Consider the following 57,671-nt stretch of genomic DNA (forward strand, 5'->3'; position numbering starts at 1 on the left):
AACGCGCTCACGTCGCAGCGGCCGGCCGACCTGGGCGGTGGCGCCACCTTCCACGGGACGCTGGTGGAGGCGGCGCCGGCGGATGCGGCCGCGCCCGCCGGCGGCTCCTGACAGCGGGTCGGTTGGCTACGGCACCAGCACCGCCCGCCCCACGATCTTCCCGGCGTCCAGCTCCTCGAGCACCGCCTGCGCCTCGGCCAGAGGGAAGGTCTGGCTGCGGATGGTCACCTTCCCCTGGCGGTGCAGCTCCATCAGCTCCACCAGGTCGTTGTAGGTGCCCACCAGGTTGCCGACGATGTTCAGCTCGCGGTTGATCATCTCCAGCGTCGTCGGCGCCACCACGCCGCCGTAGCCGACGATGGAGTAGGTCCCGCCCTTGCGCAGCATCCGGAGCGCCTTCTCCGGCGTGCCGTGCTCGCCGACGAAGTCGAGGACTACGTCGGCCCCGGTGCCGTCCGTATACTCCAGCACGGCGGCCACGCCGCCGTCCTCGCCGGCCGGGACGCCGTGGTCGGCGCCGAGCTGGCGGGCCAGTTCCAGCCGCTCGGGCCGGGTGTCCACCGCCACCACGCGGGCGGTGGTCATGGCGCGCACCAGCTGGACGGCGAAGTGGCCGAGGCCGCCGACGCCGATCACCACCACCACGCTCCCGGGGTAGGCCAGCGGGGCGATCTTCTTCACCGCGTGGTAGGCGGTGATGCCGGCGTCGGCGAAGGGGGCGAGCGGCGCCGGGTCGGTGCCCGGGGCCAGCTTGACCACCGAGCGGGCGCTCGTCTTCAGGTACTCGGCGTAGCCGCCGTCGGTGCCGTCCAGACCGGGGAAGCGGGCGTCGAGGCAGTGCATGTCGTTGCCGGCCCGGCAGGCGAGGCAGAAGCCGCAGCTGTTGAGCGGGTGGAGAATGACGGGATCGCCCCTGCGGAGGCCCGTGACGGCCGGGCCCACTTCCTCGATCCAGCCGGCGTTCTCGTGGCCGATGGTGTAGGGAAGCTTCGGGTCGCCCAGCGCCTCGCGCCAGATCCCCTCGAGGATGTGCAGGTCGGTCCGGCAGACGCCGGCGCCGGCGATCTTGACGATCACGTCGAACGGCCCCTCGATCCTCGGTTCGGGGACGTCCACCAGGCGGACCGGCTCGTTGTAGCCGAAGATCCGTACGGCCTTCACCTCGACCGCCTCCCTCGCGAGCGTCGGACGGGTCGTGCACGCGCGCCCCGTGCCGCGAGATGGCTACTTCGCGGGGCGGGAAGGGGGGCCCTGCCCGGCAGGCCGTGGGGTCGGGGGCGCGGCCGACGCCTGTAACCCGGTCGTAACCGAAGGCGACAGGAGACGACGGACGGCGGGTGGAAAGCCCGCCTGCCATGAAGACAAGCCCGCCTCGCAGAAGGGCGCTCGCCGCCCTCCTGGACGGGCTGGTGCTGAGCGGGCTTCCCTTCCCGACCCGGGCCGCGGCAGCACCCGCGGCCAATCCCGCCGTCATCCAGCGCCAGATGGAGGCGGCCCAGAGCCGGCTCCGCGCCAGCCAGGCCAGAAGCAGCGAGACCCGCAGCCGGCTGGACGCGGCCCGCTCGCAGGCGGCCGCCGCCCGGGCCGAGTGGAAGCGTCTCGCCGCCGAGCTTCGCTCGTCCCGCCAGGAGGTGGCCGGACTCCGGCAGGAGCTGGCGCAAGCCCGGGCGCGCCTGCACCGGCTGGAGCAGGTGCTGGCCGCCAGCCGGGCGGATCTGGCCAGACGCCGACGGCTCCTGGGAGAGGAGCTCCGCCTCACCTACGAGAGCGGGCCGGTCTCGTGGCTGGACGTCCTCCTCGGCGCGCGCGACTTCTTCGACTTCGCCACGCGTCCGGACGCGCTGGCCCGCGTCGCCCGCGCCGACGTCGACCTCCCGCGCCAAGTGCAGGCGGAGAGTCGCCGCGCGGACGCCGAGGCGGCGGCAGGTGGCCCGGGTGGCGGCGCTGGCCTGGCAGGTGGCGTCGGCCGAGGCGAGGCTGGCCACCCGCGCCGCGCGTCAGCCGGTGGTCTACGCCAGTTACCGGCAGGCGGCGGACCGGCTGCAGGCCGCCTGCGACGAGCAGGTGAGGGAGAGCCAGGCCGTCCAGGCCGAACTGGCGCGCCTGGAGCGACGGTACGAGACGGCGTGCGCAGCCCAGCTGGCCGCCCTGCGCGTGGCCTCCTCGCGCGGCGCGGGCGCCTCCGCTGCGGGCGGTACGGGCGGCGGGGCCGTCAACCCGGCCACCGGCCTTTCCTGGCCGCTCGCCTCCTATGTGGTGACGCGCCCTTTCGGCGAGAACTACGACCCCATCCTCAAGCAGGTGCGGATGCACACCGGCATGGACCTGGCCGCCCCGGAGGGGACGCCGGTCCCCGCGGCGGGAGCGGGCGTCGTCTTCTTCACCGGCTGGATGAACGGCTAGGCAACACCGTCCTCCTCGTCCACGGCAACGCTCTCTCCACGCTCTCTGCCCACCTCTCGGCCGTCCTGGTCCGCCAGGGGGAGGCGGTCCAGGTGGGCCCGGTGATCGGCCGCGTGGGCGAGACCGGCCGGGCGACCGGCCCCCACCTCCACTTCGAGGTGCGGGTGGACGGCGTCCCGCAGGACCCGAGGAAGTACGTCGGCTGGCGCGGGGCGGCCGGCGCCGCGCGCCTCATCCGTTCCGGTGCAGGCGCCCCGTGCGGAGCGCGTACCGCTCGGCGGCGCGGAAGGCGGCGTAGCCGGCGGGGATGGTGATCAGGGCGAAGAGCAGGAGCGTGCCCAGCGCCGGCAGGAGCTCGCCCAGCCCCGCCCCGTGCAGGAGCGCCGCCCGCTCCGCGCGGAGCGTGTAGGTGGCCGGCGAGAGCCAGGAGAGCGGCTGCAGCCAGGCGGGCAGCGCCGACACCTCGTAGTAGACGCCCGAGACCAGGAGCAGCGCGCCCTGCACGATGTGCGTCGCCTGGGCGCCCCGCTCCGGCGACATCAGCGGCAGGATGGCCGCCACCAAGCCGATGCCGACGAAGCTGGCGCTGGCCACCAGCAGGACCACCAGCGCCGCCCCCAGGTCGGCGGCGCGGAGCGGCATGCGGAAGAAGAGCGCCACCACGGCCAGCACCAGCCCCGTGCGCAGCGTGGCGTAGAGCACCGCCCAGGCGGAGACGCCCAGCAGGTAGGTGAGGCGCCGGATCGGCGCCATGAAGGTGTACTCGATGGTCCCCTCCCAGCGCTCCCACTGGACCGAGTTGGCCACCTCGTTGAAGATGATGGACAGGAAGTTCCACAGGAGCGCCCCCACCAGGAGGTAGAGGACCATGGAGGGGCCGCCCCGCACGCCGATCAGGGCGATGGTCACCGCGTTGACCACGTTGTAGAAAAAGTCCACGGCCTCCCAGCTGAGGTAGCGGCGGATCAGATGCAGGTTCCGCTCCACCAGCCCCCAGCCGGCGATCAGCTCGTGCACCGCAGAAAGACCTCCTCCATGTCGGCGCTCTCGCTTCCCGCGAAGCGCAGCTTCAGCTCGGCCACCGTCCCCTCCGCCACCACGCGGCCGCCGTCCAGGATGGCGACGCGCCCGCAGAGCCGCTCCACCTCGTCCATGTCGTGGGTGGTCAGGAGGATGGTGGTGCCCGCTTCCTCGTGCACCTCCCGCAGGAAGTCCTGCACCTCGCGCTTGGAGCGCGGGTCGAGGCCCGTGGTCGGCTCGTCCAGCAGGAGCAGGTCGGGCGCCGTCAGGAGCGCCCGCGCCACCGCCACCTTCTGCTGCTGGCCGCGCGAGAGCGTCTCGACGCGCGCGTGCAGCTTCTGCGCGGGCAGTCCAAGCCGCTCCAGGACGGCGGCGCTCCGCTCGCGCGCCTCCCCCGGCGCCAGGCCGTAGAGGCGCGCCGCGTAGAGCAGGTTCTCCCAGGCGCTCAGCGTCTTGAAAAAGGAAGCCTCCACCGAGACCCTGTTGATCCGCCTGCGCACCGCGGCGGGCTCGCGCACCACGTCGTGCCCGAAGACCTCCAGCCGTCCCTCGTCCGGGAGGAGGAGCGTGGCCAGGAGGCGGATCAGCGTCGACTTCCCGGAGCCGTTGGCACCCAGCACCCCGTAGATGCTGCCGGTGGGGACCGCCAAGTCGACCCCGGAGAGCGCCTCCACGGCGCGCCTCCGGCGGCCCAGCCGGCCCAGCAGTCCGAGCCGGCCCGCCGGCCCGTCGGGCTCCTCCGGTTCGCGGAAACGCTTGACCACGCCTTGACAGCGGACGGCGAGCGCCCCCGCGGAGGCGGCCGGCCGGGCTGGAGCGCCGCCGCCGGGCGCGCGTAGAGAGGACGGCAGCATGACGTTCGCCTCCCCTGACGGTCGGACAACGATGGACTGACGAAAAACGGTCCCGCCCACCGGGCCGGGACCGCTCGACGCAGGCTCCTTGCGTACGCCCGGCGGCGCCTACCGGATCCGCCGCCAGGGCCGGCGCGGGCGGCCGACCGCCTCTCCCCGGCTGCGGCGGGAACGGAGCCGGAGGATGAAGATGGAGCCCGATCCGGGCCGTCGGCAGGGCACGGTGGCCACCCCCTTCCGGAAGGCTTCGCGGGCGGCGCGGCGAGCTCCGCTCGCGGGACGGACAGGCATTCCACAGGACGAAGCCGTGCGAAAGCAGGCGGATTATACCATGCGCTTCCCGGCGGCGGTCAAAGGGTGGCGGACCGGGAGCCGTGGCGTTCCGCGGCGTGCGACTCCTCGCCACGGCGGGACGGGTTGGACGCTTTCCTGTCAGGAGGCCACCTGTGCCCGTGAGAATAACGGTACAAACGGCTTGCAAACAACGAGAACCGTCGATCCGGCGTTGACCCGTCCGCGGCCAGCCCATATAATGCGCACCAACATCCCTGTCGTCGCCGGGAGAGACCATCTGGAGCCGGCGGATCCGGATCGGGGGGCGTCGGGTCCGGGCCCCAGGTGGGAGGGCGCGATCGCCTTCGCGCCCGAGAACCGGTTGGGGGCGGCCCTGCCGCCCGCGGTCCTGTCCGGCCGCCGGCCGATGTCGCGGCCTGCCGAGCGATCGGAGGCCTTCCCGGACGCGGGAAGGGGGCTGGCGAGGTGCCGGAGAGGGCCGAACATGACGCCTGCGCGCTGGTGCTCGTGGCGGGGCGGGGGGCGGAGCCCTCGCGCGGCCCGCTGGAGATGGCGCTGGCTGCCCTGGAGCGGATGGAGCACCGCGCCGGCTGGGTCGGCGACGGGGAGTGGCGCGAGGGCGACGGGGCGGGCGTGCTGGTCGACCTGCCGCGCGCGCTCTGGCAGCGGAGGCTGGCGGAGGCCGGCTGCGAGCCGGCCCTGGCGGAACGGCGGGAGTTCGCGGTGGCGCACTTCTTCCTGACCGGCGGGCGCGAGGCGGGCCGCGAGGGGGAGGCGCTTCGCGCGCGCGTCCGGGAGCGCTTGGCGGTGGAGGGCTTTCGGCTCCTGGCCGAGGTGCTGGACGAGGTGGAGACCTCGCTCCTGGGCCCGCGCGGGCGGGCCGAGGAGCCGCTCTTCTGGCAGGTGGGCGGGCTGCTTCCCGGGGGGGGCGGCGGCGAGTCCGAGGCCGAGGGATGGAGGCTGGCGCTCCGGCTCGAGCAGCTCTTTGCCGACGAGGGGCTGGAGGTGGTCTCTCTCAGCACCCGTTCCGCCGTCTACAAGGTGCGCGGCGGGCCGGAGACGCTCCGCGGGTACTACCGCGACCTGGGCGATCCCGCCTTCGCCACGCGCTCGGCGCTGGGGCACAGCCGGTACTCCACCAACACCAGCAGCACCTTCTCGCGCGTCCAGCCCTTCTGGTTCCTGGGGCACAACGGCGAGATCAACACCATCGCCCGCCTGCGCGAGGAAGCCCGCCTGGCCGACATCCCGCTCTCGCGCGACGGCTCCGACTCCCAGGACCTGGACCGGGTGCTGGCCGCCCTCGTCCGGCGGTACGGCTTCAGCCTCTGGGAGGCGGCCGAGCTTCTCCAGCCGCCGCTGCACAACGAGATCTTCACGCTGCCGGCCGAGCTCCAGGACCTCTACGCCTGGCACCGCCAGGCCTGGGGCCCCTACGCCCAGGGGCCGGCGGCGCTCCTGGCGCGGGACGGCGACCGGTTCCTGGCGGCGGTGGACGCCCTCGGACTGCGGCCCCTCTGGCGTCTGGAGACCGGCGACGCCCTCCTCTTCGCCTCCGAGCCGCGCGTCGTCCCCTTCGAGCAGCTGGTGGAGGAGCCCGTCGCCCTCGCCCCGGGCGAGAAGAACGGACTCCTGCTGACGCGGACGGGTGCCCGCTGGCTCGACTATCCGGCGCTCCGCCGCGTCGTCCTGGCCGAGCGCCGCCGCCGGGGCTTCCCCGCCGGCTTCCGCCGGGCCGCCCTGGAAGCGGGGCTGCGCCGGCGGGAGGCGGCCGCCCCGCTGCCCGGGGAGGGCGGCGAGCCGTCCTTGCCCGGCGCCGGCGGCAGTCGGGCGGCCGGCGACCTTCCCAACGACCGGCCGCTGGAGGGTGCGGGCGGCCTCCGCCTGCGCGACGCCTGGAGCCGCAGGCAGCCCGTCCTGGCGGCGCTGGGCTGGGAGCCGGAGGACGTGCGCCTGGCGCTGGCCGAGGCGGGCACCGGCGCCGAACCCATCGGCTCGCTGGGTTACGACGGACCCCTGGCCGCGCTCAGCCGCCAGCGCGTCAACCTGGCCGACTTCTTCCACGAGACGGTGGCGGTGGTGACCAATCCCGCCATCGATCGCGAGCGCGAGGTGGAGCACTTCTCGACGCGCACGCTCCTCGGGCGGCGGCCGCGGCTCGACCATCCGGCCGACCGCGAGGCGGTGGAGCTCCGCCTGCCCCTCCTTTTGGGGGGCGCCGCCGGAGGCCGGGGGCTCCTTCCTTGCGAGCGGGAGCGGGCGGTGGCCGAGGAGTTCGGCACCTGCCGCCTGGAGGAGCTGCTGGAGGAGTTCGGTCGCCGTGGCGAGCAGGTGACCGTCCTCGAGCCGCTCTTCGGCGTCGGCGAGGGCCCGCGGCGGGGGATGGAGCGCCTGGCCTCGGCGGCCGTGGAGGCCGTCCGCGGCGGGGCGGCCGTGCTGCTGCTGGACGACCGCCGCCTCTTCGCCCCGGGGGCGCTGCCGCTCGACGTCCACCTGGCGATGGCGGCCGTCGACCGGGCGCTCCGCCTGGCCGGGCTCCGCCGCGGTACCACCCTGCTGGTCCGCTCCGGCGCCCTGCGCAACCTGCATGACCTGATGCTGGCCCTCGCCCTCGGCGCGGACGCGCTCAACCCCTACCGCCTCTGGGAGGTGGGCGTGCGCGCGGCGGCGGAACAGGAAGCTCCGGCGGGCGCGCCCCGCGGGGAGGCGGAGGAGGCGGCGCTGCGGCGCCTGGTGCGGGCGCTGGCGGCGGGCGTGGAGAAGGTGCTCTCCACGCTGGGCATCCACGAGCTGCGCGGGTACGGGCGCCTGATGAGCTCGGTGGGCCTGCCGGGCGAGCTGGTGGACTACTTCGACATGCCGGCTTTTGTCCCCGCGCCGCCGGGGGAGGGATGGGCCCGTCTGGCGCATGACGCGCTGGAACGCTACCGGGTCGCCCGCGGCGAGGGCGACGACCGGCTGGCTCAGCCGCCGCGCTGGTTCTCGCGCGTCTGGCGGCTGGGCGGCGAGCTGGCGCTGGGGCGCCTCGAGGCGGCGGAGTACGAGCGGCGGCTGGAGGAGCTGGCCGAGCGCGAGCCGATCAGCCTGCGCCACGCGCTGGAGGTGGCCACACCGCTGAAGGGGGTGGAGCCGCGCGAGGTCGACCTCTCCGTGGGGCCGCACGCGCTTCCTTTCGAGATCAGCTCCATGTCCTTCGGGAGCCAGGGGGAGACGGCCTACCGCGCCTACGCGGAGGCGGCGGCACGCCTCGACATGGTGGCGCTCAACGGCGAGGGCGGCGAGATCCCCGACCTGGTGGGGCGCTATCCGCGGAACCGCGGCATCCAGGTGGCCTCGGGGCGCTTCGGGGTCCACCGGGCGCTGCTGGAAGGCGCCTGGATGGCCGAGATCAAGATCGGGCAGGGCGCCAAGCCCGGCGAGGGCGGGCATCTCCCCGGCAGGAAGGTCTCACCCCAGGTGGCGCGGGCGCGGAACGCGCGCCCCGGCGTCGACTTGATCTCGCCCTCCAACAACCACGACCTCTACTCCATCGAGGACCTGGCCGAGCTGATCGCCACGCTGAAACGGGTCCGGCCCGGCCTGCGCGTGGCGGTCAAGGTGCCGGTGGTGCCCAACATCGGCACCATCGGCGTCGGCATCGCCAAGGCGGGAGCCGACATCATCACCCTCTCCGGCTTCGACGGGGGCACCGGCGCCGCCCGCCTCCACGCCATCCGCCGCGCCGGGCTTCCCGTGGAGATCGGCGTCAGCGAGGTCCACCGCGCGCTGGTGGAGGCCGGCCTGCGCGCGCGCGTGGAGATCTGGGCCGACGGCGGCCTCAAGTCGGCCGAGGACGTCCTGCGGCTCATGCTCCTGGGAGCCAACCGCTGCGGCTTCGGCACCATGGCCATGGTGGCGGTGGGCTGTACCGCCTGCCGCTCCTGCCAGACCGACACCTGCCACGTGGGCATCGCCACCCAGATCCGCGACCGTGCCGAGGCGCAGGCGCGCGGCCTGCGCAACTTCGAGCCGCTGGACTACGAGGAGGCGGTGGAGCGCCTGGTCCGCTTCTTCTCGGCCCTGGCCGAGGCGCTGCGCGCGCGCGTCGCCGAGCTGGGCGTGCGCCGCGCCCAGGAGCTGGTCGGGCAGAGCTGGCGCCTGGTCCCCGCCCGCGAGGGGAGGCGCCTCGGCCTGGCCGCCCTGATCCGGCCCGCGGCCGGGCCCGCGCCGCTCCCCTCCGTCGCCGCCGGTCCGGGCGAGGGGACCGGCGGCCGCGAGACCGTCCGGCTGGCGGCCGAGGCGGCGGGCGAGAGGCCGCCCGCCGGGAAGGAGGGGGCGGAGGAGCTCCTGCGCGAGGCGGCGGCCGCCGGCCAGCCGCTGGCGGAAGAGGAGAGCCGGCCGGCGCCGGCGGAGGGGCCGCGCCTGGCCGACCCGCTGGAGCTCTTCGCCCCGCGGCGGGCGCGCAGCGAGACGAGTGACGGCATCGCGCCGCAGGGGTTCGGCGCCTTCAGCCTCCACGGCGAGAGCTGGCGGGCGGCCGGCGGCGCCCAGGACGGGGCGGCCCGGACGGCGCTGGGCGGCCGCGTGGTCGTCCTCAAGCGGCGGAACGCGCAGGGCCGCTGGCTGGGCGGCAGCGTGGGCAAGGGCTTCGCCTACGGGGCGCAGCGCGGGCTCTTTCTAGTCCAAGGGAGCGCCGACGCCCGCTTCGGCATCCGCCTCTCGGGCGCCGACGTGGTGCTGGGAGGCGAGCCGGCGCGGCCGCTGCGCGACGAGCTGGGCTGCCTGGCCGCCCGGGCCAACATCAAGGGCTTCGGCTTCGAGTACATGACGGCCGGTCGGGCCGTCGTCCTGGGCGATCCCGGCCCCTGGCTCTGCTCGGGGATGACCGGCGGCGTCGTCTACCTGCGCCACGAGCCCGCCTGGGGCCTGGACGAGGCGGCGCTCCGCCGCCGCATCGCCAAGGGGGCGCGCGTCCGCCTCGCGCCCCTGGGCCAGCGCGGCGTGGGGGACGTGCGCGAGCTGCTGGGCGAGTACGCGCTGGAGCTGGAAGCCTCCGGTCAGCCCGAGGAAGCGGCGCGGATCCGGGAGTTGGCCGCCTCGCCCCAGGAGCACTTCCTGGCGCTCCTCCCCGAGATGGAGCAGGTCGACCCGGCCATTTCGACCGAATGAAGAGACGGGGCCGCGGGAGCCGCCGCTCGCTCGCGGCCCCCGGAGCGCTTGAAGGGGTGGCCGCCCCTGCCGCCGAATCGCGGCACGCAGGGAGGCGCAAGCTCGAAGGCATGGCCCGCCATTCGCGAACGTCCGAGCTGGGCGACTTCGTCGCGGCGCTGGCGGGCGCCGGGGACTTCGTCCAGGTGCTGGGACTGGTCCAGGAACTGTTGCTGTCGCCGCTCGGCTACGACCCTGCGGACGTCCTCGCCGGCAACCTGGTCGGCGACGAGCTTCCCGACCTGACGCTCTTCGATCGCGACGGCGTGCCCGTGGCCATGATCGCCATCGGTGAGGAAGGGCGCCTGGAACCGCCTCCTCCCCTCTACGAGCGCTACATCCGCGCGCTCGGTTCGGTGCAGTGGATGTTGACGGTGGCGCCGGGCGGCCTGACCGGATGGGAGCTTCCTCCCGGTCGCTGGACGTGGAGGGACATCCGCCCCTCCCTGCGCCTCGACCTCGCGCCCGGTGAAGTCGGGCGCGGACAGCTTCAGGCACTCCAGCAGTGGCTCCTCCAGCTCGATCAGGGGCGCCTGACGCGGAACAACCGGCAGCGGGTCAGGCGCCGCAGCCGGGCGGAGAACGGCGAGGCGGCGGCCGGCGCGGGCGGCGAGCGGCTCCCCGGCTCGTCGCCCGTGCGCGTCTGGACCGCGGAGGCGCTTCAGGTGGCTCTCTCCGCCGAGGAAGGGGAGGAACCGCTCGGCCTGGTGGACTCGAGCAGCCTGAGCGCCTTCCTCCGGGAGTGCGAGGCGTCGGGGGCGGATGGGGCGGCCCTGACGAGGCGGCTGGTGATCGACGACCGCTTCGACTTCCTGACGCCCCTCCTGACGCCGCTCGCCGACCGGGTGGGCGACGGGCGGGGTGGGCCGGCCTCGCCGCGGCCCGCCTTCCGCGACCTGCTCGCCTTCTGCCTCGCATGGGGCGTGGCGGGCGAGTCGACGCGGGGCGCGGAGCTGCTCGCCGGTGAGCCGGAGGCCTACCGCATGCTGGGCGAGATGGCAAGGCGTCTGGGCGCGGGGATCAAGGCGGAGCCGCGCCCCTTCACGGTCCGCCTCCTGGCGCGGAAGTAGCGCACGTCGCCAACCCGGGCCGTGAGGCCCGCCGGACCGGGGGCGGGGCGGGTGCCGCCAAGGGCACCGCCCCGCCCTTCCCGTTCAGGCACCGCTGGACTTTCGCGACGCGGCGGCCGGAGTCGGCGTAAACTGCGGCGGGTACGGGGGCGGGCAGGGCTGCGGCGGCAGCGGGGAGACAACGCATTCGGAGGGCGCGCAGAATCCGTAGGTGGGTACCAGCAGCTTCACCCGGGCCGTCGACTCCAACAGGAGGCAGAACCCGATCGTGCAGAAGATCTGCGTCTCCGTCACGGTGCAGGGGCCGCAGCTGGCCGAGGTGACCTCGCAGTCGATGGTGGTGCCCGTCGGCGCATAGAGCGTCACCGTCTTGGCTGCGGTGAAGGTGTCGGTAAAGGTGCAGCGCGTGGTCCCGTCCGGGTTGATCAGCGTGAAGGTGAGCGGGACCGTGACGACGACCGAGACGTTGACGAAGCCGGGCTGCGACGGGATGGGCACGGGCGTGCCCAGCGTGCAGGCGGGCGTACCGGTGGCGCAGTCGACGGTCGTCCCGGCGGGTACGGGCGGCAGGCAGGTCAGCGGAATGGTGAAGGTGGCGTCGCGGGAGTCCGCCTGGGAGCAGTAGTCGTACACCTTGTCGACGAGGATGCAGTCGACCTCGGTCGGCGTCGGGACACCGCCGGGGTAGGGACCCGGCGTCACCTGCGCCGCCTCAAGGGGTTTCTCGTCCGCCATCGTTCATAGACCTCCTTCGGGCTTCGTCGACCCCAGCCTATGAAGCGGGTGGACAACGGGTGATCCGCGACCGACGGCGCCGCTCGGCCAGCCTCGCGGGCGCCCCCGGCGTTCACGCGGCGGGCGCCCCGGAGAGAGGCGGCGGGCGGGGCGAAGGCGTCGAAGGCTGGCTTCTGCCGTGGGGCGGAGACCTCCGGTGGCTGTCCGCACCTCCGGGCGCCGACAGGCTCCTGGTCGCCGGGGGACGGAGGCCGCTCTTCCTCCTGCAGGGGGCAGGCGGACGACCCCGGGACTGGTGGGTGGCGCGCCGCCCGGAAGGACCTTGGCGGCCGTTCGGGGCGGAGGAGGCGGAGGCCGGAACCGGCGCGGTCGCCATCCTGGACGCCGCGGTGGTGGCGCTGGAGCGCGGGTCGGAGCGCCTGGCGGCGCTGATGCTCCTGTCGGAAGGCGGGCGTCTCGAGCTCCGGCTGCCTCCGGCCTGGGAGACGAAGGTGGCGCTCCACTTGACGGAGGCGGGCCTGGGGGCGGCTCCGCTCCGCCTGGAGGCGGCGGGGCTGGGCGACGAGGTCCTCTTCCTGCTGCGCCCCCGCCCGTCCCCGGGCCCTGGAAAGACGGCCGATCCGCGCCAGCTGCTCTGCTTGGGCAGCCTCTCCATCGACGGGGAACTCCGGCTGCCCCTCCAGCCGCTCGAGGGCTTCGATCCGGAGCGGTCCGGCCTCGCGGTCTGCGCGGGTCGCGTCTACCTGGTACTGGCCCGGCCGGAGGAGCCCGTGGAGATCCGCACTCGCGCCGCCGGCCCCTGGCCGGGCTCCGCCTGGAGGCCGGGGGCACCCCTTCCCGGCTCGGAGCGCCTGCCCCGCGGGCACTGGGCCGTGTCGCGGCGTCACCCGGACGGCGGAGGCGGGGAGACCCTGGCCGTCTGGCGGTCGGGCGGCGGCGCTCTCGTCTGGCGCTTGGCGGAGGCGGAGGGGGTGTGGGAGCTCCGGCCGGTCGACGAGCTGCTGGCAGGGGCGTGGCTGCGGGTGGCGCCGCCCCTGAGGGGGCACGCCGACTGGGAGGGGAGCTGGCTTCCCCGGGCCGCCTGCGGCACCATCCAGGAGTTGCCGATTGTCCTCCCGGATATCCCCGGATAGGCTGTCCATGAGTACCAGACCACACTTTTCCTGGGAGACGATGCCAATGACCGGACGGAGGGTGGCGGGCAGGCCAGGTCTGCTCCGGGGACGGGTACTGGGCAGCCTGGCCGCGGGGCTGGCGGGGGCTCTTCTCCTCCTCCTCGCGCCGCCCGCTTCGCGGACGGTTGCGGCCTCGTGGTACCTGGACGCCGAGGGGCGCCTCCTCTCCGCGCCGAGGCTGGTCGCCACGCCTGGGTCCCCCTGGCGACCCGCGAATCCGGCTGCGGAAGCTCCGGCGACGGGCCCGCAGGGCGCGTCCGGCACCGGGAGCGGCGTGCAGCCCGGCGGCCAGGCCTCGCCGGGCGCGGGCGCGCAGCAGGCGACGGCCACGCCGCGCCCGGCTGAGGCGCGCCTGGTCAGCCTGATCAACCAGGCGCGGGTACAGGCGGGCCTCCGGCCGCTGGCGGTCGACCCGCTGCTGGAGCGGCTGGCCGAGGAGAAGGCGGACGAGATGGCGAGCCTGGGCTACTTCGACCACCGCTCGCCCACCTACGGGCTGCCCGTCGACATGGAGCGGGCGGCCGGCATCCGGGCGGCTCTCATGGGCGCGGAGAACATCGCCCTGGCCCGCGACGTGGACTACGCCATGGCCATGTTCATGGGCAGCGCGCCGCACCGGGCCAACCTGCTCGATCCCCGCTTCGACACCGTGGGCGTCGGCGTGGCGCCGACGGCGCGGGGGGTGGCGGTCTCGGTCCTCTTCCTCGGGCACTGAGAGCCGCGCCAGCTCCGGGAGGGTGGCGGGAGGACCGGTCGCCCCCCGCGGTCGCCGCGGTTGCGCGCGCCGCATAGCCTGGCGGCGGGGTGCCCGGGGTGGATTGGGTGCGCGAGGTGATCCTGCCGGATGGCGAGCGATGCCCCTGGCCGGGGAGCTGGGGGGAGCCGCTCGCCCTCCTGCTGGAGGGCTGCGGGCTGGCCGTCGAGCCGGCGGGCCCCGAAGCGCTCCGGCTGGAACGGTCGCTGGCCGGCCTGACCGTCGCCCTCCGGGCGGGCAACGAGCCGTCGGGCGAGCTGGCGGCCGAGCTGGGGCAGCGCCTGGCCGCCCTGGGCGCGGCCTGCACGGTGGGCGAACCGCCCCTGGAGCAGGAGCTCCTGCTGGTGGTCGACGTCCTTCCCGCCCGGTCGACATCCCTGCGCCTCATCTACGGCCCGCTCCCCTTCGCCTGGCCGCGCCGTGTGGCGCGGAGGATGGCCACGCGCCTGGCCGAGGCGGGTCTGCCGGTCGAGGCGCGCTGGCGTCCCTGGCGGGGTGGTGCCAAGGTCGCCTTCCGCCTGGAGGGGTCGCTCGCGGAGGGAGGGGGCCTGGAGCTGGTGCGAGCCGTCTTGCGCGGGCTGGCGGACACGGCGCCACGCCCGCCGGCCGACTGGGCGCGGCTCGGCCAGGGGCTGGCGCGCCTGGCGGAGGCGGCGCGACAGGCGGCCGCGGCGGCGGAGGCGGGTGCATGGGCCCGGGCGGCCGAGGAGGGGCGCCGGGCGGAGACGACGGGAGCGGGGGAGGAGGCCGCGCCGGAAGCGGTGGCCGCGGGGGAAGAGGGGACGATGGCAGGGCCTTCGGCCGCGGAGCCGGAGCCGGTGGCCCCTCCCGCCCCGGAGGACGGCGCCTCCGCGGAGGAGAAGCCCCGGGGGGACGAGAACCTCCTCCGGAGCCGCCGGGCGCGGGTGAGCGTGGGGCGGGCGCGGGGGGACCAGCCGCCTCCGGAGGCGGGGCGCGCCGTCCAGGTGGTCCGCTACCGGCGCCCGGGCGGGTGAGGCTGAGCCGTCGGCCGGCGTGACCGGCCCGGGGCGAAGGGTGGAGGGCGGCGTGGCCTTCGAGAGCCCGCTGGAGAGCCCGGAGATGGATCGCCTCTTCGAGGCGGTCCTCAGCCTGCGCGACCGGGAGGACTGCTATCGCTTCTTCGCCGATCTCTGCACGGTGGGCGAGCTCCGCGCCATGGCCCAGCGCTTCCGGGTGGCGGAGCTGCTGGCGGAGGGCCGGACGTACGAGGAGATCGAGCGCCGAACGGGCATGAGCCCCGCCACCATCGCCCGCGTCAACCGCTTCCTCCAGTACGGGAACGACGGCTACCGGCGGGTGATCCGGAGGCTACGCGCCGAGCGGGAGCCGGGCCAGGGGCCGGGCGACGCGTAGGCGGAGCGCCGGCCGAGCCCCGTCCCGTTCCTCAGCTTCCGTGGCGCCTCTCGTAGTACAAGGCCCGCCTGGGCCACATCGCCAGGATGGCCCCGGCGGCCTCGGGGTCCGGGTCGACGCTGCGGGCGACCGCGCGGGCGCCGGCCGCCAGGTGGCGCCAGCGCTCCGCCAGCGGGACTGCCGGTACTCGCCGTACAGCCCCCAGAGCATCTTCACGTTGTGGAGGACCTCGAAGGGGCCGGACGTCTCCAGCGCGATCTCCATCAGCCGGACGACCAGAGCCTCCGCGTCGCCGCCCTGCAGCAGGTAGCTGCGGGCCGCGGAGGCGGCCTCGAGGCCGGAGGCGTCCGAGAGCACGGAGGCGGTCACCTCCTCCAGGGTCGTCGAGGGGCCGCCGATCGGCTCGGGCAGACCGGCCCAGCTGTCGCGCACCGCCTTCTGGCGGCGGGTTCGCTGGCTGCTCAGGCCGACCAGCCGCGCCAGGCGCCGGAGCTCCTCCGGCGCGCGCGCCTCCCGGAGCAGGTCGAGGACGGAGTGGAGGCCGGTCACCGCGTGGGCGTCCCAGCCCGACCGGAGCAGCATGGTGGAGCCGGCCAGGGCCAGCGCCTCCAGCAGGGTGGCGTCGGCGAGCCCGCCGCGCACCGCCTCCAGCAGGAGCGCGACTTCCTCCCTGTAGGCGCATGCGACGAGGCGATCGGTCAGGTCCAAGGGCGCTCTCTCGTCCAGCGGCCCTTCGCGGGGCGGGTCCCCGAGGCCGTCCGCCAGCTCCAGCGCCTGCTCAGCCGCGCAGGTGTCGGGCCGGCTGGCGAGGTACTGCACGGCCGAGCGGAGGAGCGGCTCGGCATACCGCCAGCCGTCCGTCTCGTCCATGAGCTGGACGGCGCGGTGGACGATGAGCAGCCGGTGCTCGTTCTCCGCGTACTGCCGCAGCGCCGCCTCGATCAGGGGCCAGCGGACGCCCGGGCCCAGCCTGCGCACGAGGCCGACCAGCCGGTGTTCGGCGAGGAAGGCCTGCTCCCCGGACTCCAGCGCCTGGCGGAAGCGCTCCAGCGCGAGAGCCGGTTCGGTCCTCCCGGCCGGGAGTCGCGCGGGCGCCACAGATGCCGAAGGCCTGGCGGCCCGGTCGGCCTGCAGCCCCGTCGTGTTGACACTGCCACTTGCCGGCGTTAGAGTCGACTCCAGGTTCATCACTTTGTCGTGATAAAGCAGTGAAGCGAGGGGCGCTGGCATGTCGGCTCCGACTTGGCTGGACGGCGGCGCCGGTTCCGCCGTCCTCCGTCATCGCATCGAGCGGACCGTCCTGGACGTCCTGGCCCGGTGGGGGTACCGCGGGGTGGAGACGCCGCTGCTCGAGGCGGTGGAGGAGAGCCTCGGCCCCGCGGCGGGCGAGGCGGGTCACCTGGGCGAGGAGGAGCGGTGGTTCGGGGCGGTCCGCCTGATGGACGGGGGAGGGCGCTCCTGGCGCCTCCGCTACGACGCCACCACGGCGCTCCTGCGGCGCGCCTCCGGCCTGCCCGGCTCCGGCGCGGGTCTCCGCCTTGCCTACGCCACCGCCGTGGTGCGGCGGGACGAGGAGGGCGAGCCGGTTGCTCTCGGGCAGGCGGGCGCCGAGTACCTGGGCGCCCCGGCTCCGCTGGGCGACGCGGAGGCGGTGGGAGCGGCCGTCGACGTGCTGCGGGCCCTGGGGCTGGGGCCCGCCCGCGTCGCCCTGGGCGATACGGCGCTGGTCGAGGAGCTGGAGCGGGCGGCGGGGCTGCCGGGGTCGGGCGAGGCGGGCGTGGCCACGCTCCTGGAGGCGCTGCGCGGCGGCGACCAGGTGCGCGCGGCCCGCCTCGACCGCGCCGGACTGGCCGGGTTGGGCGGCGGCCTGGCGCGGGCGCGTGAGCGGCTGCTGGCGGTGGGCGACGGAGGCGGGGAGCGCGACCGCTTCCTCGCGCTCCTGGAGCACCTGGCGGCGCTGGGACTGGGCGAGGCGCTGGAGGTGGACCTGCAGCTGGTGGGCCGCTGGCCGTACTACGAGGGGCCGGTCTTCGAGCTGACCGTCCCCGCCCAGGGGCAGCCGCTGGGCTACGGCGGCCGCTACCGGCTTCCCGGCGGCGGGCTGGGGGGCGTCGGTTTCGCGCTGGACGTCGACCGCCTGGCGGCGCTTCTCAGCGGCCTCGCTCCCCGTCCCGAGGAAGCCTCCCCCGACGTGGTCGCCTTCCCCGCCGGGGCCCCGCCGGCGGCGGTCTGGCCGCGCCTGGCCGCGCTCCGGCGCGCGGGCTACGCGGTGGCGTTGGCGCCCGACGAGGTGACCGCCTTCCGCTGGGCGCGGGAGGCGGCGGAGGCCGGCGCCTCTCCCCGGCTCCTCCGTCTCGAGGCGGGCGGCGAGCGCTGGCTCGGCCGCCCGACGGCCGGCGAGGCGGAGCGGGGCGGGGCGCAAGGGGAGGCCGCCGGGGAGGGGGCGGGTGCATGGTCGCCGCGGCACTGAGCGCGGGCGGGCCGCAGGCGGGCGAAGCGCTCCTCACGCTGGCGCTCCCCAAGGGTCGCCTGGCGGAGGAGGCGGCCGGCGCCCTGCGCGCCGGCGGCCTGGCGGTACCCGAAGGGACGGGAGAGCAGGAGCTGGTCCGGCTCCTGCCCGGCTCCGCCTTCGGCCGGGACCTGCGCCTGCTCTGGGTGCGGCCCTCCGACGTGCCCAGCTACGTCCGCGAGGGCGCGGCCGACGCCGGCATCACCGGCAAGGACGCGCTGGTCGAGGAGCCGCAGGGCGTCCTGGAGCGCCTGGACCTGGGCTTCGGGCGCTGCCGCATGGTGGTGGCCGTCCGCCGCGCGGAGGCCGGCCGCTGGCCGGAACTCCTGGAGGAGGCGGCGGCCGGACTGACCGTCGCCACCAAGTACCCGCGCCTGGCGCGGCGGCACTTCCTGGAGCGCCACGGGCTGAGGCCGCGGGTCCTGGAGTTGCGCGGCTCGGTGGAGGTGGCGGCCACGGTGGGCATGGCGGCGGCCGTCGTCGACCTGGTGCAGACCGGCGCCACCCTCCGCGCCAGCGGCCTCGTCGCCGTCGAGGAAGTCCTCCCCGTCAGCGCCCGCTGGATCGTCAACCCGGTCAGCCTGCGCTGGAAGCGCCCGCTCCTGGCCGAGCTGGAGCGCCGCCTGGGCGCGCGGGCCGCGGGGGAGGTGGCGGCCCGGTGAGCCCGGCGGAGGGGGTCGGCGCGGGCGCGGCGGTCGACCTCCGCGCCGGCGTCGCCCGCATCCTCGAAGAGGTGCGGGCCGAAGGCGACGCGGCCGTCCGCCGCTGGGCCGACCGCCTGGACGGGCTGGGCGGGGCGCCCTTCGAGCTGAGCGAGGAGGAGCGCGCCCGCGGCGAGCGCGAGGCGGCGCCCGAGGCGGTGGCGGCGCTGGAGCTGGCGGCGGCGCGCATCGAGGCGGCCGCCCGCGCCCAGCGCCAGGCGCTGCAGGACGCCGTCTGGGCGGACGGGGCGGGGAACCTCTGCCGCTTCCGCTGGCTCCCGGTGGAGCGCGTCGGCATCTACGTCCCGGGGGGGCGCGCCCGCTACCCGTCGACGGTGCTGATGGCGGCGATCCCGGCGCGGGTGGCCGGGGTGCGCTCCTGCTTCCTGACCACGCCGGTGCGCGGAGGGGGCCTACCCGATCCGCTGGTGCTGGTGGCGGCGCGCCTGGCGGGCGTGGAGCGGGTCTTCCGCCTGGGGGGCGCGCAGGCGGTGGCCGCCCTGGCCCTCGGAACCCAGAGCGTGCCCCGCGTCGACCTGGTGGTGGGTCCGGGCAACGCCTGGGTGACCGAGGCGAAGCGGCAGCTCTACGGCGAGGTGGGCCTGGACGGCCTGGCGGGCCCGAGCGAGGTTCTGGTGGTGCTGGACGAGCCCCGCTGGGCGGAGCTGGCGGCGCTGGAGCTCCTCCAGCAGGCGGAGCATGACCCGGCGGCGCGCGTCTTCGCCCTGGCCGCCGGCGCCCTCGCCTTCGAGACAGCCACGGCGGTGGGGCGGGCGCTGGCCGGGCGGCTTCCCTCCGTCCCCCGGCGGGAGGTGGTCGAGGCGGCCCTCTCGAGCTCGACCGCCCAGCTGCCGCGCCTCCTCGGCCGGGCCGAGAGGCTCGACCGGCCGGTGGCCGCCCTGCCCGCGGAAGAGGAGGCGCTGGCCGCCGTCGCCCGCATCGCGCCCGAGCACCTGGTGCTGCTGATGGAGGAGGGCGCGGCCAGGGCCTGGGCGGAGCGCGTGCGGACGGCCGGGGCGGTCTTCGTCGGCCCCTGGTCGCCGGTGGCGGCGGGCGACTACAGCGGCGGCACGAACCACATCCTCCCCACCGGCGGCACGGCCCGCTGGGCGAGCGGGCTGGGCGTCCACACCTTCCTGCGCCTGCAGCAGGAGTTCGCCGGCAGCCCGGCCGGGCTCTCCGCCTGGGCGGGGGCGGCGGTCCGGCTGGCCAGGGCGGAGGGCCTGGAGAACCACGCGCGGAGCGCCGAGGCTCGCCTGGAGCACCTGGCCGGAGCGGGGGCGGGCGGGGGAGACGGGGCGTGAGAGGCGTGGAGAGGCTGGAGCTGGACCGGAACGAGAACCCCTACCCCTGGCCGGAGGAGTGGCTCGCCGAGCTGGCGCGGCGGCTGGCGGCGCACGGGCTCGGCCGCTACCCGCGACGGCGGGGGGAGCTGGAGGCGGCGCTCGCCCGCTACGGCCGAGAGAGCGCCTCGCCGCCGCCCACCGGCGAGCTGGCTGTGCTGGCCACCAACGGCTCGGACGAGGCGCTCCTGGCGGCGGTGCTGGCGTTCACCCGGCCCGGGGAGGCGGTGGTCTACCTGGAGCCCGGCTTCGCCATGTACCCTCAGGCGGCGGAGGTGACCGGGAGGCGGGCGCGGCCGGTGCCGCTGGGAGAGCGCTGGGAGGTGGACGCGGCGGCGCTCCGGGCGGCGCTGGCGGAGGAGCGGGCGGCGGGCCGGGAGGTGCTGGCCTTCCTCTGCCGGCCGAACAACCCCACCGGCAACCTCTGGCCGCTGGAGGCGGTGGAGGCGGCCGCCGCCACGGGCGCCTGGGTGCTGGTCGACGAGGCCTACTTCGAGTTTGCGGGAGAGAGCGCGCTCGGGCTGGTGGACCGGTACCCGCGCCTCCTGGTCAGCCGAACCCTCTCCAAGGCCTTCGGCCTGGCCGGCCTCCGGCTGGGCTACGTGCTGGGCCGGCCGGAGGCGGTGGAGCGCCTGCGCGCGTCGCTGGCGCCCTACACGGTCAACGCCGCCGCCGTCGAGGCCGGGCTCATGCTGCTGGAGCGCGAGCGTCTCGGGGTGGTGGCGGGCTGGCGGCAGGCGATCGTCGCCGAGCGGGAGCGGCTGGCGGCGGAGCTCGGGCGGATCCCGGGGCTGGCGGTGGCGCCGAGCGCGGCCAACTTCCTCCTCTTCGAGGTCGACCCGCGCCGGAGCGGTTGGGAGGCGCGGTCGCTCTGGCGGGCGCTGGACCGGCGCGGGGTGGCGCTCCGCTACTTCGGCGACCAGGTGCCTCGTCTGGAGCGGGCGCTCCGCTGGAGCGTCGGGCGGCCGGACGAGGACGAGCGGGCGTTGGCGCTGCTGCGGGAGCTGGTGGGCGCGCGGGAGGCGACGGCATGAGCGGAGAGGCGAGCGGCGCTCCGGCGGGCGGCCCGGCGGCCCGGCGGGCGACGGTGGAGCGGGCGACGCGGGAGACGCGGATCCGCCTCGGGATCGGGCTCGACGGGAGCGGCAGCGCCGTCCTGCGCACCGGGCTCCCCTTCTTCGAGCACCTCCTCGACGCCTTCGCCCGCCACGGCCTCTTCGACCTGGAGGTGGAGGCCGAGGGCGACATGGAGGTGGACGCCCACCACACGGTGGAGGACGTCGGCCTCTGCCTGGGGCGGGCGCTGGAGCAAGCGCTGGGCGACCACGCCGGCATCCGCCGCTTCGGCTGGGCGGCGCTCCCCATGGACGAGACGCTGGTGCTGGCGGCCGTCGACCTCTCCGGCCGTCCCCTGCTCGACTGGCGGGTGGAGGTGACCTCCCGCGCCTTCGGCCTCTTCCACACCGACCTGGCGGCCGAGTTCTGGCGTGCGGTCGCTTCCGAGGGGCGCCTGACGCTCCATCTCCGCACGCTGGCGGGCTCCCAGCCGCACCACGTGCTCGAGGCCACTTGGAAGGCGGCGGCGCTCGCCCTCCGCCAAGCGGTCGAGTTCGACCCCCGCCGGCGGGGGATCCCCTCCACCAAGGGGCGGATCGGTTGAGGAGGTGGCGCCTCTGTCCATCGCGGTGATCGACTACGGCGTCGGCAACCTGTTCAGCCTGGGCGCCGCGCTGGACGCGGTGGGCGCGCGCTGGCGCCTGGTGGACGTGGCCGGGCCCGGCGCGCCCGCCCGGCTGGCGGAGGCCGACGGCCTTCTCCTCCCCGGCGTCGGCGCCTTCGGACCTGCCATGGAGCGTCTCCGCGAGACCGGCGTGGCCGAGAGCCTCCGTCGCCTGGCTGGGGAGGGCATGCCCCTCCTCGGCATCTGCCTCGGCTTCCAGCTGCTCTTCGACGGCTCCGAGGAAGGCGCCCCCGACCCCGACCGGCCGCTGCCCGGGCTCGGTCTCCTCCCCGGCGTCGTCCGCCGGCTGCCGCCCGGCGACCCGGTGCCGCACGTGGGCTGGAACCCGGTGCTCTGGGAGGGCGAGCCGCCCGACCCCCTCCTCGGCGCCGAGCCCGGCGAGCCCTTCTACTTCGTGCACGGCTACGCGGTCGCCGTCGGGGGAGACGGCCGCCGGTCGGACGGCCTCCGCTGGGCCTGGGCGGAGTACAACGGCCTGCGCCTGGCGGCCGCCGCCTCGCGCGGCAACCTCTGGGGCAGCCAGTTTCACCCGGAGAAGAGCGGGACCGCCGGCCTCGCCCTCCTCGCACGCTTCGCGGGGCGGTGCGGATGCTGATCGTCCCCGCCCTGGACCTGCTCGGCGGACGGGTGGTCCGCCTGGAGCAGGGCGATTTCGGCCGCAGGCTCCTCGACCTCGACCCGCTGGAGGCGGCGCGGCGCTGGGTGGCGGAGGGCGCCCGGCGCCTGCACGTGGTCGACCTGGACGGCGCGCGGCAGGGACGCCCGGCGCAGCTGGAGCTGGTGGCACGCATCGCCGCCCTGGGCGTCCCCGTCGAACTGGGCGGCGGTCTGCGCGGCCTCGAGGACGTGGCCGCCGCCTTCGCCGCCGGCGCCTGGCGGGCGGTCCTGGGTACCGCGGCGGTCCGCCACCCGGAGCTGCTGGCGGCGGCGCTGGAGCGCTGGGGCCCCGGGCGGGTGACGGCGCAGCTCGACCTGCGCGCCGGGCGCCCCGCCACCGCCGGCTGGCGGGAGGAGGAGCCGCTCGACCCGCGCCGCCTCCTCCGCCGCTGGCAGGAAGCGGGTCTTCGCGAGGTGCTCCTCAGCGACGCCTCCCGCGACGGCACCTTGGCCGGCTTCGACCCCGCCCCCTACCTGGCCGTCCTTCCGCCGGACCTGGCCTGGTGGGCGGCGGGCGGCCTGGCGGGCCCTCGGGACCTGGAGCGGGCGGCCCCCCTGGAGGAGCGGGGCCTGCGCGGGCTGATCGTCGGCCGCGCCCTCTACGAGGGGCGGATCCGGTTGGGAGGCGAGAGGACGTGAGCTGGTACCGGCGCGTCATCCCCTGCCTGGACGTGCGCGACGGCCGCGTGGTGAAGGGCGTCCGCTTCGAGAACCTGCGCGACGCGGGCGATCCCGCCGAGCTGGCCGCCCGCTACGGCGAGGAAGGGGCGGACGAGGTGGTCTTCCTGGACGTCGACGCCTCCCGGCAAGGCCGCGGCCCGCTGCTGGAGGCGGTGCGCCGCACCGCCCGCCGCCTCTTCGTCCCCCTGGCGGTGGGCGGCGGCGTCCGCGACCTGGAGGACGTGGCCGACCTCCTCCGCGCCGGCGCCGACAAGGTATCGGTCAACACCGCCGCCGTCCGCCACCCGGAGCTGATCGAGCGCGCCTCCCGCCGCTTCGGCGCCCAGTGCGTGGTGGTGGCGGTGGACGCGCGGCCGGCGCCGCCGGGCTCCGGCTTCCGCTGGGAAGTGGTGGTGGAGGGCGGGAGCCGGCCCACGGGTCTGGACGCCGTCGCCTGGGCCGAGGAAGCCGTCCGGCGCGGCGCCGGCGAGATCCTGCTCACCTCGGTGGCGCGGGACGGCACCGGCGAGGGCTTCGACCTGGAGCTGGTGGAGGCGGTGGCCGGGCGCGTGCCGGTCCCCGTCATCGCCTCGGGCGGCGCCGGGCGGGCGGAGGACTTCGTCGAGCTCTTCCGCCGCACGCGGGCGGCCGCGGCGCTGGCGGCCTCGCGCTTCCACTACGGGGGCATGAGCCTCGCCGAGGTGAAGGCCGCGCTCGAGGCGGCCGGCATCCCCGTCCGCCCGGCCCCGGCACGCCCGGCGAGCGCCCCCGCGGCGGCCGCCGCGGGGGCCGGCCTTCCCCTCGCCGGCGGCCGGGCGCGGCCGGTCGACCCCGGCGCCGTCCGCTGGGACGAGCGCGGCCTCTGCCCCGTGGTGGTCCAGGAGGCCGACAGCGGCCGCCTCCTGATGCTCGCCTGGGCCGACCGGGAGGCGCTCCGCAGGACGCTGGAGGAGGGCCGCGCCTGGTTCTGGAGCCGCTCGCGCGGGCGCCTCTGGAGGAAGGGCGAGGGCTCGGGCCACGAGCAGCGCGTGCTGGAAGTCTCCATGGACTGCGACGGCGACGCGCTCCTCTACCGCGTGCTGCCGCAGGGGCCGGCCTGCCACCTGGGCACGCCCAGCTGCTGGGGCGACCCGCCCGCCACATGGCTGGACGACCTGGAACGCCTGCTCGACGCCCGCCTGCGCGACCTCCCGCCCGGCTCCTACGTGGCCGGCCTGGCCCGGCGTGGAGCCGCGCGGCTCCGCCAGAAGGTGGGCGAGGAGGCGGTGGAGGTGGTGCTGGCCGCGGCGGAAGGGCGCCGGCGACTGGTGGAGGAGGGGGCCGACCTGCTCTTCCACCTCCTCCTGCTCCTCCGCTCAGAGGGCGTCGCCTGGTCGGAGCTGCTGGCCGAGCTGCGACAGCGCCACCCGCTGGCGGCGCGCACGGCGGAGGGCGCGAGGCCTCTCCCCGCGGCGCCGGAGCGCGACGCGGGATATGATCAGGAGGGGGCGCCTGGGAGGTTGGCGGGTACGGCGGGCTGAGGTATCGTGGGTCCGAGCCGCGACCGGCGGTCGGGCGGTAGGTCGCCGCCATCGCGCCGTACCCGCACGGACGGCGTCGAGGGAGGGATCGGCTACGAGGGCGAGCGCACTCAGTCTTTACGACCAGTTGAAGAACTGGGTCCTGGCCTCGGTGGAGGACCAGTTGGCCCTCAGTGGCCGTGTGATGGAGTCGATCGGCCTCGACACCTACGAGCGCGAGTTCGACTGCTACGTCCGCCTGCCGGGACAGCCCGAGGACGACTACACCCTGACCGGCGAGATCCGCTTCTGGGTCAACGTGCTGGACGAGATGGCGGCTCAGGGCGACGAGGAGCCGCTGGAGGAGCAGCCGCTGGTCATCGAGACCACCATCACCATCTCCCAGGAGCGGCTGGGCCCCAGCGCGGTGGCCATGTGGGAGCGCGTCTCCGCCGAGCTGAACGCCGCCCATGCCGACCGAGCACACCTCAGCCTGATGCAGCGCTACGACGCGGGCAGCTTCGACCCCGCCGAGGCCGAGGCCCAGATCGTCGCCGAATGGGTGCGGGACCCCGACTCCATCAACGAGACCTACGTCCACGAAGTGATCAGCACCTTCGCCGAGATCCTGCGCCTGCTGGACGAGGAGTACCCGCTGCCCGAGGATCCGGGCGAGTGACCATGGCCGCGGGCGTGGCCTGGTGGGTCCGGCTGGAGGAGCCTCGCCCCTACCGGCCGGTCTGGACGCTGCAACAGCGCGTCCACGCGGCCCGGGTGGCGGGTGCCCTGCCGGACGTCCTGCTCCTCCTGGAGCACCGCCCGGTGGTGACGCTGGGGCGGGCGGGCGGCGCCGACCACCTGCTGCTGGCGCGGGAGGAGTTCGCCCGCCGCGGGGTGGAGCTGGTGGAGTCCGACCGCGGCGGCGACGTCACCTACCACGGGCCGGGGCAGCTGGTGGCCTACTTCCTCGCGGGCCTGGAGACGGTGGAGGGCGACGTGGCGCGCCTGGTCCGCCAGGTGGAGGAGGTGGCCATCCGCGTGGCGGCCCGCTTCGGCGTCCGGGCCGCTCGCTGGCCCGGTTACCCCGGCGCCTGGTGCGGCCCCGCGAAGCTGGCCGCCGTCGGCATGCGCATTCGCGAAGGCGTCAGCCTGCACGGGATGGCGCTCAACGTGGAGAACGACCTGGAACCCTTCGGCTGGATCATCCCCTGCGGCATCGAGGGCCACGGCGCCACCTCGCTTCGTCGCGAGAGCGGGCGGCCGGTGAGGCTGGATGAGGTGGTGCCGGTCTTCGTGGCCGAGGCGGAGAGCGTCTTCGGCTGGCAGCTCCTGGCCCGGCGCGAGGAGGAGCTCGAGGCGGCGCTGGCCGCCTTCGAGGCAGCCGCCGCCGGGGCGGTGGACAGGGCGGGCGGCGGGTGCTAGAGTGGGTCCGGTCGGAATCCGACCATTAATTCGCTCCTGCGAGGGCGAGATGGGGGGATCGGGATGCGCGAGGCGTGGAACCCGGACGAGGACGTCCGGGCTTTTTTGTGCCCGGAGCGGGTGCAGGGAGAGGCGCTCCGGTCCCGCGGGGAGGGAAGGTGATGGGCACGCGCAGGATCCTGATGCCCGAGGAGCACCCGCCGCTCGTCCAGGCGCTGCCGCTCAGCCTGCAGCACATGTTCGCCATGTTCGGGGCGACGGTCCTGGTGCCGTACCTGGTGGGCCTCGACCCGAGCATCGCCCTTCTGGCGAGCGGCGTGGGGACGCTGATCTACATCGTCAGCACGCGGTTCCAGGTCCCTTCCTACCTGGGCTCGAGCTTCGCCTTCATCGCGCCGCTGATCGCCGCCTCCAAGGCGTACGGCCTCCCGGCGGCGCTGGGTGGCGGCGTGGCGGCCGGACTGGTCTACGTGCTGGTGGCGCTCCTGGTCTCGCGCCTGGGCAGCGAGTGGATCCACACGCTGATGCCGCCCGCCTTCGTCGGCGCCATCGTCATCGTCATCGGGCTGGGGCTCGCGCCCACCGCCATCGACATGGCCATGAAGAACGCCCGCGGTGCGACCGATCCGGGCGCCATGCTGGTGGCGGCGGTCACCCTGGGCGTGGCGCTGGCCGTCTCGGTTTTCGGGCGGGGCTTCCTGTCGGTGGTGCCGGTGCTGACGGGCGTCATCGTCGGCTATGCCTTCGCGGCGGCGCGGGGGATGGTGGACTGGGCGCCGGTGCGGAGCGCGGCCTGGATCGGCCTGCCGCACTTCACCACGCCCGCCTTCAGCCTGCCGGCGGTGGCGCTGGTGGCGCCGGTGGCGCTGGTCACCCTGGCGGAGCACATCGGCCACCTCTTCGTCGCCAACTCCATCGTGGGACGCGACTTCTTCCGCCGCCCGGGTCTGCACCGCTCGCTGTTGGGCGACGGCCTGGCCACCATGGTGGCCTCCTTCCTGGGAGGGCCGCCCAGCACCACCTACGGCGAGAACCTGGGCGTCATGGCCATCACCCGCGTCTACAGCGTCTCGGTCATCGGGGGTGCCGGGTTGCTGGCCGCGCTGCTGGCCTTCGTTCCCAAGCTGGGCGCCGCCATCCACGCCATCCCGCAGCCGGTGATGGGCGGCGTCTCCATCCTGCTCTTCGGTACCATCGCGGCCTCCGGCCTGCGTATGCTGGTCGACGGCCGGGTCGACTATAGTAACCAGAAGAATCTCATGCTCTCCTCCGTCACGCTGGTGGTCGGCTTGGGCGGCACGGCGGTCGACCTGGGGCGCTTCCACCTGGAGGGGATGGCGCTGGCCACCGGGGTGGGGATCCTGCTCAACCTGGCCTTCCTGGCTGTGGAGCGGCTGCGCGGCCGGGAGGAGGAAGTCGGGCGGGAGGCCGTCACCGGGCCGGCGGAGGCGCTGCCGCTGGGCGGCGGGCTGCGCCGGAGCTGACCTCCCGCTCCGGCCGGAGCGGCCGGTCGCCCCGCGCTCCGCCGCCGGCGGGCGGAGGGGCGGGGGGCGAGGACGACGGCGCTGCCGAGCGGTGGCGGCCACCGGCTGCGGCCCTGGCAGGGCTTCGAGCCGGACCGCCTGGAGACGTTCCGGGCCGAGGACGGCACGGTCCTTCTGCTCCGGCGCTGGCAGGGACGGGGGGGCCCGAGGGGCGACATCCTCCTGCTCCACGGCGCCGGGGCGCACGGCGGGCTCTACGAGCCGCTGGCCGCCGAACTGGCGACGCGCGGCTGGTCCGTCTGGCTGCCGGACCTGCGCGGGCACGGGGCCTCGGGCGGCCGCCGCGGCGACGTGGAGCGCTTTGAGGTCTATGCGCGCGACCTGGCGCCGCTGGCCGGCAGGCTGGCGGCGCCCCGCTTCCTTTGGGGCGAGAGCATGGGCGGCCTGGTGGCGCTGGAGCTGGCGCTGGAGCAGCCCGGGGAGTGGAGCGGCCTCGTCCTCAGCGCTCCGGCGCTGGTGCTGATCCGTGCCATGAGCCGGCCGCTCCGCCTGCTGGGGCGGCTGGTCACCCGCCTCGTGCCGCGCCTGGAGGCGCCGCTGCTGGGACGCGGGGAGATGCCCGGACTGCCGGCGGGGACGCTGGGCCGGCAGTTCACCCTGCGCTGGGGCATGGAGGTGATGCGGGCGGGCGAAGAGCTGGTCGCCCGCCTGGAGCAGCTGCGCCTCCCCTCGCTCTGGCTCCTCCCGGGCGACGACCCGCTGGTCGACGAAGAGCGGGTAGCCGCGCTGGCGCGGCGGCTGCCCGGCGCCACGGTGCGCACCTACCCGGGCTACCCGCACGCCATCCTGACGGGGCCGGACCCGGTGGGCGTCGTCGCCTCGGCCAGCCAGTGGCTGGCGGAGCGGGCGGGCGCCGCCTCGCGGCCAGCCTCCTAGCCGGAAGTTCAGCCTGACCGAGGGGGGCGCAGCCCTTGTGGCGAGCGGGCTGAGGGGCCGTTGGCGGTTCGAAAGGTAGCCAGTCATTGTTAATCAGAACGTCTTGCATTCTCGCATGTGACGAGCTATCCTGTAGCCATGCGAGGCAGGGAGAGCGTACCCGTCCACCTGGAAACCGTCGTCAGCCGCAAGGGCGGTCGGACCTACACCACCCACCTCCTGCGCACCTCCTACCGCGAGGGCGGCAAGGTCAAGCACCGCACCGTCGCCAACGTCTCCGACCTTCCGGAGGCGGCCATCGAGGCGCTCCGGCGGGCGTTGCGCGGCGAGAAGCTGGTCGCGGTGGGCGAGGCGGTCCAGATCCTGGCCTCCCGTTCCCACGGCGCAGTGCTGGCGGTGCTGGAGTTTCTCCGCAAGATCGGCCTGGAGCGGATGATCCTGAGCTACGAGACGCCCTGGCGGAAGCTGGTGGTGGCGATGATCGTGGCGCGGGTGATCCGGCCGGGGTCGAAACTTTTCACACGCGGCTGGTGGCAGGGGACCACCCTGCCCGAGCTCCTCGACCTTCCCCACGGGGGCCGGGATACAGGCGCGCTCTACCAGGCGCTCGACGAACTGGGCGCGCACCAGGAGGCCATCGAGCGGAAGCTCGCCGAGAAGCACCTCCGCGACGGCGATCTGGTGCTGTACGATCTTTCCTCCAGCTACCTCGAGGGGCGGACCTGTCCCCTGGCCGCCTTCGGCTACAATCGGGACCTCAAGCGCGGCAAGCGGCAGTTCAACTACGGGCTTCTGACCACCCGCGAGGGCTGCCCGGTGGCGATCGAGCTCTTTCCGGGGGACTGGTCGGACCCGGTGACGGTGGACAGCCAGATCCGGAAACTTCGCGAGAAGTCCCACCTGCGCCGGATCGTCCTGGTCGGCGACCGGGGGATGCTCACCCAGGCGCGCATCGAGAAGGTGAGCGAAGCCGGCTACGGCTGGATCACGGCGCTCCGGGCGCCGGAGATCCAGCGGCTCTACGCCCAGGGGACGCTGCAACTCTCCCTTCTGGACGAGCGGAACATCGCCGAGATCGTCGACCCCCAGCGGCCGGGCGAGCGGCTGGTCGTCTGCCGGAACCCGCTGGTGGCCGAGGAGCGGGCCCGCAAGCGCGAGGAGCTCCTCCAGGCGACCGAGCGCGAGCTCGAAAAGATTCGCGAGCGGGTGGAGAAGGGGCGGCTCAAGGGGGCGGACAAGATCGGCCTCGCCGTCGGCCGCGTGATCCACGCCTATAAAGTGGCCAAACACTTCATCCTGGAGATTGGCGAGCAGAGCTTCTCCTTCCGCCGGAACCTCGCCCACATCGAGAAGGAGCCGGTGCTCGACGGCCTATACGTCATCCGCTCCAACGTTCCCGCGGAGGAGATGGACGCCTCCGAGCTCGTCCGGAGCTACAAGGACCTCCAGCACGTCGAGCGCGCCTTCCGTTCGCTCAAGACTTTCCACCTGGAGATCCGGCCGGTCTACCATCGCCTCGAGGAGCGGGTGCGCGCGCATGCCTTTCTCTGCATGCTGGCCTACTACGTCACCTGGCACATGCGCCGGGCGCTCGAGCCGTTCCTGCATCCCCAGGGGGAGTCCAGCCTGCGCGGGCTCCTCGAAGAGCTCGCAACCATCCAGCTCAACACCGCCGACATCGGCGGCACCCGGGTCGACCTTCCCACCATGCCCGACGAGCGCCAGCGACAGATCTTCGAACTCCTCGGCGTCAAGCCCCCTGTAGCCAGTGCCAGCAAATCGCCTGTGGCCTGAAATCCTTGAGCCGCCTATGCCAGAGGCCTGTCCCACCCACTGAACTTCCGCCTAGCCGCTCCGACCGCGGCGGCGCGGCTCCTCCTGGCCCTCCCAGACCAGCTCCAGCTCCCGCCCCTCGGAGTCGGCGGTGACCAGGCGGACGGGACCCCGCCAGAGTTCGCCGATGTACTCCAGAGTCTTCTTGGCGTACTCCAGGTCGAGGCCGGAGACGTGGCGGTCCAGCTGCTCGAGGTAGAGCTGGCCGTGGCGGACCTCGCTGACGGCCACCAGCGGCACGCCGTAGTTGTAGCGCGGGCGGCAGAGGAACTCGCGCACCTGGTCGATGTCGCGGCTCTTCACCTCCAGCTCCGGCTCCCGGCCCGAGGGGGCGAAGCGCGAGCGCGGGCCGTAGGTGAAGAGCTCCATTTCGTCGGCCAGCTCGGGGGTGAGGAAGTTCTGGATCAGCGAGACGTCGTCCTCCTCGCGGCGCAGCTGCCAGAGCCGCTCCGGCCCCGACTGCTCCTCCACGTCGCGGAGGATGCGGTAGCCCAGGTAGTAGGGATTGATCTGCAGGCGGGAGCCGGGCTGGACCACGGCGGCGTGCAGGCGGGCGTACTCGAGCGTCTCCTCGGGCGTCAGCCAGCCGGCCTCCCCGAGGATGCGCGCGTGCCAGTAGGTCGCCCAGCCTTCGTTCAGGATCTTGGTGGCGAACTGGGGGTAGAAGTAGTAGGACTCCTCGCGCTGGATCTCCAGGATGTCGCGCTCCCAGTCGGTGAGCGGCGCGTAGTTGGCGAGGAACCAGAGCAGGTCCCGCTCGGGGTGGGGAGGAAGCGGCGGTGGCGCCGTCTCCCGCTCCGGCGGGGCTTCCTCCTCCGGAAAGAGCTCGGCCAGGCGCTCCTCGTCCGGGTCGCGCGGCGGACGCGACGCGGCCGGGCGCCGCCCGCGCTCCTCCTCGTAGCGCCGCCGGTGGACGCCGCGGGGGAAGTCGATGTGCTGCTCCAGCGCCATGGCGATGTCCATCACGTGCTCCACCCGCTCCTCGCCCACCTCCTCCCGGTAGCGGTCGATGCGCTGGGCGTGGGCGGCCGCCTCGGCCACCATGTGCCGGTTGGTCTCCTGGAAGAGCGCGTTGTTCTTGAAGAAGTCGGCGTGGGCGGCCACGTGGGCCACCACCAGCAGGTTCTCCACCGGCCGGTTGGTCTCCAGAAGGAAGGCGTGCGCGGGATCGTTGTTGAGCACGATCTCGTAGATCCGCGAGAGGCCCATGCGGCCGAAGAGCCGGTTGCGGTTGTACACCTGGCCGTAGGACCAGTGCTGGGCGCGCGTGGGCAGGCCGTAGGCGGCCAGCTCGGCCATGATCTCCTCGGGCACCACCTCGAAGCGCAGCTCGAAGAAGTCGAGGCCCAGCGAGCGGGCCTGGTCCAGCACTTCCTGGAAACGCGGCGGAAGCGGTTCCAGCGGCATCGCGCTCACCCCTCCCGGTCGGCCAGCAGAAAGGCGCGCAGCGCCCCGTAGACGTCCTGGCGGCGGTGGACCGCCACCGCCACGAAGCGGGGGTCGCCCAGCCGGGCCAGGGCCCGGCCGAAGAGGCTCTTGGGCCGCTCCAGGCCGTGCGGCGGCTCCGCGCGCGACCCCCGCTCGCCCTCCTCGCGGCCGTAGCCGTAAAAGGAGGGGCCGGCGGCCTCCACGATCTCGCCGTAGCCCACCATGCGGCTCTCCGCCAGCAGCTCGCGCACCGCCTCCACCGCCGCCGCGTTGTCCTCGGGGAAGTTGTCGCCGTCCGAGAAGTGGAAGACGTAGTTGTTCCACTCGACGGCCGGGTGGTGGCGGCGGATGTGCTCCAGGGCGGCCCGGTAGGCGGTGGAGCAGAGGGTGCCGCCGGCCGAGCCGATGGCGAAGAACGTCCGCTCGTCGACGACCCGTGCCTCGGCGTCGTGGGCGATGAAGACGATCTCCACCCGGTCGTAGCGGCTGCGCAGGAACTGGACCATCCAGAAGAAGAAGGCCTTGGCCACGTACTTCTTGTCCAGGGTCATGCTGGCCGAGCGGTCCAGCAGCAGGTAGGCCGCCGCCTGGAAGCGCGGGCGGGGCTCCTCGCGCCAGCTGCGGTAGCGCAGGTCCTCCTCCACGAAGTCGCCCGGGCGCGGCTCGCCGCGCGCCGCCCTGCGTTTGACGTTCTCGTGCAGCGTACGCCGCTTGTCCACGTTGGCCAGCGAGCCGACGCGGCGGACCTCGTCGAAGCGGAGCTCGGGCGAGCGGCTGACGCGCCCCCGGGGCTCCAGCCAGGGCAGCGCCATGTCCTCCAGCATCAGTCGGGCCAGCTCCTCCACCGTCATCTCCGTCTCGAAGGTCAGCTCGCCCGGCGCGTCGCCGGCCTCGCCCGGCCCGCCCCCGCCCTCGCGCCCTCCCAGGCGCTCGCCCGGCTGGCCCTCCCCCTGGCCGACGCCCTGGTGGGACTGGGGGAAGCCGTAGCGGAAGCGGTAGCGGTCCAGGTAGCGAACCGGCACCCGCACCACGCGCTGGCCGTCGGAGGAGATGATGGCCTCCTCGGTCACCAGGTGGCGCAGGTTCTTGCGGATCGCCTCGCGCACCCGCTGGTCGTGCCGCCGCGCGTCGCGGATGCCGCGGCGGCGAAGTTCCCAAGGAAGCTCGGCCGTCATGGCCACCCCTCCCCGCGAAACCGGCTCACTTCTCGCGCGAGAGCAGCGAGGAGACGTACTTCAGCAGCTCGTTGGCGCAGGTGGCGCAGTACCCCTCGCGCTGGATGAGCGTCTGGACCACCTGGTTGATGCGCTTCAGCTCCTCCTCGTCCGGGTTGCGCGAGGTGACGGTCAAGCGGATGGTGTCCCGCCGCTCCTCGAAAAGCTGGCGCTCCAGGGCGGTGCGCAGCTTCTCGTGGGTGGTGTAGTCGAAGCGCTCGCCGCGGCGGTCGGCGATGGCCACCTTGCGCATGATCTCGTTGCGGAAGGCGTCCTTGCCGCTCTCCGAAACCGCCACCTTCTCCTCGATAGAGCGCATCAGGCGCTCGTCCGGCTCGCGCTCCTCGCCGGTCAGGGGATCGGTGATGCGGGTGTGTTCGAGGTAGGCTTCCACGTTGTCCAGGTAGTTCTCCAGGAGCGTCCGGATCTCGTCCTCGAAGGAGACGAAGAAAGCTTTCTGCACGTCGGTGCGCGCGATCTCGTCGTACTCGCGGCGGGCGTCGGCGATCAGCTGCTCGTACTCCTCGCGCTTCTCGCGGCTCAGCTCCGCCAGCTCCGCCACGCCTTCCTTCAGCGCCAGCAGGACGTCGATGGGGTTGACGCAGGTGGTGCCGGGGCGGGTGAAGGCGGCGGCGATCCGGTTCATCACGAAGCGAGGCGAGATCCCGTGCATCCCCTCGCCCTCGCTCTCGGCGCGGATCTTCCGCACGTCGCGCGCGCTGTAACCCTCCACCTCGTCGCCGTTGTAGAGGTGCATCTTCTTGACGCGGCTCAGCCCCGGCCGGGTCGAATCCTCCAGGCGCGTCATGACCGCGAACATGGAGGCGACCTCCAGCGTGTGCGGGGCGATGTGGACGCCGCGCAGGTTGGACTGGGCGAGCAGCTTCCTGTAGATGCGCACCTCCTCGGAGAGCTTCAGGTTGTACGGAAAGCGGACCGCGATCATCCGGTCGCGCAGCGCCTGAGAGGTCTCATCGTTGAGGAACTGCTGGTACTCCACCTCGTTGGTGTGCGCGATGACACACTCGTCGGCGTAGATGAGCGGGAAGCGTCCCGTCTTGATGTTCCGCTCCTGCGCCAGGGTGAGGAGCACGTACAGGAAGCGCGGGTCGGCCTTCAGCATCTCGATGAACTCCATCAGCCCGCGGTTGGCGATGTTCAGCTCGCCGTCGAAGCGGTAGGCGCGCGGGTCCGACTCGGCGCCGTACTCGCCGATGCGGGCCAGGTCCAGCGAGCCCACCAGCTCCGAGATGTCCTGGCTCTTGGGGTCGGAGGGGACGAAGGTGCCGATGCCGACGCGATCTTTTTCCGACAGGAAGATCCGCCGCACCGGCACGCGGTAGATATCGCCCTGGTAGGTCTCCCTCAGCTCCAGCGCGCAGCGCGGGCAGAGCTCGCCCTCGATGTCGATGCCGTACCGCTCCCGGAAGCTGGCGCGCAGACCGTGCGGGACGAGGTGGAGCGGGTCCTCGTGCTGGGGGCAGTCGGCGATGGCGTAGAGCGCCCCCTGCTCGGTACGCGAGTACTCTTCCAGCCCGCGCTTGAGCAGGATGACCAGCTCGGATTTGCCGCTGGAGGGGGGGCCGTAGAGGAGGAGGATGCGCCGCCGGACGTCCGAGCCCATGGCGGCCGCCTTGAAGTATTCGACCACCTGGGCCAGCGCCTCGTCCACCCCGAAGAGGTCGTCGGCGAAGAAGCGGTAGCGCTCGATGCCGGCCTGCTCGTCGACCTCCACGCCCCGCTCGCGGATCATGTCCCAGAGCCGCTCGTGCGCGCGCCGGGCCAGGCGCGGATCGTCGACGACCATCTGCAGATACTCGCGGAACGTGCCGCTCCAGGCTTGCTCGGCATGGGATCGGCGGTAGGCGTCGATCAGATCGAAGAGATCGTCCATGCCTGTGCACCTCCCGTCCCCGGCCCCTGCTGGCTGACCGGCAGGAACGGTTGTGCTTCAGTATTATAGGCCCGCGCCTGCGATGCGCAGCCCCAAAATCGGTATTATTCGTCAGAGCAGGCGGTACACATACTGGAAGGCCGGGAAAAAAGAGGGACTCTGCAGCAGAAACCGACGCGGGACCGCCGCGGCGTCAACGTATGGCCAGCAGTAGCGAGACCAGCGCCAGCAGCAGGAAGAGCGCTGCCAGCGGCCACCAACCCGGCTCGAGGGGACGGCCCCGCCGCGCGCGCGACGCCCGGCGGCGCGCCTCCTCGCTGCGCCGGCGCCGCTCGCGATCGCGCCGGTAGGCGTTCAGATCCCGTACGTCGCCCACGGCGCACACCCCCGCAGGATGTTCCGCCTCCAGTCTACACGCCCTGCCGCCGCTCCGGGCCGGCGCCTACCCCCCCTCCGCGCGCTTCGACATGCCCGCCCTCGCTTCGCTGTCGCCAGCTAAAGACCCGGCCGACCGATGTCGATCATGACCCCGGAGGGGTCGGGCCGCGCGGCTACGCACGTCGCGGCGGCCGGCCGCGCCGCTCCGAGCGCAGCGGGGACGCGCCGGGGCGCGGGGGGAGCAGACGTGTTGCGGAGACTGCTTCGCGTGGGTCTGGCGACGAAGATCCTGGGCGCCACGGCGGCCATGGTGGCGACGGTGCTGGCCGGCTCCGCCCTGGGCTACTGGGTGACGCAGCGGCTGGCGGCGGCGCAACCTGGCGCCGGCTGGGAGCGGCTGGGCACGGCTTGGTTGGCGGTGGCCGTCCTCGCTGCCGCGCTCGGCCTGGGAGGCGGCTGGCTGATCGCGCGGGAGGTGGTCGACCCCGTGCGCCGCGTCGCCCAGGCGGCGCGCCTGCTGGGCGAGGAGGGGCGCCTGGACGTCCGCGTGGCCCCGCGCCTTACCAGCTTCGACCTGGAGGTGCTCTCGTCCAGCTTCAACGCCATGGCCGACCGGCTGGCCGACGCGGTGGCGGCGCTGGGGGAGGCCTCGGAGCGGCTGGGCGCGGGCGCCGGCCAGATGGCCGAGCGGAGCCGCTCGGTAGCCGGCCTCCTGAAGAAGAGCCTGGAGGAGTTCGAGGCGGTCGGCCGAAGCGCCGCCGCCCAGGAGCGGGCGGGCGGGCAGATGGGCCAGGCACTGGGCGAGCTGCGGCTCGCCATCGAGCAGGTGGCCGCGGGAGCGACCGAACAGGCCCGGGACACGCAGGAGCTGAACGTGCTCCTCAACCGCATGGCCTCCCGTGTGGCCGGCATCCGCCAGGCCGTCGACGAGCTGGGCGGCGCCTACGGGCGCATCGCCGACGACGCCGCCCGCGGCCGCAGCGACCTGGAGTCGAGCCACGCGGGCATGGAGGCGCTGCGCGGCGCGGTCCTGGGCACCGCGGCCCGCGTGGAGGCGTTGGGCAAGGCCTCGCAGGAGATCGGGCGGATCGTCGAGAGCATCACCGAGATCGCCGACCAGACCAATCTTCTGGCGCTCAACGCGGCCATCGAGGCGGCGCGCGCCGGCGAGCACGGGCGCGGCTTCGCCGTGGTGGCCAGCGAGATCCGCCACCTGGCGGAGCGGAGCGGCGAGGCCAGCCGCGACATCGCCCGCCGGGTCGCGGCGCTGCGCGGCGAGACCGACGCGGTCGTGGCGGCCATGCGCGCCTCGAGTGAGCAGGTCAACCGCGGTTCGGCCGAGATCGAGCAGACGCTGGAGACGCTGGCCGGCATCTTCGAGCAGGTCCGCCGCGTGAAGGAGCCCATCGACGCCATCGCCGGCGCCGCGCAGGGCGCGGACGGCGACGCCCAGCAGGCCGTCCGCGCCATGGAGGGCGTGGCCGGGGTGGCGGAAGAGAACGCCGCCTCCGCCGAGCACATGGCCGCCTCCAGCCGCCGGGTCGAGCAAGCGGTGGAGGAGAACGGGCGTCTGGTGGCCGAGACCGTCCGGCGGCTGGAGGGGATGCGCGAGCTGCTGGAGAGGGCCGGCGGCGCGGTGGCCGAGGCGAGCGAGATGGCCGGCCAGATGGAGGAGCTGGCTCGCGGACTGGCGCGCATGGTCCGCCGCTACCGGGCGGGCGGGGGAAGGGAGGAGGTCGCATGAGCGTGCCGCTGGACGGGAGCGGCCACAGCACCGCGGAGGAGGCCGCCGCCGAGCAGGTGGTGGTGCTGGAGCTGGACGGACAGGCCTACGGCGCGGCCATCGGGTCGGTCCGCGAGGTGCTGGCCTTCCAGCCGGTCACCCGCGTGCCGCAGGCGCCGGCCTTCGTCCTGGGCGTCATCAACCTGCGCGGGCGGATCATCCCGGTGATCGACCTGCGGCGTCGTTTGGGCCTGCCGGCGGCCGAGCCGGGTCCCCTCTCGCGGATCGTGGTGGTGGAGGACGGTGAGGAGCTGGTCGGGATGCTGGTCGACGGGGTGAGCGAGGTGCTGGATGTCCCGCTCGCCCTGGTGGAACCTCCCGGGGAACTGGTGCGCGGCGAGGGAGTCTCCTTCCTGCGCGGCGTGGCGCGTCTGGAGGAGCGGCTGGTCATCCTGCTGGCGCTGGAGCGGGTGCTGGATGCCGAGGAGAAGTCGGCGGCGGCCCGCGCGGCGCACGCGGGGGCGTGAGCGGTGTCCGGCCACACCCCTTCCCTGGCGGGGTTGAGCGAGGAGGAGAGCCGGCTCTTCCTGCAGGAGGCCGAGGAGCTCCTGGAGACCCTGGAGGAAGGGCTGGTCGGCCTGGACGGGGCCGCCGGCGCCGAGGAGGTCCACCGTCTCTTCCGCGCCGCCCACACGCTGAAGGGTAACGCCGGCGCGGCCGGCCTGGAGGAGGTGGCCCGCCGCGCCCACGCGCTGGAGAGCGCGCTGGAGCCGCTCCGACAGGGGGCGCCTCCACCCGGCCGGGAGGAGGTCGACCGCATGCTGGCCGAGGTGGACGCCATGCGGGCCGAGCTCCGCCGCGCCTCGGGCGACGGGGCCGCGGACGGGAGGGAGGAGGGCGGGGAGGAGGAGAGCGAGGTCGAGGTCCGCTTCGCCGACGGGTGTCCCTTCCTCTCGGTCCGTTCCTACCAGGTGCTCCAGGCGGTGCGCGACGCGGGCGGCGAGGTGCTGGCCTCCGAGCCCGACGAGGCGGCCATCGAGGCGGGAGAGGAGTTCCAGCACCTGCGGCTGCGCTTCCTCGGCCCGGCGGAGGAAGTGTTGCGCGAGATTCGGGCGGTGCCCGACGTGGCCTCCGTCCGGCTTCTGGAGCGGCAACCGCCCGCCCGCGGCACGCGCCCGCCGGCGGGCGGCGCGCCGGCTCTCGCCGGCGGGCAGGCGGAGAGCCTGCGCGTCGAGGTCCGCCTGCTGGACCACCTGATGAACCTCATCGGCGAGCTGGTCGTCGACCGGAACCGCCTGGACGAGGCCGCCCGGCGGCTGACCGCCGCGGGGGACGGCGCCACCCTGGACGAGGTGGTCGAGCATCTGGCGCGGCTGAGCGAGGAGCTGCAGGAGACGGTGACGCGCGCGCGCATGCAGCCGCTCTCCTCGCTCTTCCGCCGCTTCCCGCGGCTGATGCGCGAGCTCGAGTCGAGCACGGGCAAGCTCTTCGACTTCGTGGTGGAGGGCGAATCGACGGAGCTCGACCGCTCGCTGGCGACGCTCGTCGCCGATCCCCTCGTCCACCTGCTGCGGAACGCCGTCGACCACGGCGTCGAGCCGCCCGAGGAGCGGCGCCGGGCGGGCAAGCCGGAGCGGGCGCGCATCGAGCTGCGGGCCTGGCGGGAGGAGAACACCATCCGCATCGCCGTCGCCGACGACGGCGCGGGCATCGATCCCGAGGCACTGCGCCGGCGCGCGGTGGAGAAGGGCTTCCTGAGCGCGGAAGAGGCTGCCCGCCTGGGCGACCGCGAGGCCGTGGAGCTGATCTTCCAGCCCGGCTTCTCCACCAGCCGCCAGGTGACGGAGATCTCCGGGCGCGGCGTCGGCATGGACGTGGTGCGCCGGAACGTGGAGCGGGTGGGCGGCCAGGTGGAGGTGGAGTCGCAGCCCGGCCGCGGGACGCGCTTCATCCTGGACCTGCCGCTGACGGTGGCCATCCTGCGCGTGCTGCTGGTGGAGGCGGGAGGCATCCCGCTCGCCGTCCCGCTGGCGGCCATCGACGAGGTGGTGGATCTGCGACCGGAGCGGGTGGAGCGCGTCGGCGGCCAGCCGGTGCTCCGCTGGCGCGAGCATGTCCTCGGGCTCACCTCGCTGGGCGCCGCGCTGGAGGGCCGCCGCAGCTGGGAGCCCGCGCCGGGCGAGAAGGGCCTCGTCGTCCGCCACCAGGGGCGGCGCCAGGTCTGGGCGGTGGAGCGGCTCCTGGGCGACCAGGAGGTGGTGGTCAAGGCGCTGGGGCGCTGGCTGGACGAGGTGCGAGGTCTGGCCGGGGCGGCCGTGCTGGGCGACGGGCGGGTCGCGCTGGTGCTGGACGTGGGCGGCGTCATGTTGGCCGCGCGGGTGGAGGGGTGAGCATGGGCATCGACGAGCTGGCCCGCGCCGTCGACGAGGGGCTGCGGCAGGCCGGGCAGGCGCTCTCCGCCATGCTCGGCCAGCCGGTGGAGTGCCGCCCGGAGGCGGTGCGGCGCGTGGGTGGACGTGAGCTGGAAGCGCTGATGGCGGGCCTGGAGGAGCCCGTGGAGGCGGTCTGCATCGACGTCCAGGGCGGCCTGGGCGGGACGGCCCTCCTGGCCTTCACGGCCGACTCCAGCCGCGAGCTGGTGGGGGCGCTGACGGGCGAGGCGCCGGAGGGCGATCTGGGCGAGATGGGGCGTTCGGTGCTGGCGGAGGTGGGCAACGTGACCGTCACGTCCTTCCTCAACGTGCTGGGCGAGAGGACGGGGAGCGTCACCGCGCCGTCGGTGCCGGAGGTGCTGGAGGCGCCGCTGGCGGCCGTGCTGGAGCGGGCGGCGGGTTCCCTCGGGGGCGGCGGGCAGGGTTCGCCCTGGCTCCTCTGCCGGGCGCGCTTCGAGGCCGCCGGCCGGCGCGTGCTGGCGCAGCTGGCCTACCTGCCGCAGCCGGCCCGCGTGGAGGGGGAGCCCGCATGAGCCGGGTGCTCGTCGTCGACGACTCGCAGTTCGTGCGCATGCGCACGGCCAAACTCCTGCGCGAACACGGCCACGAGGTGCTGGAGGCCGGCAACGGGCGCGAGGCGGTGGAGCTCTACGGGCGCGAGCGGCCGGACCTGGTCCTCCTCGACATCACCATGCCGGAGATGGACGGGCTGACGGCCCTGCGCGAGATCCTGGCCGCCGACGCGGGGGCGCGGGTGGTGATGTGCACGGCGCTGGCCCAGAAGGCGACGGTGCTGGAGGCCATCAAGGCCGGCGCCAAGGACTTCCTGGTCAAGCCCTTCGAGCCCGAGCGCGTCCTCCAGTCGGTGGAACGCTGGGGGAGCCCCCGGTGAGCGCCGGGGCGGGGGGCCCGGGGCCGGGGCCGTCCGCGGCGGCCGGGGCACGCCCGGGGAGCCGCCCGGTCCGCCTGATCCTCGTCGACGACTCGCGCTTCTTCCGCGCCCGGGTGCGGCGGGCGCTGGAGGCGACGGGCCGCATCCAGGTGGTGGCGGAGGCCGGAGACGGCGACGAGGCGCTGGAGCGGGCGGCGGACACGCCCGCCGACGTCCTCACGCTGGACATCGAGATGCCGCGCGTGGACGGCCTGACGGCCCTGGGGCGGATCATGCGCGAGCACCCGCTGCCCGTGGTGATGCTCTCCAGCCGGACGCGCATCGGCGCCGAGGCGACGGTAGAGGCGCTCCGCCTGGGCGCCATCGACTTCGTGCCCAAGCCCGACGGCCTGGAGCCCGACGGCTTCCGCGGCATGGTGGAGCAGCTGAGCCGGCGCGTCCTCCTGGCGGCCACCGCGGGCCTGGGCCGCTCCGGCCTGCGGCGGGCCGCCGCCCCGCCGGCGCCGCCGGCCCGCCGCCTGCCCGCGGGCGGCCCGGCCGAGCGGCTGGTGGTGATCGGCTCCTCCACCGGCGGCCCGCAGGCGCTCTACCGGCTGATGCCGCGCTGGCCGGCCGAGCTGGACGCCGGCCTGATCCTTGTCCAGCACATGCCGCCCGGCTTCACACACTCGCTGGCGGAGGGGCTGGACCGGGTGGCGCCCGTCGGCGTCCACGAGGCGGAGGAAGGCGAGACCGTGCGCGCCCGCCAGGCGCTGGTGGCGCCGGCCGGGCGCCATCTCCGCCTCTCGCCCGCGCGCCGGGTGCGCCTGGACGACGACCCGCCGCAGCACGGGGTCCGCCCCAGCGTCGACCCCACGCTGGAGAGCGCTGCGGCCGTCTGGGGTCCCCGGCTGGTGGCCGTCATCCTGACCGGCATGGGCTCCGACGGCACGCGCGGGGCGGCGGCGGTCCGCGCCGCGGGCGGCCACGTCATCGCCCAGTCCGAGGCCAGCTGCGTCGTCTACGGCATGCCGCGCTCGGTGGTGATGGCCGGCCTGGCGAACCGGGTGGTCGACCTGGAGGCGATCCCGCAGGCGCTGGCGCAGGTGCTGGGGGAGAGGCCGTGAGCGGCCGCAGGGAGACGGAGGGGATCCGCGAAGGCGAGGCCGCCTTCAGCGAGGTCGAGTGGCGCGGCTTCCTGGCGGCCTACCGCCGCCTGACCGGCCAGGACTTGGCCGCCTACCGGCGCGAGCAGCTGGAGAGGCGGCTGCGCGGCGCCGTGGCGCGGCTGGGGGGCGGGGATCTGGCTGGCCTCGTGGCGCGCATGGAGCGCGAGGAAGCGGTCCTCCGCCAGGTGGTCAGCTTCCTGACCATCCACGTCTCGGGCTTCTTCCGCAATCCGGAACAGTTCGAGCGCCTCCGCCGACACTGGATCCCGCGCGTGCGCGGGCAGGGGCAGGTGAGCGTCTGGTCGGCCGGCTGCGCCAGCGGACCGGAGCCGTACTCGCTGGCCATCCTCCTGGCCGAGGCCGGCCTGCTGGAGCGGAGCCGGATCCTGGCCACCGACGTTGACGACGTCGCCCTCGCCCGGGCCCGGGCCGGCGAGTACGCCGAGGAGGAGCTGGCGGGGCTGGACGCGCGGCGCAGGGCCGCCTGGCTGGAGCGGCTGCCTTCGGGCCTCCACCGCCTGCGCGGCGAGCTGCGCCGGGCCGTCCGCGTCGAGCGGCACGACCTGCTGACCGACCCGCCGCCGGGCCGCTTCGACTTGGTCCTCTGCCGGAACGTGCTCATCTACTTCACGCCGGAGGGGAAGGAGCGCGCGCTGGGCGGCCTGGCGGAGGCGCTCCGGCCGGGGGGCTGGCTGCTGCTGGGGAGCACGGAGAGCCTCTACGATCCGGGGCGCTTCGGGCTCCGGCCGGTCGGCCCCTTCCTGTACGAGGCGGGCGAGACTAAGCTGGGGCTGGACCCGAGAGGGGAGCGGATCTGACTGCTGCGTCTGCCCGTGGAACAGGTGGAGGCTCCGGTGACGCTGCGCGAGCCCGTCTACGACGCCAAGGGCCGGCTGCTGGCGGCGCGCGGCGCCGCGCTGGACCGGGCGGGGGCGGAGCGGCTGCGGGAGCGCGGCGTCCGCCACGTCTACGTGGAGGCCGCCGGCTTGGAGGACGTCCAGCCCTACGTCCCGCTCAGCCTCAAGCTGCAGCAGCAGGTGCTGGACTGGGCAGAGGAGGCCTGGCAGGCGGTGCTGGCAGGCCCGCGCCCGCTCCCGCCCGAGCCGGCTCCCTCCCTGGCGGCGGCCGTCGTGGAGGAGCTGGCCGCCGCGCCGCGGGGCATCGCCCTGCCCGAGCCGGACGTGGCCGCCCCCTGGTACGCGCGCCGGGCGCTCCACGCGGCGGTGGGGGTGGCGGTGCTGGCCCTGGGCCGGCTGGGCGCCCGGGCCCGCGACGACCTGGTGCTGGCCGCCCTCCTCCACGACGCCGGTCTGGCGCTCCATCCGGTGGACGACCCGCGCCACGTGGAGGCCGCGCTGGCCCTGATGGAGCCGCCGCTGGCCTGGCCCGCCCGCGCCCGCGCGGCGGTCGCCCAGCACCACGAGCGCTACGACGGCTCCGGCTTCCCGCGCGGGCTGCGGGGGGAGGCCATCGACCCGGGCGCGCGCATCCTGGCGGTGATCGACACCTATATCGACCGCATCCACCCGGCCGAGGGGGAGGGGATGCCGCCCCACGAGGCGGTGGAGTACGTGCTGGCGGCGGCCGGCTACGACCTGGACATGGAGGTGGCGGCGGCCTTCGCCGACCTGGTCGTCCCCTACCCGGAAGGAAGCCTGGTCCGCCTGGGCGACGGCCGCCCCTGCGTGGTGGTGCGCGCGCCGCAGGGGGTGCGCGCGCGCCCGGTGGTGCGCGAGATCCGCTGGCGCGAGGGCCGCTGGGAGGGGCTGCCAGAGCGGACGATGGACCTGAGCGAGGCGGAGCATCGCACGTTGCTCATCGCCGGCCCCGTCTCGCGGGGCGGCGCGGGAGAGGGGCAGCCGGCGTGAGTCGCGACGGCGAGGCGCTCCGCGCCCGCCCGCTGGTGCGCGTCTCCACCTCCGCCGCGCGGGCGTTGCGGGAGGGGCGGGCCTGGGTCTACCGCGACGAGGTGCTGGAGGCGGAGGCGGGAGCCGCGCCCGGCCAGGTGGTCCGGCTCCGCTCGCAGCGCGGCCGCGACCTGGGATGCGGCTTCTTCAACCCGCGCTCGCAGCTGGCGGTCCGCCTGCTGGACCCGGACCCGTGGGCGCGCATCGACGCCGCCTGGTTCCGGCGGCGCCTGGAGGCCGCCTGGCGGTACCGGCGCGAGAGGCTGCCGGAGGCCGACGCCTGCCGCCTGGTCTTCGCCGAGGCCGACGGCCTTCCCGGCCTGATCGTCGACCGCTATGGGCCGGTGGTGGTGGTGGGCTTCCTGGCGGCGGGGCTGGAGCCCTTCCGGGAGGCGATCCTCGACCAGCTGGAGGAGATGCTGGCGCCGGAGGCGGTGGTGGAGCGGGAGGAGGCGGCGATCCGCCGGCGCGAGGGGCTGCCCTCCCGCTCGGGCGTGCTGCGCGGGCGGCTGCCGGAGGCGATCCGGATCCGCGAGGGGTCGCTCCGCTTCCTCGTGGACGTGCTGGGTGGACAGAAGACGGGCTGGTTCCTCGACCAGCGCGAGAACCGGCTGCGCGTGGCCGCCCTGGCCGCCGGGCGGCGGGTGCTGGACATGTTCACGCACACCGGCGGCTTCGCCCTGCAGGCGGCGGCCGGGGGCGCAGAGCAGGTGGAGGCCTGGGACAGCTCGGGCCCCGCCCTCGAGCTGGCCCGGGCCAACGCCGAGGAGAACGGGTTGGGGGAGCGGGTCCGCTTCCTGGAGGGGGACGCCTTCGCGGTCCTGCGGGAGAAGGTGGCCTCCGGCGCCCGCTACGACCTGGTGGTGCTCGACCCGCCGGCCTTCGCGCGCAGGACGGCCGACCTGGACGGCGCCTACCGGGGGTACAAGGAGATCAACCTCCAGGCCATGCGGCTCCTGGCGGCGGGCGGCCTCCTGGTCAGCTGCAGCTGCTCGCAACCGGTGCGCGCCGAGATGTTCGAGCAGATGCTGGTCGACGCGGCCGCCGACGCGGGTGCCTCCTTCCGCCTGCTGGAGCGGCGCGGGGCCTCCCCGGATCATCCGGTCCGGCTCGGGCACCCCGCCTCCGACTACCTCAAGTGCTTCGTGCTGGAGAGGTTGTGAGGGAGACCGCGGGACGGGCGGCGGCCCGCCCGGGCGAGGGGAGATGGGAAGGCTCGTGCAACTCTCGCCGAGGCTCTTGGCGATCGCCCGCCAGGTGCCGCCCGAGCGGGTGGTGGCCGACGTGGGCACCGACCACGCGCTGCTGCCGGTCTACCTGGTCTCCACCGGCATCGCGCCCCGGGCCATCGCCGTGGAGCTTCGCCGCGGGCCGCTGGACCAGGCGCTGCGCAACGTGCAGAGCTTCGGGCTCGCCGGCCAGGTGGAGCTGCGCCAGGGCGACGGGCTGGAGGCGCTGGCCCCGGGCGAGGCCGAGGTGGGCGTCATCGCCGGCCTGGGCGGAGACCGGATCGTGGAGATCCTGGAGGCGCGCCCCGAGGTGCGCGCCAGCATCCCCTGCTGGGTGCTCCAGCCCATGAGCCACGCAGGCGGTCTGCGGCGCTGGCTGGTCTCCCACGGCTACCGCCTGGCCGACGAGGAGCTGGTGGCCGAAGGCGGGCACGTCTACGAGGTGATCCGCGCCGAGCCCGGGCGCGAGCCGCCGCAGGAGGCGCTGATCATGGAGATCGGCCCGCGCCTCTGGGAGCGGAGGGAGCCGCTGCTCGCCCCGCTTCTCCGCCGGCGGCTCGAGGAGGTGGAGGCCCGCCTGGCCCGCCCCGCGGCCGCGGCCCAGGCCGGGCGGGGAGGCCTGGAGCGGCTGGCCGCGCGCCTGGCCGAGATGCTGGCCGAGCTCTCCCCGCGTTGAGGGGAGGGCGGCGGGGAGCCGTCAAGAGGTCTGGAGCGGCCGCTCCGGGCGCCCCGCGGCCGGTCCGGCCGGCCCTGCGGCGCCCAGCGCGCGCCGCAGGGCGGGCAGCGCCCGGCGTGCTTCCTCGTAGCCCTGCCGGATGATCTCCGCCGCCGAGGCGAAGTCGGTCAGGCCCGCCTCGCGCACCCTGGGCCGCAGCACCAGCGTGGCGTGCCGCTCCACGGTCGGCCGCGTCAGCGCCTCGCCCATCAGCTCGATGGCCTGCACGCCCACGTCGAAGGCGCTGCGCACGGGCCGACCTCCCGCGAAGCCCAGGTCGACGGCCACGACCACGCGCGCGCCCATGGCGCGCACCACGTCCACCGGCACGGCGTCCAGGACGCCGCCATCCACCAGGAGGCGTCCCTCCCAGATGAGCGGTTCGAAGAGGCCGGGGATGGCGGTGCTCGCCCGCACCGCCTCGGCGACGGAGAGGCGGGGCCCGGGGGCGGCGTCTTCCAGGCTGCGAGCCAGCACCCGCGCGCGGACGGGCGAGGCGAAGACCACACGCCGGCCGTGCGTCAGATCGGTGGCCACCACGGCCAGCGGAACCTCCAGCTCCTCGAAGCGGCGCCGGCCGAGCCACTCCTCCAGCAGCCGGCGAAGTCTCTCGCCGCGGATCAGTCCCAGCGGATAGGGGGGCAGCCAGTCGTTGGGCAGGCGGGCCCGCCCCAGCAGCCAGCGCGCCAGTGCGGCGCCCAGACGCGCCGGCCCCACCGCCAGGTCGTAGAGCCGTCGCGCCTCCAGCGAGCGGGCCAGCGACTCCATGGCCTCCGGGCTCCAGCCGGCGGCATAGAGCGCTCCGACCACGGCGCCCATGCTGGAGCCGGCCAGCAGCCCGGGGGGCAGGCTTGCCTCCACCAGCGCCTTGAGCACGCCCACATGGGCCAGGCCGCGCAGCCCGCCCGCGCCCAGCGCAAGGCCGAGGGCGGGGCGTGCCGGCGCCCGCCCCGCAGCGCGCCATGCGACGGCCGACACCGCCCTACCTCCCCGGGGCAGCCTATGCGGCGGAAGCCGAGGCGGGCGGCCAGAGGACCGCCCGCCGGGAAGCCGCCCGACCGGCCGGCCTAATAGACGAACTCGCGCAGGTCGTAGAGGGAACGGCGCGGTCCGCGCGGCCAGCGCGGTGCGCGAATGGCCTCGTCCAGTCGCCGGCGCTGCTCCTCCAGCTCGGCCTCGTCCAGCCGCCGGATCGACTGGGCGTCCATGGCCCGCTGGTAGGGAAGGCCCGGGATTTCGACGATGGGCGAGTAGTAGATCAGGTCCTCCGGCCCCAGCTCCATCTGGTTGATCAGCTCCGCCGTCGCCGACACGTGCTCCTCGGCGTAGGCCTCGCCCCCGGCGCCGAGGAGGAGGATCAGCCCCACGGCCAAGCCGGCGCGGTGGAGGTTGCGCACCGCCTGCAGGGCGTAGGAGGGCCTCCCGGGTTTGTGCAGGAAGCGGCTGAGCGCCTCGCTCCCGGTCTCCACACCCAGGTAGACGCGGCGCAGGCCTGCCGCCGCCAGCGCCTCCAGCTCCGCCACCGACTTCTCGCGCGTGTGGAAGAGGTCTTGAAAGACGTAGAACCCTTCGTAGGTGCCGGGATGGCTCTCCACGTAGCGGATGCGCTCGGCCGCCGTGGCACCCGGCGCCAGCGGGAAGACGGAGGACGCCTCCGCCATCCAGTGGAGGAGCCGATCCGTGGGCGCCATCAACGCGTTGCCGTCGCCGAGGAAGAGCGTCCGCCGGCCCAGCGCCGTGCCGCCCAGGAAGCGGCGCACCGCCGCCACGTGGCGGCGGAACTCGTCCACCGTCTTGGCGGCGAAGGGCCGGTCGCGGTAGAGGTCGCAGAAGGCGCACTTGTTGTACGAGCAGCCAGTGGTCGCCTGCAGGTAGACCGCCCGGTACTGGTCCGGCGGCAGGATGGAGACAGGCTGGTAGACCTCCAGGAAGCGCCGCACGTCCTCCTCCAGCCGCCTCTCGTCCCACGCCAGCGCCCGCTCCAGCCAGGGCCGCGCCAGCTCCTCCGGCGGCAGGGCGGCCTCGCGCAGGAGGTGCGCCACGCGCGGGGGCAGCTCCCAGCGCAGCTGTCCGTCGCCGTGCTCCAGCTGGCGCTGCGCCTCCCCGGCCAGCTCGGCCGTCACCCCGGCCAGGCGGGCCCGCTCGCCGGGCGAGAGCGCGCGCAGGCGCTTGCGGGAGGCACCGTCCTCCTCGGTGACGGCCTTCTCTACGACCTGGCCCGAGAGGCCGCGCTGGTAGACGACGCCGTCGAGGAAGAGGGTGGTCCACCGCCCCTCGCGATCGAAGGCGACGATGCGCCGGTGATCCCGGCTCAGGGTGAGCGTGTCCGGCTTGATGCTCAGCGTCAGTTCCGCCATGGCCCCACCGCCTCGGCTTCGGTTCCGGCTCGGCGGCCGCCCGGGAGGCTCAGCGACCGGGCGCGGCCTCCTCGTTCTCCTCCAAGATCTGCAGGTCGGCGTCGAAGCGGACCGAACGGCGCACGCCGTCGGCTTGGTAGACGATGCGGTAGAGGCCGTCGCCCAGGGAGCGGAGATCGACCACCTCACCGCGGCGCCCGAGCAGCTGCAGGACGGTGTCCGGTTCGCAGTAGGCGTTATGAATGTAGACCCCGTTCAGCGCCGCCACCTCCGCATGTGCAGGATCCTTCCGCAGGTCATGATACCCTCGCGGACCGGTGCCGTCGCGGCGGGAGGAGCCTGGCTCTCCAGCCTCCTCCTGCCGTTGACCGCCCCGCCCGGTGGGGGAAGAATAGCCTCGGCGAGTTGTCCAGGCGGTCGCGCGCGCTCCGGCGCGCGAGGAAAGTCCGAGCAGCGCAGGGCAGGGTGCCGGGTAACACCCGGTGAGGGCGACCTCAAGGAAAGTGCCACAGAGACCAGACCGCCGGTCGGGCGGTGAGCCGGCCGGCAAGGGTGAAACGGTGCGGTAAGAGCGCACCGGGGCTTGGGCGACCGGCCCGTCATGGCAAACCCCACCCGCTGCAAGGCCGAATAGGGGAGGGATGAGGCGGCCCGCGGACCTCCCGGGTTGGCCGCACGAGGCGCCGGGCGACCGGCGTCCCAGATGGATGACCGCCCACGACAGAACTCGGCTTACGGGCAACTCGCAGGCCGGCCGGCGGGGACCCCCCCGCGCAGGCCGGCCGCACGCTTGCCGCGCGCCGCGCCGGATCAGTGGGCCGGCCGGTGCTCGGAGCCCACGACGGGCGCGGCCTCGGCGCTCTCCGCGAACCGGGCGGCCTCCGCGGGGAGGCAGTGGGGGCAGGGCCGGAACTTCTCCTGCAGGGCGGCCTGAAGCGAGTCGGGGATGAAGCCGACGGCCTTCCCCTGGCGGAGCGCCTCCAGCGTTCCGCACTCCGGCCGCTCGTTGAGCAGGTCGTGCACGAGCCGGCTTCCTGTCTCTCCGAGAAAACGTTGCGTGGAACGGCTGGGTACGGCGTGCACGTCGGGCACCTCCTCGAGGATCGCAGGTATGGCCAGCCGCCCGTCCCTTCCCGAGTGTAGCGCGCCGCCGGATGGCAGGCACCGCCATGGCCGCCCCGGGCGGCGACGATAAAATGGGGGCGGGGTGAGACGGTGGCCACGGCGGAGGAACGCCTGGACGGAGACGGGATGCGGGCGCTGGCCGAGGCTTGGCTCGCCCGCCGGGGCGTCACCCTGGAGGCCGTCGCCGAGCTGGTACTCGAGCTTCAGGCCAAGTATGTCCCGGGTCTCACCCTGGAGGCCTGCCGGGAGAGCGTGGAGCGCGTCCTGGAGAAGCGTGAGGTGCAGAATGCCATCTTCACCGGCATCGCCCTGGACGAGCTGGCCGAACGCGGCCGGATCGCCCAGCCCCTGGGGGCCATGCTCCGCCGCGACGACTCGCTCTACGGCATCGACGAGGTCTTGGCCCTCTCCATCACCAACGTCTACGGGTCCATCGGCCTGACCAACTTCGGCTACCTCGACAAGACCAAGCCCGGCGTGATCGGCCGCATCAACAACGACACCCGACACGTCAACACCTTCCTCGACGACCTGGTCTCGGCCCTGGCGGCGGCGGCGGCCGCCCGCATCGCCCACGCCGCGCGCGACGGCGATCGGCCGCGAAGCGACGGTCTCTGAGGGGACGGCCGGCGGGCGCCGGCGCTCAGCCGGAAGACGGAGCGGCGGCGGGGCAGACCGGCCGGAAGCCGCAGCCCGGGCAGGAGGCGGCGCGACCGGGGTAGTCGTCGGCCGTCCGCGCCTCGCCGAGCCTTTCCAGCAGGGCGTCCAGCCCTTCGCCCGCGCGGCGGAGAACGGCTCCGTCCGACGGCAGGAGCGTCCTCCCGCCGCTGGCCAGCCAGGCCACCTCCACCCGTTCCAGCGGCGCCTCCAGCGCCTCCGGCGCCATGCGCGCGTAGGCGGCCAGCTGGTAGGCGTACCCTTCCAGCGCCCGCTCCTCCTCGCCGGGACGGAGGCGATCGGTCTTGAAGTCCAGGACGACCAGCCGCCCCCGGTCGTTGATCCAGGCCCGGTCCAGGCGCCCGCTGAGCAGCCATCCTCCCGCCCGGGCGACCAGCGGCAGCTCGCGCCAGAGCCGGCCGGCCCGCTCCGCCTCCGCCTGCTCCAGGAAGCCGGGCGAGTCGAGGTAGCGCTGCAGCTCCGCCTCCATCCGGGGGAGTTCGGCCTGCACACCTTCCTCCGCCAGACCGAGAAGCCGGGCCTGGCGGCGGATCACCTCCCGCAGGACCGGCCCTCCGCCGGCGCCGGGGGCGGCCGGGAGCGCCTCCAGCACGGCGTGGACCAGCGCGCCGCGCTCGGTGCCGGAGAGGAGGCCGGCCCGCGACGGTCCCCGCGCGTCACCCCTCGGGCCGGCCTCCGAGGGCGCCGGGGGTTCCGGCCAGCCGCGCACGTAGAGGTAGTAGAAGAGCCGGGGGCAGCGGTGCCAGACGTTGAGCGCCGTCACGGGCAGCGGCTGGCGGCGGTCCGGCTGCTCCGGGGCCCGGTCCGTCGCGGGCGGGGCCGGGGCGGGAGCGGCCGCGGCCGGGACGACCGGCTCCGGCCGGACCGGTCCCCCCGGGGGGGCCGGTTCCGCCTCCGGCTCCAGGCGGCTGAGGCGGACGGTGGCGACGACCCCGGTGACGGGGTCCTCCAGCCTGCGCTCGGAGGGGAGGGGATCGCCCGCGCCCAGCTCCAGCGCCCACCAGAGCCACTCGAACCAACTCTGCATGGAGTCGGGATGGCGGGCCGTGTCGGGGCCGTGGCCGCGGCCGGAGGGCGACGCGCTGAGCCAGAGGTAGTCGCGCGCGCGCGTCATGGCCACGTAGAGCAGGCGCTTCTCCTCCGCCACGGCGGCCTTTCGCTCCTCCGCCTTCAGCCGGCCGTAGAGGCTCTGCTCGCCCGCCGCCTGCAGGGGCAGCGCGAGGCCCGCCTCGCGGCGGTAGAGCGGGCCCGCGCGGCGACCGCCGTGCAGGGAGCGCTCGAGGCGGGGCAGGATCACCCAGGGGAATTCCAGGCCCTTGGCGGCATGGACGGTCAGCAGGTGGACGGCATCGGCGGCCTCGGCCTGGGGTGCCGGTTCGCCCTGGCGGTCCATCGCCAGGAGCGCCTCCAGCTCCTCCGACACCTCCTCCGGCGTCACCAGGCCGCGCGCCTCCAGCGAGGCCACGCGCCCCAGGAAGGCCTCCACGTTGGCCAGGCGGCGGCCGCTGTCGGCGAAGGGCTCGAAGGTGGCGAGGTAGCCCGATTCGACCAGCGCCTCCTCCAGCAGGCCGGAGAGGGGGCGGCGCGGCAGCTCTTCCAGCCAGGTCGTCAGGTGGCGCTGTGCCTCGGCCAGCCCCCGGCGGTCGTCCTCGGCGAGGCCGGGGTCGCGCAGCGCCGTGCCCGCCTCCAGCGCGTGCCAGAGCGTGGCGGCGGGCTCTCCCGCCTCGCGCAGCCGGTCGCGGGCCCGGACCAGCCAGGTGATGCCGGCGTCGCTGACGGCGAAGAAGGGCGAGCGGAGCAGCGCCGCCAGCGCCAGCTCGTCGGCCGGGTTGCGCAGCCAGCGGACGAGGCGGAGCAGGTCGCGCACCTCCTCGCGCTGGAAGTAGCCGCGTCCCGCCCCCACCACGAAGGGGACACCCGCCTCGCGCAGCGCTTCCTGCCAGGGAAGGAGGTCGCCCAGGGCGCGCGCCAGCACGGCGAAGTCGCCGTAGCGCGGCGGCCGTCCCTCCGGGGAGGCCGCATCGCGGCGCACCAGCGGGCGGCCGGACCGCACCACGCGGAGGATGGCGGCCGTCCAGTGGCGCGCCTCGCGGCGGCTCCTCTCCGCCTGCGGGAGCGGCTCCGCGGGCGGTTCCAGCAGGAGAAAGAGCAGCCGCGGCTCCCCCTCCCCCTCCGCCTCCGGCGCGGCCGGACGGGCGGGACGGGCTGCCTCGAAGACCACGCCGTCGCCGCCGTCGGCCAGGAGGCGGGCGAAGAGCCGGTTGACGAAGGCGATGAGGCGCGGCTCGCTGCGGAAGTTGTGCGGCAGGGCGAGGCGCCGCCCGCCGGCTTGCTCCAGCTCGCGCGAGGCGGCGGCGAAGACGCGCACGTCGGCGCCGCGGAAGCGGTAGATGGACTGCTTGGCGTCGCCCACCAGGTAGAGCTCGCCCCGCGCCGGCCAGCCCGTCAGCAGGCGGAAAAAGGACCACTGGAGGCGGTCGGTGTCCTGGAACTCGTCGACCAGGACGGCGCGAAAAGGCGGCGGCGCGCCCGCGGCGGCGCGTCGCTCGAGGAGCTGTAGCGCGCGCACCAGCAGGTCGTCGAAGTCCACCGCCTCGCGCTCCGCCTTGGAACGGGCATAGGCCTCGTCCACCGCCTCCAGCGCCGACAGGAAGCCGGGCGCCAACCCCATCCAGATCAGGTCGCCGGCGAGGCCCTCCAGCTCCTCCGCGAGCTCGCGCAGGCGCCGCATGCCCGCCTGCAGGGGGCGTGCCACCGAGCCGGCGGCGAGGCGGCGGGCGGCCTCCAGCAGCCCGGCCGGACCGTCGGGGCCGGCTTCGGGCGAGGCCAGGCGCTCGGCCAGCCGCCCCAGCGTCGGCGCCAGCGCCTCCAGACGCTCGAGGCGCTCCCGGCTGGCGGATGGCAGGTCGCGGCGAGGCAGCGCCAGCAGCCCGTCCACGGTGGCGACGAGCTCGCCCGCGAGCCGTCCGGCCTGCCGCCGGCGCTCCTCCAGGGCGGCCAGCGTCTGCCGCCGCGCCTCGGCGGGCGTGCTCCGCTCCCGGCCGAGCAGCGCCAGGCTCTCCAGGAGCCACTCCAGCGTCCGCTCCGGCCCCAGTTCCGCCACCGCGGAGGCGGTCTCGGCGTCTGTGCCCACGGCGGCGTGGAGCGCCTCGACGGCCGCCTTCCTGCGTAGGATCGCCGCCTCGTCCTCGTCCAGCACGCGGAAGCCCGGAACCAGTCCCGCTTCCAGCGGAGCCTGGCGGAGGAGACGCGCGGCCAGACTGTGGATGGTGCCCACCCAGGCGCGCTCGGCGAAGCGCTCCGCCAGCTCGTGCGAGCGCGGGTCGCCGCGCCGGGCCAGCTCCTGGCGGAGGCGGAGGCGCAGCTCGGCGCCGGCGCGCTCGGTGAAGGTGACGGCCGCCACATGCTCGGGTTCCAGCCCCCGGTCGAGCAGGCGGAGGAAGCGGGCGACCAGCACCGCCGTCTTCCCCGATCCGGCAGCGGCCCCGACCACCGTGCTGCCCGCGCCGCCGATGGCGGCGCGCTGCTCATCCGTCCACTCGGCTTCCACCGGCTGCCGCCTCCCTGCTCGTCTCCCACCAGCTGCGCTTGGCGCCCAGGCGCGCCGGCTCCACGCGGCAGACCTCGGCCGCCGGGCAGCCGGGCGGGCAGTCCGCCGCCGGCAGGACCGGGAAGCGACCGGCCTGGATGGCCACCCCCACCAAGGCCAGGCGTTCGGGCAGCCGCTCCAGCAGCTCCCGCCAGAGGGCGTCCGGCAGATAGCCGGGCTCCGTCCTCCCCAGGTCCACCAGCCGCCGCGCCTCCAGGCGCCAGAGACCGCGGCGCACGTCCAGGTCGCGCAGGTTGTACCAGGCGGCGCCCAGCACCCGCCGCGACGGCTGGCGCTGCTCCCAGGCCAGCGCGTAGGCCGGCAGCTGCACGTCCCGCAGCTCCAACACCGCCCGCGCGTCGCGGTCGGAGCGCTTGTAGTCGTAGATGACCACCTCGCCGTCGCCGCCGTCCACCCGGTCGGCGCGCCCCGGCAGCCGCCAGGCGCGACCGTCGGCGCCCGTGAAGGAGAGTTCGAGCTCCGCCTCCACCGCCAGCGGCCGCAGGTCGTAGCCCGCGCGCGCGCGGCCGGCCTCCGCGCGCAGCCAGGCCTCCAGGAGGCGCCGGAGCGAGCGCCGCGCGCCCTCCACCGCCGCCGGCGGCGGCAGCGCCCGCGCCGACCAGTCGTCCAGGAGCGCCTCCAGCTCCGCTTCCGCCCGCCGTCGGACCGGCTCGCCCTCCAGCTCCGCCAGGGGACGCCCCAGCAGGGGGCGGAGCAGCGACGCCAGCAGCCGGTGGAGCAGGTTCCCCTCGTCCAGCGGCGTCAGCGCTTGTGCGGGTACCGGAGGGGTGCGGAGCCGCCACTCGTGGACGACCAGAAACTGGAAGGGGCAGGTGAGGTAGGCGTTGACCGCCGTCACGTCCAGATGGGCCCCGCCCTCGTGGCGCGCCGTAAGGTAGGCGACGAGCCGCCGGTCGCCCTCCAGCCAGCCCTGCCAGGCGTCGAGGCGCGGCGAGCGCCGGCTGCGCTCGGCCCTGCGGCGGCGCTCCAGCGAAGCGGGATCCGGTCCGCGGCCGCACGCCAGGGCCGCGCGCAGGGGCGTGGCGAAGGGGGGAGGAGCGGTCGCCTCCGTCTCCGCCACCGGCGGCAGGAGCGTGGAAGGCTCCAGGGGGCTGGCGCCCTCGAAGCGGGGCAGGCTGAACCAGAGCTCCGCGCCGGCGGCGCAGGCCGCCCGGAAGAGGAAGCGCTCCCTGAGGCGCAGGCTCTCCCGGCTCTCGAGGCGGAGGCCGCGACGGCGGAGCCGCTCCCGCAGCTCCTCGCCCAGCAGACCGTCGGGATGGTAGGCTTGCGGCCAGCCACCCTCGTGCAGGCCGAGGAGGACGAGGCGGCGGACCGGCAACCCGCGCAGCTCCGAGGGATGGACCAGGCGGGGGGCCCGGGGACTCTCCGCCGGACGTCGCACCGCGGCCAGGGAGAGCGCCTGGCCCAGCTGCTCCAGGAAGCGTCCACCCTCCATCGCCTCGTCGCCTTCCACCCGCTCCAGGCTCCGCTGGAACTCCCGGAGGCTCTCCCATTCCTGCGCACGCAGCGAGCGCTCCCCGGGCTCGCGTGCCGCCAGGACGTCCGGCGCCCCCATCGCCTCCGCCAGTTGCAGCAGGCTAGCCAGGAGCCTCGAGGGGCGGCCGCCTGCGGGCACGGCCTCCTCCAGCCGGCGGCGCAGCGCCGACCACCCGCCCACGAGCGCCTCCCAGGGCAGCAGGCGCAGCTCCGGGTCGGCGCCGGCGGTGGCCGCCCGCACCTGCAAGCGAGCGGACCAGTCGCCGTCGGGCGCCTCGCCGGCCGCCGCCAGGGCGGCAAGCAGAAGGGAAGGATCGCCGGCCGGCGCCCAGAGCCGGCTACGCAGGAGCGAGGCGGCGGCTCGGGCGCCGGGGCGCCAGCGCAGGCGGGCGAGGTCCAAGAGGGCGCGGCCGGAGGGCGTCCGGTCGAGGCGCTCCTCCCGTGCCGGTGCCGGCAGGCCGTGGGCCCTGCAGGCGCGCGCCAGCGCCTCCAGGTAGAGGCCCGGCGTACGTGCCACCAAAAGCGTCTCCTCCGGCTCCTCGGCGGTTAGCGCCAGCGCCTGCCCCACCTCCTCGCTCCGGTCGGCGGGACGGAGGAGGCGCGGCGGCGTGGCGCCGTCCGGGCCGGGGCCGTCTTCCTCCCCGGAAGGCCAGGCCGGCGCCTCCTCCGGCGCGAGCCCGTCCGGGTCGAAGAGCGGCGCGAAGGAGGCGAGCGCGCGGCGGTCCGCCTCGTCGGCCGGATCGCCCGCCCAGAGGAGGAAGGACTCTTCCACCTCCGCACCCGAGACGGCCGCCAGGAGGCGCGCCTGCGCGGGCGTCAGGTCGTGGAAGCCATCCAGCACCAGCCGCAGGGGGACGTGCCGCCCGCCGGCCCCGCCGGCCGTCCGCCGGCGTGCGGCGGCCAGCCGGGCGGCCACCAGGTACTCCGCGGCCCCGTCGCGCAGGTCCGCCCGCTCCAGCTCCTCGCGGTAGCGGCGGTAGAGGCCGGCCAGAAGCTCCGCCGGCAGAGGGGGCTCGCGGCCGGCCTCCGCGCGGGCCTCCCGCAGGAGCCGCTCCAGCTCCGGTGGCTCCGCGCCCGCCTGCTCCAGCTCCAGGAAGAGCCCGCCCAGGGCCACCGCCAGGTGCGGGCGATCCCCGTGCCCGGCCAGCGGCCCGGCCTCACCCGCCGCCTCCAGCTCGCGGACCAGTCGCCCCACCAGCCAGGCCCGCGCCGCCTCGTCGAGCGGCCGGAGCGCCCGGCCCTCCACCGCCAGCACGCGCCCGGCCAGCTCGTGCAGGGTGGCCAGACGCCCGCGCAGAAAGAGCGGCGGCCTCTCGGCCCACTCCCGCTCCGCCTCCCGCCGCAGCGCGGCGGTGGCGGCCAGCCAGAGCCACTGGCCCGCGGGCGGCTCGGAGGCCATGCGCGCCAGGAGCCAGCCGACCGCCCGGCGGCGATCCCCCGGCCGGAGGGCGGGGAAGAGATGCCAGGCCATACGCACATCACCTCCAGCCCGCCAGCAGTGCTTCGCGACGCGCAGGCGCCCCCCTCTCGCCAGGTGGTGCTAGGATCGGTGCATAGGCGGGGGTGGGGTGCGCGCGTGAAGGGCTGGCCGGAGGCCTACGTCCGCTTCGTCGAGCTCTTCAATCAGGGCCGTTACTTCGAGAGCCACGAGGTGCTCGAGAAGCTCTGGCTCCGCGCCGGGCGGGACCGCTTCTACCAGGCGCTGATCATCCTGGCGGCCGCCCACGTCCACGCCGGCCGCGGCAACTTACGGGGCTTCCGCAGGCACCTGGAACAGGCGGCGGCCATGCTGGAGGGCTATCCGCCCCGTTTCCGGGGGCTCGACGTGGACGGGCTGCGGGGCTGGATTCGGCGCACGCTGGAGCGCTTCGGGGCCGCGCCCGAAGCGCTGCCGGAGGCCGCGGCCGCGCCCCCGACGCTGGAGCTCTCCCCTCCGGGCAGCGCGGCGGAGGTGCAAGAGGGGGAATCGCCGTGAAACTTTCGCTGCCTTCCTATGGGGCGCCCGACGAGGTGCGGGAGCGGATCTTCCGGAGTGCGACCCGCCTCTTCGCCCAGCACGGCTTTGCGGGCGTCTCCGTGCGCGCCATCGCCGAGGCGGCCAACACCACCAAGCCGATGATCTACTACTACTTCGGAAACAAGGAGCAGCTCTACCGGACGGTGGTCACCGAGCACCTGGAGCGGTTGGCCCAGGCGACGGAGGCGGCCCTGGCGCGAGCGCGTACGCTGGAGACGGGCATCCGGCGCTTCGTCGTCGTCTACCTGCGCTATTTCACAGGCTACGGGCCTTCCATGCAGATCGTGGCGCGGGAGATGTTCGGCTTCGGGGAACAGCCGCTCCGGGAGGTCCGGCTCCTCTACTTCGGCCGTCTCGTAGGCACGTTGAGCGGTTTCGTGCAGCGCTTCCTGCCGCGCGCGCCGGCGCGGGAGGCGCGCGCCGGCGCGCTGACCATCCTGGGCATCGTCAATATCTTCCTGGTCCAGCGGCTGGTGGAGAGCCAGGGCCACCTGGATGTGCGGCGTGTGCTCGAGCAGGTTCTCCGGGTCTACCTGCCCGCCTTCGGGGTACGCTCCGGCTCCTGGCCCGGGCTCCCGGCGGGGGCGCCGGCCGATCCGCTGGCGGGCGCGGGAGCCGCGGTGGAGACCAGATAGCGGGCCGCCTCCCGCCCCAGCATCCCGGGCCGCAGGCCGGCCGCCATGGCCTCGCGGGTGACCGACTCCAGCGGCGCCTCGAGGAGTTCGGAGACGGTGCGCACGCCCACGGCGCGGCCGGCCAGGATGCGCCGCCCGGCCAGACGGTCGTCGAGCAACGCCACGTCCAAGGCGCCGCACATCAGGTAGCCGCGGTCTCCCGCCAGCACGGCCAGGTGGGTGCGGGGGAGCTCGATCTCGATGCCGGTGAGGCCGACGCCGTCGATCACGACGGGAAAGAGCCTGACCACGACGCTCCACCTCCGGTCCCGGGGGCTGCCTTCCCCCGCGGGCCGGTATATTCGCCGCCTGCCGGTGCGGTGAGCGAAGGCGGTGGTGGCATGGCCGCGCATGTCGTCCTGCTCTTCGTAGACGGCGTCGGCGTCCCCGCCGAGGCGCAGGACAGCCCGCTGGCCGACCCGGCCCTGCCCACGTGGCGGCTGCTGGGCGGCGACGCGCCGCCGTCCGGGCGCCGACCGCGTCCGGGATCGCTGGCGACGCTGGTCCCGGTGGACGCGGGCCTGGGCGTGCCGGGTCTGCCCCAGAGCGCCACCGGCCAGACCACCATCCTCACCGGTGTCAACGCCGCGGCACGCCTGGGCCACCACCGCGGCGGCCAGCCGACGCCCACGCTGATCCGCCTCCTGCGCGCCGACAACCTCTTTCTGCGCCTGCGTGCCGCGGGCCGGAGCGTGGCCTGGGCCAACGCCCACCCCGCCGACTACGAGGCGTGGTTCGAGCGCTTCCGCCAGCTCTGGCACTCCCAGGAAGCAGAGCACCGCCGCGTCGACCTCCGCCTCCGTCCGCCCGACCCGCGGCGCCCGCCCTGGCTGCGGCCTTCCGCCAGTGCCTGGGCCGCTGACGCCGCCGGCCTGCGGCCGCGCGGCCCGGCCGAGGCCGAGGCGGGGCTGGCCATCCCGCACGACCTGGGCCCGGATCCCCGAGAGGCCGGCCGCCGGCTCGCCCGGCTGGCCCGCCTCCACCACCTGACCTACTTCGAATACTGGCTGACGGACCAGGCCGGTCACCTGCAGGCGGCCAACCTCGTCCGGAGCCGGCTGGCGGATCTGGATGCCTTCCTGGCGGCCTTCCTGGAGGAGGTCGACCTGGCCGAGACACTCCT

The 57,671-nt window shown here is 75.0% G+C and carries 49 protein-coding genes, 1 other RNA gene and 1 pseudogene (1 of these 51 running past the window's edge); 35 read left to right on the top strand and 16 right to left on the bottom strand.

Annotated features, from left to right (window positions below):
- Positions 1-126: 126 nt before the first annotated feature.
- Positions 127-1,161: an NAD(P)-dependent alcohol dehydrogenase gene (locus tag K6U79_02125; protein MCL6521159.1), complete on the bottom strand. Its 1,035-nt coding sequence runs from the start codon at positions 1,159-1,161 to the stop codon at positions 127-129.
- 194 nt (positions 1,162-1,355) lie between these two features.
- On the opposite strand from K6U79_02125, the gene K6U79_02130 reads away from it, so the two are divergent.
- A complete protein-coding gene (locus K6U79_02130) occupies positions 1,356-2,717 on the top strand; it encodes a peptidoglycan DD-metalloendopeptidase family protein (protein ID MCL6521160.1) in 1,362 nt (453 codons plus the stop codon).
- Here K6U79_02130 and K6U79_02135 read toward each other — a convergent pair.
- A complete protein-coding gene (locus tag K6U79_02135; protein ID MCL6521161.1) occupies positions 2,635-3,420 on the bottom strand; it encodes an ABC transporter permease in 786 nt (261 codons plus the stop codon). The genes K6U79_02130 and K6U79_02135 overlap by 83 nt on opposite strands.
- Entirely contained in the window at positions 3,408-4,277 is an 870-nt protein-coding gene (locus tag K6U79_02140) for an ABC transporter ATP-binding protein (GenBank protein ID MCL6521162.1), read from the bottom strand. The genes K6U79_02135 and K6U79_02140 overlap by 13 nt, the downstream gene beginning before the upstream one ends.
- A gap of 780 nt (positions 4,278-5,057) precedes the next feature.
- On the opposite strand from K6U79_02140, the pseudogene K6U79_02145 reads away from it, so the two are divergent.
- Positions 5,058-9,719: pseudogene (locus K6U79_02145) on the top strand (hypothetical protein).
- 110 nt (positions 9,720-9,829) lie between these two features.
- Entirely contained in the window at positions 9,830-10,828 is a 999-nt protein-coding gene (locus K6U79_02150) for a hypothetical protein (protein MCL6521163.1), read from the top strand.
- An 84-nt stretch (positions 10,829-10,912) separates the two neighbouring features.
- On the opposite strand, the gene K6U79_02155 is transcribed toward K6U79_02150, so the two are convergent.
- Positions 10,913-11,563, bottom strand: coding sequence for a hypothetical protein (locus tag K6U79_02155; protein MCL6521164.1), 651 nt, complete (start codon positions 11,561-11,563; stop codon positions 10,913-10,915).
- Between the two features lie 299 nt (positions 11,564-11,862).
- Here K6U79_02155 and K6U79_02160 point away from each other — a divergent pair, with 299 nt between their 5' ends.
- The 4 genes from K6U79_02160 to K6U79_02175 all read left to right on the top strand — a co-directional run bounded on the left by K6U79_02160 (position 11,863) and on the right by K6U79_02175 (position 14,866).
- Entirely contained in the window at positions 11,863-12,696 is an 834-nt protein-coding gene (locus K6U79_02160; GenBank protein ID MCL6521165.1) for a hypothetical protein, read from the top strand.
- Between the two features lie 46 nt (positions 12,697-12,742).
- Complete coding sequence (locus K6U79_02165) at positions 12,743-13,453, top strand: CAP domain-containing protein (GenBank protein MCL6521166.1); 711 nt, start codon at positions 12,743-12,745, stop codon at positions 13,451-13,453.
- 98 nt (positions 13,454-13,551) lie between these two features.
- The gene (locus K6U79_02170) at positions 13,552-14,487 is read left to right on the top strand and encodes a hypothetical protein (protein ID MCL6521167.1); all 936 of its coding nucleotides are present in this window, start codon (positions 13,552-13,554) and stop codon (positions 14,485-14,487) included.
- Between the two features lie 85 nt (positions 14,488-14,572).
- Entirely contained in the window at positions 14,573-14,866 is a 294-nt protein-coding gene (locus K6U79_02175; protein MCL6521168.1) for a hypothetical protein, read from the top strand.
- Here the strand turns inward: K6U79_02175 and K6U79_02180 are convergent.
- Positions 14,822-16,096, bottom strand: a complete 1,275-nt coding sequence (locus tag K6U79_02180) for a hypothetical protein (GenBank protein MCL6521169.1) — start codon at positions 16,094-16,096, stop codon at positions 14,822-14,824. The two genes, K6U79_02175 and K6U79_02180, sit on opposite strands and share 45 nt — an antisense overlap.
- Between K6U79_02180 and K6U79_02185 the strand changes: the two genes are divergently transcribed.
- From K6U79_02185 to K6U79_02245, 13 genes are all read left to right on the top strand, one after another.
- The gene (locus K6U79_02185) at positions 16,095-17,336 is read left to right on the top strand and encodes an ATP phosphoribosyltransferase regulatory subunit (GenBank protein ID MCL6521170.1); all 1,242 of its coding nucleotides are present in this window, start codon (positions 16,095-16,097) and stop codon (positions 17,334-17,336) included. The two genes, K6U79_02180 and K6U79_02185, sit on opposite strands and share 2 nt — an antisense overlap.
- Positions 17,318-18,037: an ATP phosphoribosyltransferase gene (hisG, locus tag K6U79_02190; GenBank protein ID MCL6521171.1), complete on the top strand. Its 720-nt coding sequence runs from the start codon at positions 17,318-17,320 to the stop codon at positions 18,035-18,037. Before K6U79_02185 ends, hisG begins: the two co-directional genes overlap by 19 nt.
- Positions 18,034-19,380 (top strand): histidinol dehydrogenase, encoded by a 1,347-nt coding sequence (hisD, locus tag K6U79_02195; protein ID MCL6521172.1) that lies wholly within the window; start codon positions 18,034-18,036, stop codon positions 19,378-19,380. Before hisG ends, hisD begins: the two co-directional genes overlap by 4 nt.
- Positions 19,377-20,453 (top strand): aminotransferase class I/II-fold pyridoxal phosphate-dependent enzyme, encoded by a 1,077-nt coding sequence (locus tag K6U79_02200; GenBank protein MCL6521173.1) that lies wholly within the window; start codon positions 19,377-19,379, stop codon positions 20,451-20,453. Before hisD ends, K6U79_02200 begins: the two co-directional genes overlap by 4 nt.
- Positions 20,450-21,079, top strand: coding sequence for an imidazoleglycerol-phosphate dehydratase HisB (gene hisB, locus K6U79_02205; protein MCL6521174.1), 630 nt, complete (start codon positions 20,450-20,452; stop codon positions 21,077-21,079). The genes K6U79_02200 and hisB overlap by 4 nt, the downstream gene beginning before the upstream one ends.
- Positions 21,080-21,098: 19 nt before the next feature.
- The gene (hisH, locus tag K6U79_02210) at positions 21,099-21,755 is read left to right on the top strand and encodes an imidazole glycerol phosphate synthase subunit HisH (protein MCL6521175.1); all 657 of its coding nucleotides are present in this window, start codon (positions 21,099-21,101) and stop codon (positions 21,753-21,755) included.
- Complete coding sequence (locus tag K6U79_02215; protein ID MCL6521176.1) at positions 21,749-22,456, top strand: 1-(5-phosphoribosyl)-5-[(5-phosphoribosylamino)methylideneamino] imidazole-4-carboxamide isomerase; 708 nt, start codon at positions 21,749-21,751, stop codon at positions 22,454-22,456. Before hisH ends, K6U79_02215 begins: the two co-directional genes overlap by 7 nt.
- Positions 22,453-23,997, top strand: coding sequence for an imidazole glycerol phosphate synthase subunit HisF (gene hisF, locus K6U79_02220; GenBank protein ID MCL6521177.1), 1,545 nt, complete (start codon positions 22,453-22,455; stop codon positions 23,995-23,997). The genes K6U79_02215 and hisF overlap by 4 nt, the downstream gene beginning before the upstream one ends.
- A 127-nt stretch (positions 23,998-24,124) precedes the next feature.
- Positions 24,125-24,655 carry a hypothetical protein gene (locus tag K6U79_02225; GenBank protein MCL6521178.1) on the top strand — a complete coding sequence of 177 codons (531 nt, stop codon included), beginning with the start codon at positions 24,125-24,127 and terminating at the stop codon, positions 24,653-24,655.
- Entirely contained in the window at positions 24,652-25,398 is a 747-nt protein-coding gene (gene lipB / locus K6U79_02230; protein MCL6521179.1) for a lipoyl(octanoyl) transferase LipB, read from the top strand. Before K6U79_02225 ends, lipB begins: the two co-directional genes overlap by 4 nt.
- 161 nt (positions 25,399-25,559) lie before the next feature.
- Positions 25,560-26,882 (top strand): uracil permease, encoded by a 1,323-nt coding sequence (gene uraA / locus K6U79_02235; GenBank protein ID MCL6521180.1) that lies wholly within the window; start codon positions 25,560-25,562, stop codon positions 26,880-26,882.
- Positions 26,883-26,963: 81 nt separating this feature from the next.
- Entirely contained in the window at positions 26,964-27,818 is an 855-nt protein-coding gene (locus K6U79_02240) for a lysophospholipase (GenBank protein MCL6521181.1), read from the top strand.
- Between the two features lie 138 nt (positions 27,819-27,956).
- Complete coding sequence (locus K6U79_02245; protein MCL6521182.1) at positions 27,957-29,612, top strand: IS1634 family transposase; 1,656 nt, start codon at positions 27,957-27,959, stop codon at positions 29,610-29,612.
- Between the two features lie 51 nt (positions 29,613-29,663).
- Here the strand turns inward: K6U79_02245 and K6U79_02250 are convergent, their stop codons facing one another.
- The 4 genes from K6U79_02250 to K6U79_02265 all read right to left on the bottom strand — a co-directional run bounded on the left by K6U79_02250 (position 29,664) and on the right by K6U79_02265 (position 34,563).
- Positions 29,664-31,067, bottom strand: coding sequence for a SpoVR family protein (locus K6U79_02250; protein MCL6521183.1), 1,404 nt, complete (start codon positions 31,065-31,067; stop codon positions 29,664-29,666).
- Complete coding sequence (locus K6U79_02255) at positions 31,064-32,254, bottom strand: DUF444 family protein (protein ID MCL6521184.1); 1,191 nt, start codon at positions 32,252-32,254, stop codon at positions 31,064-31,066. The genes K6U79_02250 and K6U79_02255 overlap by 4 nt, the downstream gene beginning before the upstream one ends.
- A 25-nt stretch (positions 32,255-32,279) precedes the next feature.
- Positions 32,280-34,187: a protein prkA gene (locus K6U79_02260; GenBank protein MCL6521185.1), complete on the bottom strand. Its 1,908-nt coding sequence runs from the start codon at positions 34,185-34,187 to the stop codon at positions 32,280-32,282.
- Between the two features lie 193 nt (positions 34,188-34,380).
- Complete coding sequence (locus K6U79_02265) at positions 34,381-34,563, bottom strand: hypothetical protein (protein ID MCL6521186.1); 183 nt, start codon at positions 34,561-34,563, stop codon at positions 34,381-34,383.
- Between the two features lie 270 nt (positions 34,564-34,833).
- Here K6U79_02265 and K6U79_02270 point away from each other — a divergent pair, with 270 nt between their 5' ends.
- Genes K6U79_02270 through K6U79_02315 form a run of 10 tightly spaced genes read left to right on the top strand, consistent with a single transcriptional unit; the run spans position 34,834 to position 44,572 of the window.
- A complete protein-coding gene (locus K6U79_02270) occupies positions 34,834-36,309 on the top strand; it encodes a HAMP domain-containing protein (GenBank protein MCL6521187.1) in 1,476 nt (491 codons plus the stop codon).
- Positions 36,306-36,815, top strand: coding sequence for a chemotaxis protein CheW (locus tag K6U79_02275; GenBank protein ID MCL6521188.1), 510 nt, complete (start codon positions 36,306-36,308; stop codon positions 36,813-36,815). The genes K6U79_02270 and K6U79_02275 overlap by 4 nt, the downstream gene beginning before the upstream one ends.
- A 3-nt stretch (positions 36,816-36,818) precedes the next feature.
- Complete coding sequence (locus tag K6U79_02280) at positions 36,819-38,678, top strand: chemotaxis protein CheA (GenBank protein ID MCL6521189.1); 1,860 nt, start codon at positions 36,819-36,821, stop codon at positions 38,676-38,678.
- Between the two features lie 2 nt (positions 38,679-38,680).
- Entirely contained in the window at positions 38,681-39,253 is a 573-nt protein-coding gene (locus K6U79_02285; GenBank protein MCL6521190.1) for a chemotaxis protein CheX, read from the top strand.
- The gene (locus K6U79_02290; protein ID MCL6521191.1) at positions 39,250-39,612 is read left to right on the top strand and encodes a response regulator; all 363 of its coding nucleotides are present in this window, start codon (positions 39,250-39,252) and stop codon (positions 39,610-39,612) included. The genes K6U79_02285 and K6U79_02290 overlap by 4 nt, the downstream gene beginning before the upstream one ends.
- Complete coding sequence (cheB, locus tag K6U79_02295) at positions 39,609-40,718, top strand: chemotaxis-specific protein-glutamate methyltransferase CheB (protein MCL6521192.1); 1,110 nt, start codon at positions 39,609-39,611, stop codon at positions 40,716-40,718. The genes K6U79_02290 and cheB overlap by 4 nt, the downstream gene beginning before the upstream one ends.
- The gene (locus tag K6U79_02300; protein ID MCL6521193.1) at positions 40,715-41,578 is read left to right on the top strand and encodes a protein-glutamate O-methyltransferase CheR; all 864 of its coding nucleotides are present in this window, start codon (positions 40,715-40,717) and stop codon (positions 41,576-41,578) included. The genes cheB and K6U79_02300 overlap by 4 nt, the downstream gene beginning before the upstream one ends.
- Before the next feature lie 36 nt (positions 41,579-41,614).
- On the top strand, positions 41,615-42,628 hold the full coding sequence (locus tag K6U79_02305) for an HD domain-containing protein (protein ID MCL6521194.1): 1,014 nt from the start codon (positions 41,615-41,617) through the stop codon (positions 42,626-42,628).
- The gene (locus K6U79_02310; GenBank protein MCL6521195.1) at positions 42,517-43,830 is read left to right on the top strand and encodes a class I SAM-dependent rRNA methyltransferase; all 1,314 of its coding nucleotides are present in this window, start codon (positions 42,517-42,519) and stop codon (positions 43,828-43,830) included. Before K6U79_02305 ends, K6U79_02310 begins: the two co-directional genes overlap by 112 nt.
- Before the next feature lie 55 nt (positions 43,831-43,885).
- Positions 43,886-44,572 (top strand): class I SAM-dependent methyltransferase, encoded by a 687-nt coding sequence (locus K6U79_02315; GenBank protein ID MCL6521196.1) that lies wholly within the window; start codon positions 43,886-43,888, stop codon positions 44,570-44,572.
- A 21-nt stretch (positions 44,573-44,593) separates the two neighbouring features.
- Here K6U79_02315 and K6U79_02320 read toward each other — a convergent pair whose 3' ends face one another.
- From K6U79_02320 to K6U79_02330, 3 genes are all read right to left on the bottom strand, one after another.
- On the bottom strand, positions 44,594-45,589 hold the full coding sequence (locus K6U79_02320; protein ID MCL6521197.1) for a patatin-like phospholipase family protein: 996 nt from the start codon (positions 45,587-45,589) through the stop codon (positions 44,594-44,596).
- 89 nt (positions 45,590-45,678) lie between these two features.
- A complete protein-coding gene (locus K6U79_02325; GenBank protein ID MCL6521198.1) occupies positions 45,679-46,968 on the bottom strand; it encodes a radical SAM protein in 1,290 nt (429 codons plus the stop codon).
- A gap of 49 nt (positions 46,969-47,017) precedes the next feature.
- Complete coding sequence (locus K6U79_02330) at positions 47,018-47,236, bottom strand: hypothetical protein (GenBank protein MCL6521199.1); 219 nt, start codon at positions 47,234-47,236, stop codon at positions 47,018-47,020.
- A 133-nt stretch (positions 47,237-47,369) separates the two neighbouring features.
- Here K6U79_02330 and rnpB point away from each other — a divergent pair.
- Positions 47,370-47,718, top strand: an RNA gene (gene rnpB, locus K6U79_02335) — RNase P RNA component class A.
- 60 nt (positions 47,719-47,778) lie between these two features.
- On the opposite strand, the gene K6U79_02340 is transcribed toward rnpB, so the two are convergent.
- Positions 47,779-48,051 carry a hypothetical protein gene (locus K6U79_02340; GenBank protein MCL6521200.1) on the bottom strand — a complete coding sequence of 91 codons (273 nt, stop codon included), beginning with the start codon at positions 48,049-48,051 and terminating at the stop codon, positions 47,779-47,781.
- Positions 48,052-48,219: 168 nt separating this feature from the next.
- On the opposite strand from K6U79_02340, the gene K6U79_02345 reads away from it, so the two are divergent.
- Entirely contained in the window at positions 48,220-48,711 is a 492-nt protein-coding gene (locus K6U79_02345; protein MCL6521201.1) for a phosphatidylglycerophosphatase A, read from the top strand.
- Positions 48,712-48,736: 25 nt separating this feature from the next.
- Here the strand turns inward: K6U79_02345 and K6U79_02350 are convergent, their stop codons facing one another.
- Positions 48,737-52,321 (bottom strand): UvrD-helicase domain-containing protein, encoded by a 3,585-nt coding sequence (locus tag K6U79_02350; protein MCL6521202.1) that lies wholly within the window; start codon positions 52,319-52,321, stop codon positions 48,737-48,739.
- Positions 52,299-55,328: a PD-(D/E)XK nuclease family protein gene (locus K6U79_02355; protein MCL6521203.1), complete on the bottom strand. Its 3,030-nt coding sequence runs from the start codon at positions 55,326-55,328 to the stop codon at positions 52,299-52,301. The genes K6U79_02350 and K6U79_02355 overlap by 23 nt, the downstream gene beginning before the upstream one ends.
- Before the next feature lie 105 nt (positions 55,329-55,433).
- Here K6U79_02355 and K6U79_02360 point away from each other — a divergent pair, with 105 nt between their 5' ends.
- Both K6U79_02360 and K6U79_02365 read left to right on the top strand, forming a co-directional pair.
- Entirely contained in the window at positions 55,434-55,832 is a 399-nt protein-coding gene (locus K6U79_02360; protein MCL6521204.1) for a DUF309 domain-containing protein, read from the top strand.
- Positions 55,829-56,509, top strand: a complete 681-nt coding sequence (locus K6U79_02365; protein MCL6521205.1) for a TetR/AcrR family transcriptional regulator — start codon at positions 55,829-55,831, stop codon at positions 56,507-56,509. Before K6U79_02360 ends, K6U79_02365 begins: the two co-directional genes overlap by 4 nt.
- Here K6U79_02365 and K6U79_02370 read toward each other — a convergent pair.
- Positions 56,404-56,799, bottom strand: coding sequence for a DUF1805 domain-containing protein (locus K6U79_02370; protein MCL6521206.1), 396 nt, complete (start codon positions 56,797-56,799; stop codon positions 56,404-56,406). The genes K6U79_02365 and K6U79_02370 overlap by 106 nt on opposite strands.
- Before the next feature lie 90 nt (positions 56,800-56,889).
- Here K6U79_02370 and K6U79_02375 point away from each other — a divergent pair, with 90 nt between their 5' ends.
- On the top strand, positions 56,890-57,671 hold the 5' portion of the coding sequence (locus tag K6U79_02375; protein ID MCL6521207.1) for a hypothetical protein. 202 nt of this gene lie beyond the right edge of the window; 782 of the gene's 984 nt are visible here — the first part of the coding sequence; it begins with the start codon at positions 56,890-56,892; its stop codon lies off the right edge, out of view.

The sequence above is a fragment of the Bacillota bacterium genome (assembly GCA_023511835.1).
Taxonomy (GTDB): Bacteria; Bacillota; Sulfobacillia; order JAIMAT01; family JAIMAT01; genus JAIMAT01.

Bases quoted from the DNA above. Each gene is read 5' to 3' on its own strand.
- K6U79_02260 (MCL6521185.1), bottom strand. From the start codon at position 34,187: ATGGACGATCTCTTCGATCTGATCGACGCCTACCGCCGATCCCATGCC.
- K6U79_02255 (MCL6521184.1), bottom strand. From the start codon at position 32,254: ATGACGGCCGAGCTTCCTTGGGAACTTCGCCGCCGCGGCATCCGCGAC.
- K6U79_02150 (MCL6521163.1), top strand. From the start codon at position 9,830: ATGGCCCGCCATTCGCGAACGTCCGAGCTGGGCGACTTCGTCGCGGCG.
- K6U79_02275 (MCL6521188.1), top strand. From the start codon at position 36,306: ATGAGCGTGCCGCTGGACGGGAGCGGCCACAGCACCGCGGAGGAGGCC.
- K6U79_02325 (MCL6521198.1), bottom strand. From the start codon at position 46,968: ATGGCGGAACTGACGCTGAGCATCAAGCCGGACACGCTCACCCTGAGC.
- K6U79_02345 (MCL6521201.1), top strand. From the start codon at position 48,220: ATGCGGGCGCTGGCCGAGGCTTGGCTCGCCCGCCGGGGCGTCACCCTG.
- K6U79_02245 (MCL6521182.1), top strand. From the start codon at position 27,957: ATGCGAGGCAGGGAGAGCGTACCCGTCCACCTGGAAACCGTCGTCAGC.
- K6U79_02215 (MCL6521176.1), top strand. From the start codon at position 21,749: ATGCTGATCGTCCCCGCCCTGGACCTGCTCGGCGGACGGGTGGTCCGC.
- K6U79_02290 (MCL6521191.1), top strand. From the start codon at position 39,250: ATGAGCCGGGTGCTCGTCGTCGACGACTCGCAGTTCGTGCGCATGCGC.
- K6U79_02130 (MCL6521160.1), top strand. From the start codon at position 1,356: ATGAAGACAAGCCCGCCTCGCAGAAGGGCGCTCGCCGCCCTCCTGGAC.
- K6U79_02175 (MCL6521168.1), top strand. From the start codon at position 14,573: ATGGATCGCCTCTTCGAGGCGGTCCTCAGCCTGCGCGACCGGGAGGAC.
- hisG (MCL6521171.1), top strand. From the start codon at position 17,318: ATGGTCGCCGCGGCACTGAGCGCGGGCGGGCCGCAGGCGGGCGAAGCG.
- K6U79_02165 (MCL6521166.1), top strand. From the start codon at position 12,743: ATGACCGGACGGAGGGTGGCGGGCAGGCCAGGTCTGCTCCGGGGACGG.
- K6U79_02140 (MCL6521162.1), bottom strand. From the start codon at position 4,277: ATGCTGCCGTCCTCTCTACGCGCGCCCGGCGGCGGCGCTCCAGCCCGG.
- K6U79_02180 (MCL6521169.1), bottom strand. From the start codon at position 16,096: ATGCCAGCGCCCCTCGCTTCACTGCTTTATCACGACAAAGTGATGAAC.
- K6U79_02185 (MCL6521170.1), top strand. From the start codon at position 16,095: ATGTCGGCTCCGACTTGGCTGGACGGCGGCGCCGGTTCCGCCGTCCTC.
- K6U79_02285 (MCL6521190.1), top strand. From the start codon at position 38,681: ATGGGCATCGACGAGCTGGCCCGCGCCGTCGACGAGGGGCTGCGGCAG.
- uraA (MCL6521180.1), top strand. From the start codon at position 25,560: ATGGGCACGCGCAGGATCCTGATGCCCGAGGAGCACCCGCCGCTCGTC.
- K6U79_02355 (MCL6521203.1), bottom strand. From the start codon at position 55,328: ATGGCCTGGCATCTCTTCCCCGCCCTCCGGCCGGGGGATCGCCGCCGG.
- K6U79_02155 (MCL6521164.1), bottom strand. From the start codon at position 11,563: ATGGCGGACGAGAAACCCCTTGAGGCGGCGCAGGTGACGCCGGGTCCC.
- hisB (MCL6521174.1), top strand. From the start codon at position 20,450: ATGAGCGGAGAGGCGAGCGGCGCTCCGGCGGGCGGCCCGGCGGCCCGG.